General features: G+C 65.8%; 44 protein-coding genes and 2 tRNA genes. 21 read left to right on the plus strand and 25 right to left on the minus strand.

What is annotated here, in order from left to right:
* Positions 1 to 643: 643 nt before the first annotated feature.
* From FLQ03_RS18570 to FLQ03_RS18620, 11 genes are all read right to left on the minus strand, one after another.
* A complete protein-coding gene (locus tag FLQ03_RS18570) occupies positions 644 to 1,699 on the minus strand; it encodes a glycosyltransferase (RefSeq protein ID WP_144373736.1) in 1,056 nt (351 codons plus the stop codon).
* A 148-nt stretch (positions 1,700 to 1,847) separates the two neighbouring features.
* Positions 1,848 to 3,059 carry a DegT/DnrJ/EryC1/StrS family aminotransferase gene (locus FLQ03_RS18575; RefSeq protein WP_144373737.1) on the minus strand — a complete coding sequence of 404 codons (1,212 nt, stop codon included), beginning with the start codon at positions 3,057 to 3,059 and terminating at the stop codon, positions 1,848 to 1,850.
* Positions 3,053 to 3,577: an acyltransferase gene (locus FLQ03_RS18580; protein ID WP_144373738.1), complete on the minus strand. Its 525-nt coding sequence runs from the start codon at positions 3,575 to 3,577 to the stop codon at positions 3,053 to 3,055. Before FLQ03_RS18580 ends, FLQ03_RS18575 begins: the two co-directional genes overlap by 7 nt.
* On the minus strand, positions 3,570 to 4,856 hold the full coding sequence (locus tag FLQ03_RS18585) for a lipopolysaccharide biosynthesis protein (protein ID WP_144373739.1): 1,287 nt from the start codon (positions 4,854 to 4,856) through the stop codon (positions 3,570 to 3,572). The genes FLQ03_RS18580 and FLQ03_RS18585 overlap by 8 nt, the downstream gene beginning before the upstream one ends.
* Positions 4,857 to 5,954, minus strand: a complete 1,098-nt coding sequence (locus tag FLQ03_RS18590; RefSeq protein WP_144373740.1) for a DegT/DnrJ/EryC1/StrS family aminotransferase — start codon at positions 5,952 to 5,954, stop codon at positions 4,857 to 4,859.
* A 140-nt stretch (positions 5,955 to 6,094) separates the two neighbouring features.
* Positions 6,095 to 6,661, minus strand: a complete 567-nt coding sequence (locus FLQ03_RS18595) for an acyltransferase (RefSeq protein WP_144373741.1) — start codon at positions 6,659 to 6,661, stop codon at positions 6,095 to 6,097.
* A 51-nt stretch (positions 6,662 to 6,712) separates the two neighbouring features.
* Positions 6,713 to 7,078 carry a GxxExxY protein gene (locus tag FLQ03_RS18600; RefSeq protein WP_144373742.1) on the minus strand — a complete coding sequence of 122 codons (366 nt, stop codon included), beginning with the start codon at positions 7,076 to 7,078 and terminating at the stop codon, positions 6,713 to 6,715.
* 56 nt (positions 7,079 to 7,134) lie between these two features.
* Positions 7,135 to 8,193: a Gfo/Idh/MocA family protein gene (locus FLQ03_RS18605; RefSeq protein WP_144373743.1), complete on the minus strand. Its 1,059-nt coding sequence runs from the start codon at positions 8,191 to 8,193 to the stop codon at positions 7,135 to 7,137.
* Between the two features lie 135 nt (positions 8,194 to 8,328).
* A complete protein-coding gene (locus FLQ03_RS18610) occupies positions 8,329 to 9,129 on the minus strand; it encodes a polyamine aminopropyltransferase (RefSeq protein WP_144373744.1) in 801 nt (266 codons plus the stop codon).
* Positions 9,119 to 10,117 (minus strand): tRNA 2-thiocytidine(32) synthetase TtcA, encoded by a 999-nt coding sequence (ttcA, locus tag FLQ03_RS18615; RefSeq protein ID WP_144373745.1) that lies wholly within the window; start codon positions 10,115 to 10,117, stop codon positions 9,119 to 9,121. The genes FLQ03_RS18610 and ttcA overlap by 11 nt, the downstream gene beginning before the upstream one ends.
* A gap of 122 nt (positions 10,118 to 10,239) precedes the next feature.
* Entirely contained in the window at positions 10,240 to 10,992 is a 753-nt protein-coding gene (locus FLQ03_RS18620) for a pteridine reductase (RefSeq protein ID WP_144373746.1), read from the minus strand.
* Between the two features lie 174 nt (positions 10,993 to 11,166).
* Between FLQ03_RS18620 and FLQ03_RS18625 the strand changes: the two genes are divergently transcribed.
* The 3 genes from FLQ03_RS18625 (at position 11,167) to FLQ03_RS18635 (ending at position 13,075) form a co-directional block, all read left to right on the plus strand.
* On the plus strand, positions 11,167 to 12,321 hold the full coding sequence (locus FLQ03_RS18625) for a class I SAM-dependent methyltransferase (protein WP_144373747.1): 1,155 nt from the start codon (positions 11,167 to 11,169) through the stop codon (positions 12,319 to 12,321).
* A 91-nt stretch (positions 12,322 to 12,412) separates the two neighbouring features.
* Positions 12,413 to 12,489 (plus strand) — tRNA-Met (locus FLQ03_RS18630).
* Positions 12,490 to 12,556: 67 nt separating this feature from the next.
* Positions 12,557 to 13,075, plus strand: coding sequence for a GNAT family N-acetyltransferase (locus FLQ03_RS18635; RefSeq protein WP_144373748.1), 519 nt, complete (start codon positions 12,557 to 12,559; stop codon positions 13,073 to 13,075).
* Here FLQ03_RS18635 and FLQ03_RS18640 read toward each other — a convergent pair.
* From FLQ03_RS18640 to FLQ03_RS18670, 7 genes are all read right to left on the minus strand, one after another.
* Positions 13,061 to 13,630 carry a cysteine hydrolase family protein gene (locus FLQ03_RS18640; RefSeq protein ID WP_144373749.1) on the minus strand — a complete coding sequence of 190 codons (570 nt, stop codon included), beginning with the start codon at positions 13,628 to 13,630 and terminating at the stop codon, positions 13,061 to 13,063. The two genes, FLQ03_RS18635 and FLQ03_RS18640, sit on opposite strands and share 15 nt — an antisense overlap.
* Before the next feature lie 118 nt (positions 13,631 to 13,748).
* Positions 13,749 to 14,591, minus strand: a complete 843-nt coding sequence (locus FLQ03_RS18645; protein WP_144373750.1) for a 2OG-Fe(II) oxygenase family protein — start codon at positions 14,589 to 14,591, stop codon at positions 13,749 to 13,751.
* A 106-nt stretch (positions 14,592 to 14,697) separates the two neighbouring features.
* Positions 14,698 to 15,474: a DUF3658 domain-containing protein gene (locus FLQ03_RS18650; protein ID WP_144373751.1), complete on the minus strand. Its 777-nt coding sequence runs from the start codon at positions 15,472 to 15,474 to the stop codon at positions 14,698 to 14,700.
* Complete coding sequence (gene cysE, locus FLQ03_RS18655; RefSeq protein ID WP_144373752.1) at positions 15,471 to 16,253, minus strand: serine O-acetyltransferase; 783 nt, start codon at positions 16,251 to 16,253, stop codon at positions 15,471 to 15,473. Before cysE ends, FLQ03_RS18650 begins: the two co-directional genes overlap by 4 nt.
* Before the next feature lie 138 nt (positions 16,254 to 16,391).
* Positions 16,392 to 17,888: a ribonuclease G gene (rng, locus tag FLQ03_RS18660; protein ID WP_144373753.1), complete on the minus strand. Its 1,497-nt coding sequence runs from the start codon at positions 17,886 to 17,888 to the stop codon at positions 16,392 to 16,394.
* Between the two features lie 15 nt (positions 17,889 to 17,903).
* Entirely contained in the window at positions 17,904 to 18,500 is a 597-nt protein-coding gene (locus FLQ03_RS18665) for a Maf family protein (RefSeq protein ID WP_144373754.1), read from the minus strand.
* 121 nt (positions 18,501 to 18,621) lie between these two features.
* Entirely contained in the window at positions 18,622 to 19,404 is a 783-nt protein-coding gene (locus tag FLQ03_RS18670) for a 3-hydroxybutyrate dehydrogenase (protein WP_144373755.1), read from the minus strand.
* 161 nt (positions 19,405 to 19,565) lie between these two features.
* Between FLQ03_RS18670 and FLQ03_RS18675 the strand changes: the two genes are divergently transcribed.
* Entirely contained in the window at positions 19,566 to 21,200 is a 1,635-nt protein-coding gene (locus FLQ03_RS18675; RefSeq protein ID WP_144373756.1) for a methyl-accepting chemotaxis protein, read from the plus strand.
* Positions 21,201 to 21,327: 127 nt separating this feature from the next.
* A complete protein-coding gene (locus FLQ03_RS18680) occupies positions 21,328 to 22,068 on the plus strand; it encodes a substrate-binding periplasmic protein (RefSeq protein ID WP_144373757.1) in 741 nt (246 codons plus the stop codon).
* Between the two features lie 48 nt (positions 22,069 to 22,116).
* Here the strand turns inward: FLQ03_RS18680 and tcdA are convergent, their stop codons facing one another.
* Entirely contained in the window at positions 22,117 to 22,899 is a 783-nt protein-coding gene (gene tcdA, locus FLQ03_RS18685) for a tRNA cyclic N6-threonylcarbamoyladenosine(37) synthase TcdA (RefSeq protein ID WP_144373758.1), read from the minus strand.
* A gap of 152 nt (positions 22,900 to 23,051) precedes the next feature.
* Here tcdA and FLQ03_RS18690 point away from each other — a divergent pair, with 152 nt between their 5' ends.
* The 5 genes from FLQ03_RS18690 to FLQ03_RS18710 all read left to right on the plus strand — a co-directional run bounded on the left by FLQ03_RS18690 (position 23,052) and on the right by FLQ03_RS18710 (position 26,690).
* A complete protein-coding gene (locus FLQ03_RS18690) occupies positions 23,052 to 23,660 on the plus strand; it encodes a methyl-accepting chemotaxis protein (RefSeq protein WP_144373759.1) in 609 nt (202 codons plus the stop codon).
* Positions 23,657 to 24,409 (plus strand): oxygen-binding di-iron domain-containing protein, encoded by a 753-nt coding sequence (locus FLQ03_RS18695; protein WP_144373760.1) that lies wholly within the window; start codon positions 23,657 to 23,659, stop codon positions 24,407 to 24,409. The genes FLQ03_RS18690 and FLQ03_RS18695 overlap by 4 nt, the downstream gene beginning before the upstream one ends.
* Before the next feature lie 120 nt (positions 24,410 to 24,529).
* Positions 24,530 to 24,760: a hypothetical protein gene (locus FLQ03_RS18700; protein ID WP_240802320.1), complete on the plus strand. Its 231-nt coding sequence runs from the start codon at positions 24,530 to 24,532 to the stop codon at positions 24,758 to 24,760.
* A 143-nt stretch (positions 24,761 to 24,903) separates the two neighbouring features.
* Positions 24,904 to 25,935: a low-specificity L-threonine aldolase gene (gene ltaE, locus FLQ03_RS18705; protein ID WP_144373761.1), complete on the plus strand. Its 1,032-nt coding sequence runs from the start codon at positions 24,904 to 24,906 to the stop codon at positions 25,933 to 25,935.
* Positions 25,932 to 26,690: a sulfite exporter TauE/SafE family protein gene (locus FLQ03_RS18710; protein WP_144373762.1), complete on the plus strand. Its 759-nt coding sequence runs from the start codon at positions 25,932 to 25,934 to the stop codon at positions 26,688 to 26,690. Before ltaE ends, FLQ03_RS18710 begins: the two co-directional genes overlap by 4 nt.
* Positions 26,691 to 26,696: 6 nt before the next feature.
* Here the strand turns inward: FLQ03_RS18710 and rtcR are convergent, their stop codons facing one another.
* A complete protein-coding gene (gene rtcR / locus FLQ03_RS18715) occupies positions 26,697 to 28,301 on the minus strand; it encodes an RNA repair transcriptional activator RtcR (RefSeq protein ID WP_144373763.1) in 1,605 nt (534 codons plus the stop codon).
* Positions 28,302 to 28,639: 338 nt separating this feature from the next.
* Here rtcR and FLQ03_RS18720 point away from each other — a divergent pair.
* The 3 genes from FLQ03_RS18720 (at position 28,640) to FLQ03_RS18730 (ending at position 31,302) form a co-directional block, all read left to right on the plus strand.
* A tRNA-OTHER gene (locus FLQ03_RS18720) sits at positions 28,640 to 28,705 on the plus strand.
* Positions 28,706 to 28,920: 215 nt separating this feature from the next.
* The gene (locus FLQ03_RS18725; RefSeq protein ID WP_144373764.1) at positions 28,921 to 30,066 is read left to right on the plus strand and encodes a slipin family protein; all 1,146 of its coding nucleotides are present in this window, start codon (positions 28,921 to 28,923) and stop codon (positions 30,064 to 30,066) included.
* A gap of 12 nt (positions 30,067 to 30,078) precedes the next feature.
* A complete protein-coding gene (locus FLQ03_RS18730; protein WP_144373765.1) occupies positions 30,079 to 31,302 on the plus strand; it encodes an RtcB family protein in 1,224 nt (407 codons plus the stop codon).
* 69 nt (positions 31,303 to 31,371) lie between these two features.
* On the opposite strand, the gene FLQ03_RS18735 is transcribed toward FLQ03_RS18730, so the two are convergent.
* Together FLQ03_RS18735 and FLQ03_RS18740 are read right to left on the minus strand one after the other, a co-directional pair.
* Positions 31,372 to 32,061, minus strand: a complete 690-nt coding sequence (locus tag FLQ03_RS18735) for a carboxymuconolactone decarboxylase family protein (RefSeq protein ID WP_170252476.1) — start codon at positions 32,059 to 32,061, stop codon at positions 31,372 to 31,374.
* A 10-nt stretch (positions 32,062 to 32,071) separates the two neighbouring features.
* Positions 32,072 to 32,851, minus strand: a complete 780-nt coding sequence (locus tag FLQ03_RS18740) for an SDR family NAD(P)-dependent oxidoreductase (RefSeq protein WP_144373766.1) — start codon at positions 32,849 to 32,851, stop codon at positions 32,072 to 32,074.
* Between the two features lie 122 nt (positions 32,852 to 32,973).
* Between FLQ03_RS18740 and FLQ03_RS18745 the strand changes: the two genes are divergently transcribed.
* Complete coding sequence (locus tag FLQ03_RS18745) at positions 32,974 to 33,873, plus strand: LysR family transcriptional regulator (protein WP_144373767.1); 900 nt, start codon at positions 32,974 to 32,976, stop codon at positions 33,871 to 33,873.
* Here FLQ03_RS18745 and FLQ03_RS18750 read toward each other — a convergent pair.
* The gene (locus FLQ03_RS18750; RefSeq protein WP_170252477.1) at positions 33,870 to 34,358 is read right to left on the minus strand and encodes an Ivy family c-type lysozyme inhibitor; all 489 of its coding nucleotides are present in this window, start codon (positions 34,356 to 34,358) and stop codon (positions 33,870 to 33,872) included. The genes FLQ03_RS18745 and FLQ03_RS18750 overlap by 4 nt on opposite strands.
* 128 nt (positions 34,359 to 34,486) lie before the next feature.
* On the opposite strand from FLQ03_RS18750, the gene FLQ03_RS18755 reads away from it, so the two are divergent.
* Both FLQ03_RS18755 and FLQ03_RS18760 read left to right on the plus strand, forming a co-directional pair.
* Positions 34,487 to 36,538: a prolyl oligopeptidase family serine peptidase gene (locus FLQ03_RS18755; RefSeq protein ID WP_144373769.1), complete on the plus strand. Its 2,052-nt coding sequence runs from the start codon at positions 34,487 to 34,489 to the stop codon at positions 36,536 to 36,538.
* Positions 36,539 to 36,542: 4 nt separating this feature from the next.
* Entirely contained in the window at positions 36,543 to 37,052 is a 510-nt protein-coding gene (locus tag FLQ03_RS18760; RefSeq protein WP_144373770.1) for a GNAT family N-acetyltransferase, read from the plus strand.
* 85 nt (positions 37,053 to 37,137) lie between these two features.
* Here FLQ03_RS18760 and FLQ03_RS18765 read toward each other — a convergent pair whose 3' ends face one another.
* Both FLQ03_RS18765 and FLQ03_RS18770 read right to left on the minus strand, forming a co-directional pair.
* On the minus strand, positions 37,138 to 37,482 hold the full coding sequence (locus FLQ03_RS18765) for a zinc ribbon domain-containing protein YjdM (RefSeq protein ID WP_144373771.1): 345 nt from the start codon (positions 37,480 to 37,482) through the stop codon (positions 37,138 to 37,140).
* A gap of 119 nt (positions 37,483 to 37,601) precedes the next feature.
* Positions 37,602 to 38,528: a helix-turn-helix domain-containing protein gene (locus tag FLQ03_RS18770; protein WP_206211052.1), complete on the minus strand. Its 927-nt coding sequence runs from the start codon at positions 38,526 to 38,528 to the stop codon at positions 37,602 to 37,604.
* Between the two features lie 110 nt (positions 38,529 to 38,638).
* Between FLQ03_RS18770 and FLQ03_RS18775 the strand changes: the two genes are divergently transcribed.
* From FLQ03_RS18775 to FLQ03_RS18795, 5 genes are all read left to right on the plus strand, one after another.
* A complete protein-coding gene (locus tag FLQ03_RS18775) occupies positions 38,639 to 39,328 on the plus strand; it encodes an ABC transporter ATP-binding protein (RefSeq protein WP_144373772.1) in 690 nt (229 codons plus the stop codon).
* On the plus strand, positions 39,325 to 40,728 hold the full coding sequence (locus FLQ03_RS18780; protein ID WP_144373773.1) for an ABC transporter permease: 1,404 nt from the start codon (positions 39,325 to 39,327) through the stop codon (positions 40,726 to 40,728). The genes FLQ03_RS18775 and FLQ03_RS18780 overlap by 4 nt, the downstream gene beginning before the upstream one ends.
* 9 nt (positions 40,729 to 40,737) lie before the next feature.
* Positions 40,738 to 41,505, plus strand: a complete 768-nt coding sequence (locus FLQ03_RS18785) for an outer membrane lipoprotein-sorting protein (RefSeq protein ID WP_144373774.1) — start codon at positions 40,738 to 40,740, stop codon at positions 41,503 to 41,505.
* A complete protein-coding gene (locus tag FLQ03_RS18790) occupies positions 41,502 to 42,734 on the plus strand; it encodes a hypothetical protein (RefSeq protein ID WP_144373775.1) in 1,233 nt (410 codons plus the stop codon). Before FLQ03_RS18785 ends, FLQ03_RS18790 begins: the two co-directional genes overlap by 4 nt.
* 93 nt (positions 42,735 to 42,827) lie before the next feature.
* Positions 42,828 to 43,523, plus strand: a complete 696-nt coding sequence (locus FLQ03_RS18795) for a ParB-like protein (RefSeq protein WP_206211053.1) — start codon at positions 42,828 to 42,830, stop codon at positions 43,521 to 43,523.
* Positions 43,524 to 43,695 lie beyond the last annotated feature (172 nt).

Below are 43,695 nucleotides of genomic sequence, written 5' to 3' on the forward strand. Positions count from 1 at the left end.
CTTTACTGCTTCTTGGCAACGAAAACCACGAAAAAACACGAACCTTTCTTAGCCACGGACAAAACGGAAAGCACGGAAACACACCGACACCACTGCGGCCAACCTGGGTTTACTTCAGGCTCTGTCCGCGCCTTCCGCGTATTCCGTGGCAAAAATGCCTTTATCTTTTCGTGCCCTTTAGTGGGTTTCGTGGCTAACGCCTTTACTGCTTCTTGGCAACGAAAACCACGAAAAAACACGAACCTTTCTTAGCCACGGACAAAACGGAAAGCACGAAAACACACCGACACCGATGCGGCTAACCTTGGCAAACACTGTGCACGAAGCAAGCGCCTTGTCTGTGTTTTCCGTGTATTCCGTGGCAAAAATGCCTTTATCCTTTCGTGTCCTTTTGTGGGTTTCGTGGCTAACGCCTTTACTGCTTCTTGGCCACGAAAACCACGAAAAAACACGAACCTCTCTTAGCCACGGACAAAACGGAAAGCACAGAAGCACACCGACACCACTGCGGCCAACCTTGGTTTACTTCAGGCTCTGTCCGCGCCTTCCGCGTATTCCGTGGCAAAAATGCCTTTGCCTTTTTCGTGTCCTTTTGTGGGTTTCGTGGCCAACGCCTTTTATTGTTTCGTGGCTAATCAAGCCTTCAGCACAACTCCCGGTAAATCTGCGCAAAGCGCTGCATGTTCTGGCGATACAGGCCCTTGGCCTCCACCAGCTGGCGGTTCAGCGCCGCGGCACTGGCCAGTCGTGCATTATCCCCCGCTTGCCGCAGCTGCGTCTTCAGCGCGCAGCCCAGCCGGCCCAGGTCTTCCACGATGGCGCCGTTGACGCCGTCCAGCACCCACTCCAGGTTGGCCGGCAGGTTGGACAGCACCGGCAAGCAGCCGTGGCCCATCGCTTCCAGCAGGCTGATGCTGGTGGCGTCGCTCATCGGCACGCTGACAAACACGCGCGCGTCGCGGTAGTGCTGCGCCAGCACATCGGGCGCCACGAAGCCGGTGAACACCACCCGCTGCAGCCCCAGCTGCTGCGCCAGCGCCTGCAAGTTGCGGGTTTCGTCGCCACTGGCGGCCACGGTCAACTGCCAGCCGGCCAGCGCAGTGTCGGCTTCCACCTCGGCCCAGGCGCGGAGAATGGCGTCGATGCGATACAGCGGTTTGTGCAACCGGCACGACAGCACCGACAGCGGCTTGGCAGCGATGTCCGGCGGTGGCGGCAGCGCGTCCATGCCGAAATTCAGCACGTCCATGCGCGCCACGGCGGCCAGCTGGCGGCACACGGCGGCCATGTGCAGCGAATCGCTGGTGACGGCGCTGGCAGCGGCCAGGTTGGCCGCGACCATTTTTTTCATCAAGGCGTTCTGTTGCGGCAGCAGCAGCACGTCCGAACCCCAGGTGGTGAGCACCCACGGCAACTTGCGGCCGGCCAGCGCACGGCGCGCGTGCCAGGCCACGCTATTGGCCTGGTGCACGTGCACGATGTCGGGCTGCACCTCGTCGATCAGCCGCGCCAGGCGGGCGGCGGTGCCCAGCGCCTTCAGGCTGAAATCCACCGCCAGCACACGGCCCAGGTTGGGCACCTGGTAGCGCGGTGGCAGCGGGCCATTGCTGGCCAGGTGTACCTCGCTGACGTGTGGCGCAATGCCGGCCAGGTAGCGGTGGGTGTGCACCGAGGCGGAGCCGATCAGAAGAAGCTTCATGGTTTAACCCGATTATTCGCCACGGAAACACGCCGACCACACGGAAGCAGGCGGTAGCCCACGCGCCACCAGCTGGGTACGCACGCTGCCAGGGCAGGATTTTCGTGTTTTTCGTGTGCTTTCGTGGCTAAAAAAATGGCAACGGTACTCATGCGTCCAGCTCCGCTTGCAGCGCCGCCAACAGCCGCGCCAGCTTGCGCTCCAGCGCGGCGTCCACGCCGATGGCGATGTTGACCGGCAGGTTCAGCACGGTGGCGGCCAGCGCCTCGCCGTGCGGTGCCTGGCCGGCGCGGTAACCGTGGCGGAAGCTGCCGGCTGGGTGGATGACGTCGTCGAACCAGACGCCGATATTCAGCCCGCTGGCCACGCTAAGCCTGCGCGCCAGCGCGGCTTTGTCGGCCACCGGGTGCGGTAGCGCAAACGGGTAGCGCACCCAGTGGGTAGCGGCATCTGCCGGCCACTGCCGCAATGCCGGCAGCGCGGCCAGCGTGCTGCGGTAACGCGCCACCAGCGCCTGCTTGTGCGCCAGCACGGCGGGCAGGCTGGCTAACTGGCGGCGCACCAGTACGCTGGATAACAGCGGCATGGCGCGCGCCGGGTGCGGCTCGCCGAACAGCACTTCGTCGTCGCCGGAGCGGTACACCAGCCCCACGCGGCGCGCCAGCGCCATGCTGATGCGCCCGGCCAGCGGCCAACGTGCGGCCAGCAGGTGCGAGGCCAGCGTGGCCAGCAAGCGCCACTCGTCGGCACAGCGCAGCTCGGGCAAGTCGGCATCCGGCAGGCTGGCGCCGGCCGGCAGTATGGCCAAGCCACCAATGCCGCCAGTCAGGTTCTTGCTGTATTCAAAACTGAAAAACGCGCCGTCGTGGTAGCTGCCCAGCCACTGGCCGTCCAGTTGCGAGGCAAAACCGTGGGCGGCGTCATCAACAAAACGCACCTGGCGGTGCTTCTCGCGCAGCCAGGTGGGCACCTCGCACGCCACGCCGAAATTGTGCGGCACCACCACCACGCGGGTGGCCGGGCGGATGGCGGCGTCCAGCGCCAGCCAGTCCAGGTTGAGACCGCCGGCGGCGATATCGATAAATCGCACACGGGCGCCGCTGGGCGGCACCTGGTTGGGCACCACCACGCAGGTGAAGGCCGGCACCAGCACGTCGTCGCCGGCCTGCACGTCGTGCAGCTTCAGCAAGGCGGCAAAGGCGGCGCGGCCGCTGTCGAACAGGCGGATGCGCTCGACCGCCACGCCGAACTGGCTGGCCAGCGCTAGGCGCAACGCGGCGCGATGGCGACGACGGCCCAGCAGCATGGCCGGCAGCGCGGTAAACAGCTGGGTGAGGGTCAAGGAGTTGCCGGTCAGCATAGTGCTTTCACCTTGCGCGCCGGCTGGCCGGCGTACACCCAGCCGCTCTCCAGCACGCCCTTCACTACGCTGCCGGCGCCGACCACCACGTTGTCGCCGATCACGGTGCCGGGCAGCACGATGCAGCCGGCACCGATAAACACATTGTTGCCGATGCGGATGTCGCCATCGACATGGCAAGCGGTAAACGGCGTGGCCGGCGCGTCGGCCGGAATGCCGTTGCTGTGGCAAAAGAACTGGCAGCGCGGGCCGATGGCGACGTGGTCACCGATGTGCAGCAGGTTTCGGCCAATCAGGCAATAAAAGTAAGGCGCCATATGACTGTGCGCGCCCAGGCGCAGGCGGCCGCCACCGTGGGCCAGTACGTCGCCGCCCCAGTACAGGCGGGCATGGGCCCCCAGCGTCAGGCTGGCCGCAGCGGCGTGCACCGACGGGTTGACGCGCGCCCCCGGCGCCAGCCGTGCCCCGCGCAAACGCAGCCAGCTGCGCCACAGCATCAGTAGTACGCGATCAAGCATCGTGTTGTTCCCGGCGGCGCAACAGGCGGAATACCCACGCCACGTAGGCCGCAAAATAAACGCTCATCACCAGCGACATCACGCCGAAGGCGCGCAGGGCATCGTGGCTGGCCATATACACCGCCGCAAAGGCCGCCAGGTTGACCACCACGCCGGCCAGCACAAAGACAAACGACGCGCGCTGCTGCCCCAGCACCATCGGCACCATGAAGGCGGGGCCGGCAATGAACGCCGCCGCAAAATACGGCGCCAGTACGGCGGCGATATCGCCGGCACCGTGCCAACCCGCACCGAAAACCCAGGCAAACAGCGGCCCGCCCCACAGCCCCAGCACAGTGAACGGCACGATGGCCAGTGCGGCCAGCATCAGCAGCGCCCGCGCCAGCATGCCACGCAGCGCACGGCCATGACCCGCCGCCTCGGCCAAGTCGCGGAATACCACCTGCGACACCGCTTGCCCCACCAACGCCGCAGGCAGCTTGAGCACGCGCAGCACCAGCGCATACTGCCCCACCACCGCACTGCCGGATAATGCGGCCAACATGGCCAGCATCAAGGAATCCTGGAACGCCACCACAAAGGCGTGCGGCGTGTTGACCAGCGGAAACTCGCGATAGCGCCGCGCCTGTAGCAGCAGGCTGTCACGGCGATGGCCGCGCAGCCAGGCAAAGCGCCCCGCCACGTCGGCCCGGGCCAGCGCCACCAGCGCCAACAGCTGCCCGGCCAGCTGCGACACGATCAAGCCCGCCGCCGCCAGCCCGCTGTAACCGGCCGCCACTTGCAGCAGCGACACCCCCAGCGACTGTACCACCCGCCCCTGGGCGTTGGCCGCATAGCGGCGCTGGCGGTTATTCCACGCCGTCCACGCCGCCACGCTGCCCGCCAGCCACACGCCCAGCGGCAGCCACGGCAACCACGGTGCCAGCGCCGGTTGGCCCAATGCGCCGGCAATGGCCTGGTGCCACGGCCAGAACAGCAACAGGCACAGCGCACACAGCGCGGTGTTGATCAGCAGTGCCAGACGCATCAGCCGTGCGGCGTCGGCATCGTCCGCTGGCAACACCACCGCCATGTCGTAGCGGGCGGTGGCCACCACGGCCAGATTAGACAGCCAGGCCACAAACACCGCCAGCACGCCGAAGTCTGCCGGCGTATACAGCCGGGTAAGCAGCGGCGCAAACAGCAAGGGCAGCGCCTGTGCCAGCGCCGCCCCGCTTGCCAGCGTGGCCACATGACGGGCAAAGCCGCCTGCGGCCAACCTTTGCCAGACAGTGGCCAATTAGCTCAGCGCCTTCTTCACCGCCGCCACGATGGCGTCTTGCGTCGCCTCGTCCAGGAACGGGTGCATTGGCAGGCTCATCACGCGGCGGCCGGCGGCTTCGGCCACCGGGAAGCTGCCCTCGCCCTGGCCCAGGTGGGCAAAGGCCGGCTGCAGGTGCAGCGGAATCGGGTAATGCACGGCGGTGGGTACGCCCAGCGCCTGCAGCGCCTGCTGCACCGCTTCGCGGTTGTCTACCTCGATGGTGTACTGCGCGTATACGTGGCTGTTGCCGTCGGCAATCACCGGCACGCGCGCCACGTCTTGCAGCAGCGCGCTGTAGCGGGCGCCGATGCGGGCGCGGGCGGCTACTTCGTCCGGGAAGCTGGGCAGCTTGGCCAGCAGCACGGCGGCCTGGATGGTGTCGAGGCGGCCATTGAGGCCGATCACCGGGTGGTGGTAGCGGCGGTCCTGGCCGTGCACGCGGATCTCGCGCATTTTCTTGGCCAGCTCGTCGTCGTTGGTGAACACCGCACCGCCATCGCCGTAGCAACCCAACGGCTTGCTGGGGAAGAAGCTGGTGGTGCCGATGGTGCACAGGTTGCCGGAGCGCTTGCCGTGCTGGCTGGCGCCAAAGCTCTGCGCGCCGTCCTCGATCACCGGCAGGCCGTGCTTGGCGGCAATGGCGTTGATAGCGTCAAAATCGGCGCACTGGCCGTACAGGCTGACCGGCATGATGGCGCGGGTTTTCGGGGTGATCGCCGCCTCCAGCTTGGCCGGGTCCAGGTTGTAGCTGACCGGGTCGATGTCGACAAACACCGGCGTGGCACCCAACAGCGCGATCATCTCGCCGGTAGCAATAAAGGTGAACGGAGTGGTGATCACCTCGTCGCCGGCCTTCACACCCAGCGCCATCAGCGCGATCAGCAGCGCCTTGGTGCCGTCGCAGACGCCGATGGCATGCTTGGCGCCGGTGTAGGCGGCCAACTGCGCTTCGACCTCTTTCACCTCCGGGCCCATGATGTACTGGCCGTGATCTAGCACCGCGTGGATGCGGGCGTCGATATCGGCTTTCAGGTGCTGGTACTGCGCTTTCAGGTCGATGAACTGAATGGACATGTGCTTTAAACCTTAATCCGCCACGAACCACACGAAAGGCACGAACAACGCGCTGTCAGAGGGCACCCTCATCATGGGCTAGAAGCTCGTTAGCGGTATTTTTGGTGGATTTCGTGGATTTCGTGGCCAAATCTTGATGATCAAACCGGCGTGCAGTGGTTGCCGCCGATATCGTAACGTTGGCCGCAAGCCGCGCAGGCGTGCTGGTCGATGCTGTCCGGCAGGCGTTCGCCGCACTGGCACATCCAGCCGATGCGCTTGGCCGGTGTGCCCACCATCAGCGCGTAGGGCTTTACGTCCTTGGTGACCACGGCGCCGGCGCCGATGAAGGCGTACTCGCCGATGGTGTGGCCGCACACCACGGTAGCGTTGGCGCCGATGGTGGCACCGCGCTTCACGATAGTGCGGCGGTATTCGTTCTTGCGGCTAACGTGGCTGCGCGGGTTGTTGACGTTGGTGAACACCATCGACGGGCCGCAGAACACGTCGTCTTCCAGCGTGACCGCGTCGTATATGGACACGTTGTTCTGCACCTTCACGTTGTCGCCGATGATGACATCGTTGCCAACAAACACGTTCTGGCCAAAGGAGCAGCGGGCGCCAATGCGCGCCTGGCCGCAGATGTGTACCCAGTGCCAGACGCGGGTGTCGGCGCCGATTTGCGCACCGTCATCGATGATGGCGGTGGGGTGAACGGTGTAGCTCATTGTTTTAACTTTCTTTATCTAGCCACGGAAACACGCAGAAAGCACGGAAACTTATCGCACAAAGCGCCGGACCTCCGCCTTCGGGTGCCAGAAATTAATCAGCAAGCCCACATGCAAGCCTGTGGCCTTCAGGTAGTTGAGCAGCTGTGCCTCATGAGCCGATACCAGCTTTTCCTGCGCCTTGAGCTCCAGCAGCACTCGCCCCTCTACGATGATATCGGCACAATACTCACCCACGACGGCGCCCTTGTAATACACCTGCAACGGACATTGCGCCTGTGCTGACAGGCCTGCTTGCGTCAACTCCAGCAGTAAGGCCTGTTCGTAGACTTTTTCCAGAAAACCATGCCCTAGCTGGCGAAAAACCTCAAACACACAGCCTTGTATCCTGTACGTCAGGTCTTCTTCCAGCAGCATGGCGTCACTCCTGCCTTGTCTGTGCTTTCCGTGTGCTTCCGTGGCAAATAATAAAATCAGTACTCCAGCGGCAGGTTCACGCGCTGGCCGTCGCGGGCGGAGCGGTAAATGCCGACCAGCAGCTCCAGCGACTTCAGGCCTTCGCGGCCGTCGGTTTCCGGCTCGGCTTCGCCGCGCATCACGCGGATCACGTTGTCGTAGTACAGCGGGTGGCCAAAGCCGTACACGCTGGTGGTGCTGTAGCTGGCGTTCTTGATCTCGTCGTCCATCGCGTGCGGCTCGGCAAAATCCCAGTGCTGGATTTCGTTCACCGCCAGGCCGCCCACGCGCACGCTGCCCTTCTCGCCCAGGATGGTGATGCTGCCTTCCAGGTTCTTGGGGTAGGTCAGCATGGTGACGTTCATGCTGCCCATGGCGCCGCTGCGCCATTTCAGGCTCACCACGCCGGTATCTTCCGCCTCGATGTCACGCGCCAGCGTGCCGGTGTAGGCCTGCAGGCTTTCTACCGGGCCGACGATCCATTCCAGCAGGTCCACGTAGTGGCTGGCCTGGTTCATGAAGGCGCCGCCGTCGTATTCCCAGGTACCGCGCCAGTCGGCCTGGTCGTAGTAGTCTTGCGGACGGGTCCAGAACACGTTGACGTTGACCATGTAGATGCGGCCGAAGCGTTTTTCCTGCACCGCGCGCTTCAGCAGCTGCAGCGTGGCGTTGCGGCGGTTCTGCTTCACCACGAACAGGCGTTTGCCAGCCTGGTCGGCGGCTTTCACCATCGCCACGCCGTCTTGCCAGCGGGTGGCCATCGGTTTTTCGGTCATCACGTGGAAACCGGCGGCAAAGCAGTCGATGGCTTGCTGCGGGTGCAGGCCGGACGGCGTAGTGAGGATCACCACATCGGCCTGGCTGCTGGCCAGCAAGCTGGCCAGGGTGGCGTGGCCGACTGCGCCGGTACGCGCCACGGCGGCGGCCAGCGCGGCCGGGTCGGTATCGCACACGTCCACCAGCTCGCAGCGGTCGGCGTGTTTTTCGATGGCGCCAAAATGGTTGGCCGCAATACGGCCGCAGCCTACCAGGGCAAAGCGCAGCTTGCGGTCGGTAATCGTGTCGTAACTGATCATGGCAGTTGTCACCTCATTACTTTTCAGCCACGGGAACACACGAAACGACACGGACCCTGCCCTTGCCTGGCAAGCCGCCTGGTCTGGGCGGGGTAGACTTTCGTGTTTTTCGTGTGCGTTCGTGGCCGAACAAAATCAAAGCAGCAGCCGGTTCTGGCTGTGCAGGTTGTTTTCTTTCAGGCGGCGCACAAACTCGCAAAACTCCAGCCCGTAGCGGCCTTCCAGCTCGTCGGCGCGTTTTTCCAGCGCGTCCCAGGTGGTGGGGGTGGGCGTGCTCTTGAACGCCATCACCGCCATATTGCCGTGCGTCAGCGCCGGCAATTCCACCACGCGGCCTTCGAATACGCCCAGCAGGCGCTCGACAAACTGGTGGTAGCGTTTGTCTCCGCTCCACCAGTTGGTAACGAACACGCCGTCTTCGGTCAGCGCGCGCTTGCAGTCCTCGAAGAACTCCTCGGTGGTGAGCGCATCGACAATCTGCAGGCCGTCAAAGCCGTCCACCAGAATGACGTCGGTGGACTCGCGGAACACCTTCACGTACTCGGCACCGTCGGCTTCCACGATCTGGAAGAAGTCGCCCTCTTCCGGCAGCTGAAAAAACGCCCGCGCCACGGCGATGACTTGCGGGTTGATGTCCACCGCCACGCTCACCGCGTCCGGCAGGTATTCGTCGATCCAGCGCGCGAACGAGCCGCCACCCAGGCCGATCTGCAGGATGTGCGCCGGGTCGTCGCGCCACAGCAAGAAGCCCATCATGGCGCGGCTGTAGCTCAGTACCAGGTCGGCCGGGTCGTCGAGGTCCATCGAGCTCTGGATGGTTTCCGAGCCCAGGTGCAGCGAGCGGATATTGTCCGCCTCGGAGATTTCCACTTCCGGCAGCGCGTCCACGCTGTTGCGTACACGGCGGCGGAAGGGGTGCAGTGCCTTACCCGCCACAGCTGTCTCCCGCCTGGCTATCGGCCTTGGGGCGCGAATCCAGAATGCTGATGGTGCGGCGCGGCTTGGCTGCGGCTGCGATCGGCTCGCCATCGTCGTCTTCGGCCAGCGCGATCGGGTCGCGGAATTCTTCCTTGTCGAAGGCGGTGTCGCCGCCTTCAAACGGGCTGTCACCGGTTTGCAGGCCGGCAAAGTCGAACAGCTTGGTATCGGCCAGGTGCGACGGCACCACGTTCTGCATGGCGCGGAACATGCTTTCCACGCGGCCCGGGAAGCGTTTGTCCCAGTCGTTCACCATCTCCTTCACCACCTGGCGCTGCAGGTTGGGCTGCGAGCCGCACAGGTTACACGGAATGATGGGGAAGGCGCGTAACGCGGCGTAGCGTTCCAGGTCCTTCTCGCGGCAGTAGGCCAGCGGGCGGATCACCATGTGGCGGCCGTCGTCGGACACCAGCTTGGGCGGCATGGCTTTCAGCTTGCCGCCGTAGAACATGTTGAGGAAGAAGGTGTGCAGGATGTCGTCGCGGTGGTGGCCCAGCGCGATCTTGGTGGCGCCCAGTTCGTCGGCCACGCGGTACAGGATGCCGCGACGCAGGCGCGAGCACAGGCTGCAGGTGGTCTTGCCTTCCGGAATCAGGCGCTTGACGATGCTGTAGGTATCTTCCTCGATGATGCGGTATTCCACACCGATCGATTCCAGGTACTGCGGCAGCACGTGTTCGGGGAAGCCCGGCTGTTTCTGGTCCAGGTTGACGGCCACGATGCTGAAGTTGATCGGGGCCGACTTTTGCAGGCCCAACAGGATATCCAGCAGGCCATAGCTGTCCTTGCCGCCGGACAGGCAGACCATCACGCGGTCGCCCTCTTCGATCATGTTGAAGTCGTTGATGGCGGCGCCCACATGGTGACGCAGGCGCTTGGAGAGTTTATTGCCCTCGAACGCGGCCTTTTTGGCCTTGTCGTCGGCGGTCTGTTGCGGTTCGGACATGGGGTACGGCTAAGAAATTGAAAAACCGGCTATTTTAGCCCCCGGCAGCCGGTTTGTACCACCGCCGCGCCGGCTTTTTTTCACCGGTGCAGCGGGCGGCGCGGCAGCAAGGTTGGCCGCGGCTACAGCACCACGCTGCGGCCGCCGTCTACCGCCAGGATCTGGCCGTTGACGTAGTCGGTATCGAACAGCAGAAAGGCCACCGCACGCGCGATGTCGTCGGGCACGCCGGTGCGTTGCAAGGGGATGGTGGCCTCGATGGCCTGGCGCTCGCGCTCGTCGAACGACACGTCGTCTTCCGGCCACACGTTCACACCCGGCGACACGCCGTTGACGCGCACCTGCGGCGCCAGCTCGATGGCCAGGCTGCGGATCAGCTGCGCGTGGCCGGCTTTGGCCAGGTTGTACACCAGGTGGCGCTTCATCGGCCGGTCGGCGTGGATGTCGACGATGCCGACAATGGCGCCCCGGCTGGCCGCCAGGTACGGTGCCGCCGCCTGCGCCAGGAACAGCGGCGCCTTGAGGTTGCTACCCATCAGGTCGAACCAGTCCTGCTCGCTGATGCGGCCAACGTCGGTGGGGTAAAAGCTGGAGGCGTTGTTCACCAGCCCGTCCAGCCGGCCGAAGCAGCCCACGGCGTCGGCCACCAGCGCCGGCAGCGCCGCCGTATCCAGCAGGTCGGCCTGCGCCAGCGCCACCGTGTCGGGCCGCTGCGCGTTCAGCTCGGCCGCCAGCGCCTCGGCTTGCGCCCGCGAGCCGCGGTAATGCAGCACCAGCCGCGCGCCGCGTGCGTGCAGGTGGCGGGCGATGCCGGCGCCGACCCGGCGCGCGGCACCGGTAACGAGTACCACTTTGTCGTTGAGCGGATTGGTCATGCAAAGCCCCTTCTGGTGTTGTGACTACGGCAAGCGCTTGGCGTCTGGGCGCCGATTAGCGACAATCCGCCATTCTAGTGGCAGTTGCCGCCAGAGACGAGAACCCGCTGCTGCCGGCACACGGCAGCCGGTGCGCCCTGCGCGCGCCGCCACCCGCCAGCCGATGCACATACCATGACCCTGCCCCAGCCTTCTGACGACGCCCTGGCCATCAGCCGTACCCTGGCCACCACGCTTGCCGCCGAAATCGCCGACAACGGCGGCTGGATCCCGTTTTCGCGCTTCATGGAACAGGCGCTGTACGCGCCGGGCCTGGGCTATTACACCGCCGGCAGCCGCAAGTTCGGCGAAGGGGGCGACTTTGTCACCGCGCCCGAGCTGTCACCACTGTTTGCGCAGACGCTGGCACGCCAGCTGGCCGCACTGCTGCCGCAAACCGCCGGCCACCTGCTGGAATTCGGCGCCGGCACCGGCCGCCTGGCAGCCGACCTGCTGGCCGAGCTGGAAGTACTGGGCCAGTTGCCGGCCAGCTATACCATCGTCGACCTGTCGCCAGACCTGATCGAGCGCCAGCGCGCCACGCTGGCCGAACGCGTGCCGCACCTGGCCAGCCGCGTACAGTGGGCGGCGGCGCTGCCGGCCGGCTTCGACGGCATCATGCTGGGCAACGAGGTGCTGGACGCGATGCCGTGCGAGCTGGTCAGCCGCAATGTGGACGGCACGCTGCAACAACGCGGCGTTACCGTGCTGGACGGCGCCTTCTGTTACGAAGACCGCCCGTTTACCGACGCGGTGCTGGCAGGGTTGGCCGCAGACCTGATTCCGGCCACCCCCGGTTACACCAGCGAGATCAGCCTGGCCAACCGCGCCTTCATCCGCACGCTGGGCCAGACGCTGCAACGCGGCGCCATCATCATGATCGACTACGGCCACAGCGCCAGCGAGTTCTACCACCCGGAACGCCACATGGGCACGCTGCTGGGCCACTACCGCCACCACACGGTGCAGGACCTGTTCTACCTGCCGGGCCTGATGGACATTACCTGCCACGTGGATTTCAGCGCGGTGGCACAAAGCGGCATCGACGCCGGGCTGGACCTGATCGGCTACTGCAGCCAGGCGCAGTTCCTGATCAACTGCGGCATTACCGACCTGCTGTCGCACCTGGATGCGGCCAACGTCAAGCAATACCTGCCGCTGGCCAAGGCGGCGCAGCGGCTGCTGTCGCCGGTGGAAATGGGCGAAACCTTCAAGGTGATCGGTTTCGGCAAGGGCGTGGATGTGGACTGGCAAGGCTTCGCCAGCGGCGACCGCTGCTACACGCTGTAACGGCCGGCGCCAGAATTTGCATAAAACTTGTTGACAGCGCAAAAACGGCTCGGTTATAGTTCGCAGCCTTGATGCAACGCATCGGGAACGTGGCGAATTAGCTCAGTCGGTTAGAGCGACGGAATCATAATCCGCAGGTCCGGGGTTCGAGTCCCTGATTCGCCACCAACACAAAAAACCAGCCTTCGGGCTGGTTTTTTGCTTTACGTCCCCGCTTTACTGTCAACGCAAGTCCATGCAGCACGGCAATATCGTCTTACGCACCATGCAAGCCGCCGATTTCGGCGCCATCCTCGCCATCCAGGCACAAAGCTACCCCGCCAACCTGATCGAAAGCCGCGACGCACTGGCCTCGCGCCATGCGCTATCGCCCGATACCTGCTGGGTGGCCGAACACGGCGGCGAGGTAAAGGGCTATGTCTTTGCCCACCCGTGGCACGGCGACACCCCGCCGCAGCTGAACCAGCCGCTGGCCCGCCTGCCGCCGCAACACGACACGCTGTTCATCCACGACATGGCACTGTGCCGCAGCACCCGTGGCCGCGGCATCGCACCGCGTCTGCTGGCGCGGCTGCAGGACAAGGCGCGCGAGCGCGGCCTGCGCTTTGCGCGCCTGGTGGCGGTGCAAGGCGCCCAGCACTACTGGGCACGCCACGGCTACCGCCCCTACCCGCTACCGGCGGCCAAGCTGGCCTGCTACGGCAACGACGCTACCGGCATGGTGGCGGAGTTGGCCGCATCAGGCGCCAGCTAAGGCAGCCAACACCTCGGCGGAGGTCTGCACCGTGGCGTATTCACCGTGCAGGTTGGCCAGCGCCATCGCGTGCACGGTCTGCGCGCTGTGCGCCACGCCGTCGAAGTCGTGCTGTGCGTAGGCGTAGCAGCCATCGGCCACGACCCGCACGTCAAAACCGAGGTTGCCGCCGCTGCGCGCCGTGGCCTCTACCGAGTTGTTGGTGCTGACACCCGCCACCACCAAACGGTGAATGCCGCGCTGGTGCAGCCAGCGTTCCAACTGGCTGTGGGCAAAGGCGTCCGGTACGTGTTTGTCCACCACGTGCTCGTGCGGCAGCGGCGCCAGCGCCGGCTGCCATTCCACCCCGTCCTGCCCCGGCCAGAACGGCGAGCCTGGCGTGCGCGACAGGTGGCGCACGTGTACCACCGGCTGCCCGGCCTGGCGCCAGGCGGCCAGCAGGCCCGCGATTACCGCCTCGGCGCCGGGGTTGTTACGCGTGTGTGCCGGCATGCGCTGCATGCCTTTCTGCATATCGATGATGATCAGTGCGCTCAGCGCGGCAAGCTGGGTCATGCGGCAGTCTCCACAGGCAAAGTGCCATTCTAGCCGTGCTTGCGGCCAACCCTGGGCGCAAAACAAAACCCGGCGCTGTCGGGGGACAGGGCCGGGCTGATCAGGCAGCGTGGCTGGCTTACATCTTCACGCCCAGCTCGCGCAGGCGTTCGGCCAGGTAGGCACCGGCGGTGTAGCGCTCGGACAGCACCACTTCGTCACGCGGGTGCAGGAACAGCGGCAGCGACACGCGGCTCTTGCTGGCGCCTTCGCCGGTGGGGTTCACCACGCGGTGCTGGGTGGACGGGTAGTAACCGCGCGACGCTTCGCACAGCATGTCGCCGATATTGATGATCAGCATGCCGAAGTCACAGGGTACGTCGATCCAGTTGCCGTTCATATCCTGTACTTGCAGGCCCGGCTCGTTGGCCGCCGGCAGGATGGTCAGCAGGTTGATGTCGCCGTGCGCAGCGGCGCGCAGCGAGCCGGCCGGCTCGTTACCGGTCAGCGGCGGGTAGCGCAGCACGCGCAGCAGGGTTTTCTGGCTGCCCTGGATCATCTGCGACAGCGGCTCGCTGTAGTTGGCCGCAATGTCGGCCGGGGTGTACTGCTCTACCCAGGCCAGCAGCTCTTGCGCCAGCGTGTTGGCGGTGTCGTAGTAGCGCATGGCGTCGTCTTTCAGCTGCGCCGGAATGCGCCCCCACGGGTAGATGTGGAAGTATTCCTTGATGTCTTTCTGGGTGTGGCCCTTGGCGGTTTCGGAGATTTCCGGCGAGAAGTAGCCGTCCTGCTTTTCTACCGAGAACGCAAAGTCGTGCTTTTCTTCGGTGCCGAAGAACGCCAGCCAGTTGCGGTAGATGCTTTCTACCAGGTCTTGCGGGATCGGGTGGTTGACCAGCACGCCGAAGCCGGTTTCGTGCAGGCTGCGGGTGAACTGTTCGGCCGCGTCGGGCGCGCGGTAATCGACTACGCGTACGTTCATGTCGGGTTTCCTCGTGTGGCGGCACGGCGGCCGCAAACGGGCACACCAATGCAAAGGCGGCGCATTCTACGCCGCCTTCAGGCCGTGCGGAAGTACCCCATTTGATTTACCAATGGCATATCAACGGCATGGCGCCAGGCACATTTTCACGTTTCAGCACACCGGCATCCACCAGCTTTTTCACCCGCCAGAACAAAAAGCTATCGCTCAGCCAGGCTTGTTCCTCGCGCCCCATCACTTCGCCTACCAGCCTTGCTACAGGCCATTTGCCGGCCACTTTTATGGCATTGACAAGCGCATTGTCGTAATGATCGATCGGGTGCTGCTGTAGCGTGCCTTGCGCATCGAGGTAGCGTATTCCGTCGCCATGTTCCTGCCAGTAACGCCATTGTGCGGCCAACTGTTCGCGCTCGGCGGCCGTTAGCAAGCGGGCGCCGGCAAACAGCGCGGGCAGCGCCTGCGGCGGCTGGATACCCATGCAGCTGCGACGGCCGTCCTGCGGCACCGCCACGTGGTACAGCGGGGTGTCGGCGTGGGCGTGCTCGGCCAGCATGCACAGCATCAGCCATTCGCCGGCATGGCCACCGGCCCAGGCGTACAACGGCACCCGGCGCTCGAAGGCCTTCAGCTGCGCCTTGCGGCTGGCCCAGTAAGCGTGCACGAAGTCTTCGTCCTGCTGTGGCCACCAGTCTTGCGCCCACAGCACCGCGTTCCAGTAACCCATGCGCGCCTGCGGGTCGATCAGGTCGCAATCGGCCAACGGGCCCTGGCTGAAATCCTCCTGGAAGCACAGCACCTCGCCCGGCAAGGTGCTGGCGGCACACAGCTGCTGCAGCGTATGCGCCGGCGACGGCAGGGCAAAGTGGATGGCGCTGGCGCTCATACGCGCTGGTCCATGTCTAGGGCCGGGGTGCCCGGACAAAGCTGCGCCACCACCCTGGCCGGTACGCCTACCACCGTGCAGTGTGCCGGCACGTCGTCCAGCACCACGCTGCCGGCGCCTACCTTGGAACAGTCGCCAATGCGGATATTGCCGAGGATGGAGGTATTGGCGCCGATCAGCACGCCATCGCCCACTTTCGGGTGACGATCGCCGTGGTCTTTGCCGGTGCCTCCCAGCGTCACGCCCTGCAGGATCGACACGTTATTGCCGATGACGGCGGTTTCGCCCACCACAATGCCGGTGCCGTGATCCAGCATGACGCCGTGGCCAATTCTGGCCGCCGGGTGGATATCGGCGCCCATTACTTCGGAGATGCGGTTTTGCAAGAAATACGCCAGCGTCTTTCTGCCTTCCTGCCACAGCCAGTGCGTCACGCGCTGGCTTTGCAGAGCATGAAAGCCCTTGAAGTACAGCAAGGGGGTGGAGTAGCTGTCGCAAGCCGGGTCGCGCTCGTAGCAGGCGGTGATGTCGGCGCGTACCGCGTCGACGATGGCCGGGTTGGCCGCAAACGCCTCGCGGAACAGCTCCATCAGCGCACGAGCGTCCATTACCGGGCTGGCCAGCTTGCTGGACAGGTGAAACGCCAGCACGTCTTCCAGCGTGCCGTGGCGCAGCACCGTCATGTGCAGAAAGCTGGCCAGCAGCGGCTCGTCGCGTACCGCCAGTTCGGCCTCCTGCAGGATGGCCAGCCACAGCGCGTCGTGATTGCTTGCAGTCATGCTCTTACCTTTGCTTGTTCTGTTTGCCTGCCCGCGCAGGCATGAAAAAGGGCGCTGCCTGCCGGCGGCGCCCTCTTGATGTACCCGGTGCGCGGCCAGCCTGTGACAGCTGATGGCACCGCGACGGCCTTTCAAGGCCTACATCAGTACCACGTCGAATTGTTCCTGGCTGTAGGTGCTTTCCACTGCCAGCGAGATGGGCTTGCCGATGAAGTCGATCAGCATGGCCAGGCTTTGCGATTCTTCGTCCAGCAGCATGTCGATCACGCTTTGCGCGGCCAGAATGCGGAAACCCTTGGCGTCAAAGCGGCGCGTCTCGCGCACGATCTCGCGCTGGATCTCGTAACAGACGGTTTGCGCCGTCTTGATCTCGCCGCGCCCCTGACACACCGGACACGGCTCGCACAGCACGTGGGCCAGGCTTTCGCGGGTGCGCTTGCGCGTTACCTCCACCAGGCCCAGGCTGGTAAAGCCGTTCAGCGTGACGCGGGTGCGGTCGCGCGCCAGCGCCTTGGCCAGCTCGGCCAGCACCGCCTCGCGGTGCTCGGCGTTATCCATATCGATGAAATCGACAATGATGATACCGCCCAGATTGCGCAGGCGCAGCTGGCGTGCCAGCGCCAGCGTGGCTTCCAGGTTGGTCTTGAAGATGGTTTCGTCAAAGTTGCGGTTACCGACAAAGCCGCCGGTGTTGACGTCGATGGTGGTCATCGCCTCGGTCTGGTCGATGATCAGGTAGCCGCCAAACTTCAGGTTGACGCGGCGCGACAGCGCCTTGTCGATCTCGGTTTCGATGCCGTGCAGCTCGAACAGCGGGCGCTCGCCGCTGTAACGCTCGATCTTGGCCACCGCCGACTGCACGTAGGCCTCGGCAAACTCCACCATCTTGCCGTAGTTCTCGGTGGAATCGACGATCACCTTCTCGGTGTGGTCGCTCACCATATCGCGCAGCACGCGTACCGCCAGCGGCAGGTCTTCGTACAGCAGGCTCTGCGCCGGCAGGTGCTGCGACTTGTGACGGATATCGGCCCACAGTTTGGACAGGTAGCCGATGTCGGCCGCCAGCTCGTCGTCGGTGGCGGTTTCGGCGCTGGTGCGGATGATGTAGCCACGCGGCGCACCGTCCGGCAGCTTCTTTTCCAGCCGCGACTTCAGGCTGAGGCGGTCGGCCTCGTGCTCGATCTTCTGCGAGATGCCGATGTGTTCTTCTTGCGGCAGGTGCACCAGGAAACGGCCGGCCAGGCTGATCTGCGTCGACAGCCGCGCACCCTTGGTGCCGATCGGGTCCTTGATCACCTGCACCAGCACGGTCTGGCCTTCAAACAGCATCTTCTCGATGCGTTGCGGCTCGGACGGGTGCTGGCGCTGCTCGAGTACGTCGGCAATGTGCAGGAAGGCGGCGCGCTCGAGGCCGATTTCGATGAAAGCGCTCTGCATGCCCGGCAGCACGCGCTTCACCTGGCCCAGGTAGATATTGCCCACGATGCCGCGGCTGGCCGAGCGCTCGATGTGCAGCTCCTGCACGATGGCGTCTTCCAGCACCGCCACGCGGGTTTCCTGCGGCGTGATGTTGACCAGGATCTGTTCTTTGGGGCGCGGCAGGTCGCGCGGCAGCGGAATCGGTTGTTGCAGCATGGCGGGCTCCGGGGGTCAGGGAAACTGGTAACCGAAGTTGCCAAGAATCTGGGCGGTGTCGTAGACGGGCAGGCCCATCACACCGGTGAAACTGCCTTCGATACGGCTGACAAACACCGCCGCACGGCCCTGGATGCCGTAGGCACCGGCCTTGTCGAACGGCTCGCCGCTATCGATATAGCGCTGGATTTCCGCCTCGCTCAGCGGTTTGAACGTCACGTCGGTCACGCTGGTGCGCACCTCGACGTGATCGCCCTGGCGCACCGCCACGCTGGTAACGGCCTGGTGGCTGCGGCCGGAAAAGGCCAGCAGCATGCGGCGGGCGTCGGCGGCGTCGACCGGCTTGCCGAAGATTTCACCGTCCTGTACCACCGTGGTGTCGGCGGCCAGCAGCGGGCGCTCGGGCAGGCCGCAGCGCTGCACCACTTCCCAGCCGGCGGCGGCCTTTTCGCGCGCCAGGCGCTCGGTGTAGGTAATGGCGTCTTCGCCGGGCAACACGCTTTCATCGATCTCGGCGTGAATGCGTTCCAGGCTCAGGCCCATGCCTTCCAGGATTTCGCGACGGCGCGGGCTGCCGGAGGCCAGGTAAATACGGGAATCGTTCGTGCTCATGATGGCTAAGGTTGGTCATCCAGCCAGCTAGATTACCAGAGCACGCCGCATCGGCATATGCCGCAGGCTTGCGCTGGCGCAAGCCTTGGCCAAGCACGGGCTGCGGCCAACCCTGCAACGCTTACTGCGCCGTCCAGCCGCCATCTACCGGCAAGGCCACGCCGGTCAGGTTGTGCGCCCAGTCGCCGCACAGCATGGCCACCGCCTCGGCGATGTCCGCCGGCTGGCTCATGCGGCCCGACGGCTGCTTTTCCAGCACCAGGTCGCGCGCGCCTTCGTCGCGGCCAACCCCCAGCTTCGCCGCACGGGCCAGGATTTGCGGCTCAATCAGCGCCGTTTCCACCCAGCCGGGGCACACCGCGTTAACGGTAACGCCCAGGCCGGCGGTTTCCAGTGCCGCCGCCTTGGTCATGCCGACAATGCCGAACTTGCTGGCCACGTACGGCAGCTTGCCGCTGGACGCCACCAGGCCGTGCACCGAGGCAATGTTGATGATGCGGCCCCAGCCGGCGGCCAACATGCCGGGCAAGCACATTTGCATCAAATGAAACGCTGCCGACAAATTGACGGCAATGATGTCGTCCCACTTCTGTGCCGGCATTTCCAGCAACGGCGCCGCGTGCTGCATGCCGGCATTGTTGACCAGCACGTCCACCCGGCCGTAGTGCGCCAGCACCGTTTCAGCCAGTTGTCGTGTGGCATCACCGCTGCGCAGGTCGGCACTGAAAAAAGCGGCGTCGGCAGCCCCCGCTGCGCGTACTGCGGCCAGCGTGGCGGCCTGGCCGGCCTCGTCAGCCAGGCCGTGCAAGGCGATGCGCCAGCCCTGTGCGGCCAGCCGGCAAGCGATGGCTAAGCCAATGCCGCGATCGGCACCGGTGACCAGTGCGGTTTTCTGAACTTGCATGCGAACTCCTGTCATTAGCGCAATTGCATGAATGCAACTTTTTCAAGTGTATGTAGTAAAAATTTCGGACAATATCGATAAGAATCACTTCTATTGACACATTGAAGTGAAATAATGACCACCAAACCACCCACCCCTACAAAACAAGAGGTTTGCCACCCATGTCCTGGCTACACCGTGTGAGCATCCGTACCAAGCTGGTCTGCCTGTTTGCCCTGCTGAATGTACTGACCATCCTGTCGCTCTCGGCGCACAGCTACCTGCGCAGCACCGAACAGGCTACCGCCATCATCGACACCCGCCTTAATGCAGCGGCGCGGGCCATTCCCGCCCTGTTGGGCGAGCCCTTCCTTGCCAACGTATTCACACCCGGTAGCGTCAGTCAACAGCAGATGCTGGCCAACGCCGCCACCATGGACAACTACGCCCGCCAGTTTGGCGTGAAATACCTGTACCTGCTGTGGCAGAAAGACGGCAAGGTGGTGTACCTGGCCGACGGCGCCGGCGAAGCCGAGCGCAACAGCGACAAGTTCGGCCACCATCTGGAAGCCTACGAGGCCAGCGAGGGTCTGCAGCAGGCCTTCCAGCAAAAGTCGGTGCAGTACGACGAATACACCGACAAATACGGCACCTTCCGCTCCATCTTTCTGCCCACCACGCTGAACGGCCAGACCGTGGTACTGGCGGCCGACGTGCCGCTGGAAGCCGCCATGGCCAGCCGCCATGCCGTGCTGCGTGAAGTACTGCTGATCGGCGGCGTGTCGCTGCTGGCAGGCATGCTGGTGGCCTGGCTGCTGGCCAATATGCTGGCCGCGTCCATCAGCCGCATTACCCGCCACGTGGCCCGCCGTGCCAGCGAACGCGACCTGAGCGGCAAGCTGAACGTGCACGGCAACGATGAAATCGCGCAGATGGCACACAGCTTCAACCAGCTGTGCCAGGCCGTCAGCCAGACCCTGCACGAAGTGTCCGACAACGCCAGCCAGACCTTCCACAGTGCCGAGAACGTGCGCCAGAGCACCCAGCACATGCGCGAAACCGCGAACCACAGCCAGCAGTCGCTGCACACCCTGCACGGCTGTACCGAAGACATCAACCAGCTCAGCGCGCAAAGCAGCCAGATGCTGCAAGCCGCCCAGCAACAACTGGCCAGCGTGGGCCAGCAGCTGGCGCAGTCGCGCAGCGCCGTCGGCGAACTGAGCGAAGGCATGCACCACCATGTGGCCGACAACCGTACGCTGGCCAAACGCTTCGAGGCGCTGTCCAGCGATGTGCAGAACATTACCGGCATCCTGCAACGCATTGCCGGCATTTCCGAACAGACCAACCTGCTGGCACTGAATGCCGCCATCGAAGCCGCCCGTGCCGGCGAAGCGGGCCGAGGCTTTGCGGTGGTGGCCGACGAAGTACGCAAGCTGGCCGGCCAGACCCAGGCCACACTGTCCGAAACCGACAGCTTTGTCGGCAAGCTGCTGCAAACCATCCAGGACACCGCCGGCGTCATTACCAGCCAGGCCGACGAGGCCGACAAGCTGTCCGGCTGCTCCGGCGACGTGCAACGCACGCTGGAGCAAGCGCGCCTGCTGCTGGACTCGCTGCAGCAGACCTTCGACGACAACGTCAGCCACAGCCACAGCATCCGCCAGCACGTGGCCACCATCAGCCAGCACATGCAAGCGCTGGGCAACGCCATCGGCAGCAACCGCGAAGAAGCCGCCACCCTGTCTACCGAAGCGGCCAGCCTGGAAGACTGTTCGCGTCTGCTGAACCAGTCGCTGCAAAGCTTCAAGCTGTAGACCGTGCCCGCAACGGGCGGCCATGCTGTGGTAAAGCGCACCACTGGCCGCCCTGTACCACCAAGCAGACATACCGCCTGCGGCCAACCGTTATATAGTGCTTGCAGCACCTTTTCGATAGCGCCCGATGAGCAGACTGTTTGCCTTTCTGTTGTGCCTGATGCTGCTGCCCGCCGGCGCGGCAGAAATCCGGCTGGCTGTCGGTCTGGCCAAGCCGCCGTATGTGGAAAGCGGTGGCGAGACCGGGCTGGAAGCCGCCCTGGCCATCGCCGTGCTGGCGCAAGCCGGCTACCAGACCAAGGTGGTGCAGGTGCCGCAGGCGCGCGGCCTGGCCATGCTGAAAGAAGACCTGGTGGACGCGATGCTGACGCTGACGCCGGCCGCCAGCGAAGGGCTGTACTACTCGCAACCGCTGATCTATTACCGCAACCGCGCTATCGCCCTGCACAACAGCGGCATCGTGCTGATGCAGGTGAGCGACCTGTCGCGCTATACGGTTGCCAGCTTCCAGAACGCCCGGCTGCTGTTCGGTAACGAGTTTGCCGCCGCAGTCGCCCGGTCACCCGGCTACAGCGAACATGCCGACCAGGACACGCTGAACCGGCTGCTGCTGAACCGTCGCGTCGACGTCATCGTCGGCGACGAATACATCTTCCGCGCCAACCCCACCCAGACCGACCTGAACGGCCAGCGCTTCAATATCGTCAGCTACGCACTGTTCAACAACTCGCCGCGCCACGTCGGCTTTGCCAGCCAGACACTGCGCCAGCAGTTCGACGCCGCACTGCTGAAGCTGAAAGCCAGTGGCGAATACGAGCGCATCAGCCAGTACTACCGCCAGCGCTACCGGCTGCCGGCCACGCCATAAGCAAAAAAGCCACCTCGCAAGGTGGCTTTTTCGCTTATAAACCGGCGCTCAACGCTTGCGGCGCTTGCCGGCGGCCAGGTCAGACAACACGCGCGAGGCGGCAAACAAGCCGAAACTAGCGGTCACCACCACGCTGGCGCCAAAACCGGCGCACGACAAACCCTGCGGCCCGCGCGCCTCGGCCGTGTCGCAGGCCTGCGCCTGCGGGTACACCAGCGGCTCGGTAGAGTACACGCAGGTCACCCCCAGCTTGCGGCCCGGCTCGCGGCTGAAACCGTGGTGGCGGCGCAACTGGTAACGCAGCTTGGACAGCAGCGGGTCTTCGGTGACGGCGCCCAGGTCGGCAATGGCAATACGGGTGGGGTCCATCTGGCCACCGGCACCGCCAGACACGATAAACGGCTGGCGCTGGCGCACGCACCACGCCGCCATCGCCGTCTTCACGCGCAGGCTGTCGATGCAATCGACGATGTAATCGAAACCCTGGCCCAGCATGGCGTCCAGGTTGTCTTCGGTAACGAAGTCTTCCACCTCGGTCACCACGCAAGCCGGGTTGATGGCGCGCACGCGTTCGGCCAGCGCTGTTACCTTGGCCATGCCGTACAGCGGGTCTAGCGCCGGCAACTGGCGGTTGGTATTGGATTCGGCAATATTGTCGAGGTCGATCAGCGTCAGCCGGCCCACGCCGCTGCGCGCCAGCGCCTCCACCACCCAGGAGCCTACCCCGCCCACGCCCACCACACATACGTTGGCCGCAGCAAAGGTTTGCAGCGCGGCGTCGCCGTACAGGCGGGCGATACCGCCAAAGCGGCGATCCAGATCGGCTTCCATGCCAGACTCCCGTCAAAAAAACGGCCAAGCATAACCAAGCTGCGCCCGGCGCACCAGCGCGTTACCACTTGTTAGTAAAACTAAAAGAACTGGGGCATCGCAGCACGCGCTTTGCTAAACTCTTTGCATGGCCACCGGCGAAGGAGCAGGCGTTGAGCACCCGGGCAATACAAAAGAATTCCTCCAGCGAACTGGCCGGCTTCGTGCGGCTGAACGAAGGCATCAAGGGGGTGGTGCTGATCGCGTTCCAGATCAACATCATGGCGCTGAACGCCATCCTGCTGGCGCACCGTGCCGGCGAGGTGGCGCTGGGCTTTGGCGTCATCTCCAAGGAGCTACGCAGCCTGTCGGTCGAGCTGACCGGGCTGATGCAGGAGCTATCCAAGGACGCCTACCTGGCGGTGAACCTGATCTCCGACCTGCTGCGCCAGGAACGCCGCTACCGCCTACTGAAGAAGGCCACCGACCTGGTAGATAACCCGTCGCCGGCATTGCGCGACGTGATGACGCGACGCGAAGCCGAGTTCGAGCAAGTGAGCCTGCGCGTACGCGACGTGCGCCTACGCCTGCTGGACCGGCTGGAAGACGCGCGCAAGCTGTGCCAGTTCGGCACCGCCATTTCCCGCTCGGCCAAGATCGAAGCCGCCTACGGCCGCGAATACGGCCGCGCGCTGGCCGAGGTCAGCCAGGAATTCGACCAGAAAATCCAGAACATCCTGCCCTCGATCGAGGCGCTGTGCACAGGAATGCAAAGACGATGAAAACGGCCCAGACCATTTTCCAGGACGGCAGCCACCGTTGGGTAGTGATTGCCCGCGACCCGTCCAAACCCGACTGCGTCATCGATACCAACGAATACCTGATCAGCCGCGAAGGCGAAAACCTGCTGACCGACCCGGGCGGCAGCGAGATCTTTCCGGCCGTATTCGCCGCGCTGTCCACCATCATCGACCCGATGTCGGTACGCTACCTGTTTGCCTCGCACCAGGACCCGGACATCATCTCGTCGCTGGGCCTGTGGCTGGAATGCAACCCCGAAATCCGCTGCTACGTCAGCCGGTTGTGGAGCAGCTTCATCCCGCACTTTGGCGGCGACGAGCACTCGCTGACCGCCATTCCCGACGAGGGCATGAGCATGCCACTGGGCAGCGGCCATATCGAATACGTGCCGGCGCACTTCCTGCATTCGTCCGGCAACTTCCACCTGTACGACCCGGACGCGCGCATCCTGTTCAGCGGCGATGTCGGTGCCGCCTTGCTGCCACCGGAAGACGATGTCCTGTTCGTGCGCGACTTCGACAAGCACATCCGCCACGCCGAAGGCTTCCACCGCCGCTGGATGGGCTCCACCGAAGCCAAGCTGGACTGGTGCGAGCGCGCCAGCCGCATGAAGATCGACATGCTGTGCCCGCAACACGGCAGCATCTACCAGGGCGACGACGTGATGCGCTTCATCAACTGGTTTGCCGAGCTGCCCATCGGCCTCAGCACCTTCCGCCACCGCCGCTAGGCCAGGTGCCCATCGCGGGCGGGTGCCGGCAAATGCAACTTGCAATAAATCCGGCACATTCCTAAGTTGAAGAACCTCCGCTGCCAGCGGAGGTTCTTGTCTTTTACGGGAGACCGCCTGATGAAGTCACCGCGCTTTGATATCGATCTGGACAAGCACTACAAGGCCACCGTGGTCATAGAGTGCCAGGCCTGCGGCCACGAAAACCACCAGCACCTGTCCAGCCTGCAACCCGACTCCGCCCTGGCCTGCACCTGCGGCCACGACATCAGCCTGGGAGCGCAGGGCCTGCAAAGCGCCCTGGACAAGGCCGCCGCCATCAAGGCGGCCTACCACATCAACGCAGCCTGAACACTGTTTTGCCAAAATCCCCTTCATGCAGCCGGCCTGCGGCTGGCACAATCGGGTAACCCCCGGTCCATTCCAACGGCAACCTCCGGGTTGCCGTTGTGCATTGCGCCGCCCCACCGTTCCCCTTGTGCCCAGGAGCCAGCATGTCCACCGTCATCGATCTGCGCAGCGACACCGTTACCCACCCCACCCCGGCCATGCGCCAGGCCATGGCCAACGCCGTGGTCGGCGACGACGTCTACGGTGACGACCCCACGGTACACGAGCTGGAAACGTTGGCCGCACGCCTGCTGGGCAAGGAAGCCGCGCTGTTCGTACCCAGCGGCAACTTCGGCAACCAGCTGGCGCTGTTTACCCACTGCCAGCGTGGCGACGAAGTGATTCTGGGCGACGACTGCCACATCGTGTGGCACGAAACCGGCGGCGCCGCCGTCATTGCCGGCGTACAGCTGCGCACCATCGCCAGCGATAACGGCGTACTGCCCGCCGCCGAGGTGAAAAAACGCATCCGTGACGGCGAAGACATCCACTGGCCGCGCACCGGCCTGATCTGCCTGGAAAACGCGCACAGCAACGGCCGCGTCATTCCGCTGGCCGACATGGCGGCGGTGTGGGACGTAGCACAACAGCACGGTGTACCGGTGCACCTGGACGGCGCCCGCGTGTTCAACGCCGCCGTGCACCTGGGCTGCGACGTCAGCGACATCACCCGCTACAGCGATACCGTGATGTGCTGCCTGTCCAAAGGCCTGGCCGCGCCGGTAGGCTCCATTCTGGCCGGCCCGGCCACCTTCATCGCCCGCGCCCGCAAAAACCGCAAGCTGCTGGGCGGCGGCCTGCGCCAGGCCGGCGTACTGGCCGCCCCCGGCCTGCTGGCGCTCACCGAGATGGTGGCACGCCTGCCGGAAGACCACGCCAACGCCCGCTACCTGGCCGCACAGCTGGCCGCCCTGCCCGGCGTGGAAGTGAACCTGGACAACGTGCACATCAACATGGTGTGGTTCCGCCTGCCCGCCGCGCTGGATAGCAACCGCCTGATGGCGGCACTGGCCGCGGCCAACATCAAGGCCAACGGGCCGGAACACGGCCTGATGCGGCTGGTGACGCACTGGCAAGTTGGCCGCAGCGAGCTGGACCGCGTCGTCGCCGTATTCGCCAGCGTGCTGGCCGCATGACGCTCACCGTCGCACTGGCGCTGTTTGCCGCCGCCTTCGCCGCCGGCGGCCTCAACGCCGTGGCCGGTGGCGGCACGCTGATTACCTTCCCCGCGCTGGTAGCGGCCGGTGTGCCGCCCATCGTGGCCAACGCCACCAGCTCGGTATCGCAATGGCCCGGCTACGTGGCCAGCAGCCTCACCTTCCGCCGCGAACTCGCCGGTCAGCGCGCCATGGCGGGCATGAGCGTCGCCAGCGTGCTGGGCGGCCTGGCGGGAGGTTGGCTGGTGACGGTGGTGTCGCCCCGGCTGTTCGACGTGCTGATCCCGTGGCTGATCCTGCTGGCCACCGCCATGTTTGCCTTCAGCGCCACGCTCACGCGCTGGATGAGCCAGCACGCGGCCAACGTGGGCCGCAGTACCGGCGCGCTGCTGCTAGGGCAGTTCGTGGTCAGCATTTACGGCGGCTTTTTCGGCGGCGGCATGGGCATCATGATGCTGGCGCTGTACAGCCTGTTTGCGCTGGATACCCTCACCCGCATGAACGCGCTGAAAACCTGGCTATCGGTGCTGATCTCGGGCGTAGCGGTGCTCACCTTCATCGTGGCCGGCCTGGTGGACTGGCCCGCCGCGCTGGTAATGCTGGCCGGCACCATCTGCGGCGGCGTCGCCGGCGCCCGCCTCGCCCGCCGGCTGCCGGCGCTGTGGCTGAAGCGGGTGGTGGTGGCGCTGGGCAGCGTGCTGACCGCCGCGTTTTTCTGGAAGGTGTACGGCTAGCGCCGCTTACGGCGACAGCACCGCCTTCACACCGGCCCAATCCAGCCCGAAACGCGCCAGATACTTGCGCAGGCGGTCGGCGTCGTTGGCCGTGCTGCGCGCCTGGCGCGACACCGCGAACAGGCAGCGGCCCGCTTCGGACAAACTGTCGGCGTCGCGGCACGCTGCCAGTACCGCCTCCAACTGGGCCTGATCGAACAGGTCGAGCTGCGCGTCCGGCAAGACCTGCTGCCATAAGGCCGGCGCCAGCGCCGCCCCGTTGGCCACCGGCGCTTGCCAGCCATCGCGCAAGCGCGCCATTTCCTCGGTTACCTCGGCCAGGCCGATATTACCGTCGTCGGCCAGCGTCGCCATGCGGGTTACCGACGCCGACAGCTCGCGAAAATTACCCTGCCAGCTGGCCTCGGCCGACGTGGCAAAGGCCAGGTATGCCTCGCGGGCCTCGCGGCTGAAACGCACCCGCTCGCCGCTTTCGCTGGCGTGGCGCAGCAGCTCGAACTCCAGGTTGGGCGCAATGTCCTCGCGCCGGGCGGCCAAGCCCGGCAAGGTAAAGCGCCACAGGTTGATGCGGGCGTACAGGTCTTCGCGAAAGCGCCCGGCCGCCACCCATTGCTGTAGGTCTCGCACCGTACCGCACACCAGCTGGAAACTGCTGCTGACTTCGCGGTCGCTGCCGTAGGGGAAGAAGCGCTTTTCCTCGATGGCTTTCAACAGCATGGCCTGTTCGTCCAAGCCCAGCTCGCCGATTTCGTCCAGAAACAGCATGCCGCCATCGGCGCGTTTGAGCAGGCCCTCGCGCGCTTGCAAGGCGCCGGTAAACGCGCCCTTCACATGGCCGAACAGGGCCGACATCGCCCCGTCCCCGCGCAAGGTGGCGCAGTTCACCTCTACCAGTGGCCCGCTCAACTGATGGCGTGCCTTTTTCAGCTGATACAGGCGGCGCGCCAGAAAGCTCTTGCCGGCGCCGGTCGGCCCGCACAGCAACACCGGCGCACCGGAACGGGTAGCCACCCGTTCGATCTGGCCGATCATGCGGTTGAAGGCCTCGTTACGGGTGGCGATCCCGCTCTTCAGCAAGGCCAGCGTATCGTCGCGCTGGCGGGCAAAACGCTGCGCAATCTGGTCGTAGCGCGACAAATCGAGGTCGATCACCTTGACCGTCCCCGTGTAGCCGTCGTCGGCACGGCCGATACTGCTTTGCAGCAGCCGCCCCGGGATATGGCGCGACTCGGCCAGCAAAAACCAGCAAATCTGCGCCACGTGGGTACCGGTGGTGATGTGCAACAGGTAGTCCTCGTGCTCGCTGTCGAACGGGTAGGCGGCGGCAAAGTCGTGCAGCGCGGCGTACACCTCTTCGAAATCCCATGGGTCACGCAGGTTGCAGGTTTCCAGCACCACCTCGGTATCGGGCGAGACACGGCGGATGTCGTCGGCAGTCAGTTGCGCCAGCTTCAGACTGTGGTTGTCGTGCAGTAAATGCAACCGGTGCAGCTGCCATTGCGGCTGGCGGCAAATGCCGACGCTGGGCCGCCATTTCTTCCAGCGCGCTTCGCCAAAACCGCCTTTGTCCAGCACCGTACCCAGAAACCCGATGGCAACCTGCTTGCGCATGACAACTATCCCAAAAGATAAATTTACTAGCCAAAAGTATCATATTTCCAATGGCATGCTTGGCAAAATTGTCGACAGCAGCCTTAAGAATAAAAATAAAAACATTCAAAAACAGCCACTTGCAAGATTTTTTCAGCTTTAGCACCCCGCTGGCACGCTATTGGCAATAGTCAACACACTGCCCAACGCAGCACGGTGCCCACGGGAGGCGGTTGCTAGCCGCCCCGGTGCCCGGTACCAGGCCCGCCTGTCGTAGCCGGGTATGCCGCCCCTTGTTGCACGGCAGTACGGCGATGGCAGTGGTTGCCACGCCGGGTTCGACTCCCGGCATCGCCTCCTCGGTAGCTCATTTGGTAGAGCAACAGCCTGTTCGCTGTGTGTAGCGGGTTCGATTCCCGTCCGAAACGCCCTCTCAAGGCGAGTGTGTCAATGCAGTAGCCGAGCCGGTGCGGCCAACCCGCCGCCACACCGCTAGCCAGCCCGCGACCCGTTGCCGCAGCAACATCCGGGGGCAGCCACCGCGTAGTCAGCGGCGCTGCCCACCCACGATGCCCCTGCCGCACCCCGTCGCCCGCCCGCTAGCGGTGTGCCCCCGGCTCACCCGAACAAGGAGCCCAAGATGCTAAAGAAACTGCTGGTCAAGAAAAACGAGCGCGGCCTGCTGCTGCGCGAAGGCGACTTCGAATGCCTGCTGCCGCCAGGCCGCCACTACCGCTTCGACCCCTTCGGGCAGCTGACCCTGGAAACCATCAGCCTGCAGCAGGCGCGCTTCGAGCACCCGCTGGCCGACTACCTGCGCCAGCATGCACCCGAGGTGGTAGCCGCCCACTTTCACGAGGTGTCGCTGGGCGACGACGAAGCGGCGCTGCGCTACGAACGCGAGCAGCTGGTAGAGATCCTGCCCCCCGGCCATAACGGCCTGTACTGGCAGGACCGGGTGCCGATGCACGTCGAACGCGTCAACCTGCGTGACGCCGCGGCCCTGCCCGCCGCTTTGCAGGCACGCCTGACGCAAACCCTGCTACGCGGCCGCCAGATTGCCGGCCTGAACGCGGTGCTGAATGCGCAAGTACCGGCCGGCTTTGTCGGCCTGCTACGCAGCGAAGGCGACGCGCTGCGGCTGTTGGCGCCGGGCCGCTACTGCTACTGGCGCTTCAACCGTGACATTGCGGTAGAGCTGGTCGATACCCGCTTGCAGGCACTGGAAGTCAGCGGCCAGGAAATCCTGACCCGCGACAAGGTCAGCCTGCGGCTGAACCTGAACGCCAACTGGCAGTTCCACGACGTGCTGCAAGCCTTCAGCCAGCTGCCCAAACCGGCCGAGCACCTGTACCGCGAGCTGCAACTGCTGCTGCGCGCCGCCGTGGGTACCCGCACGCTGGATGAACTGCTGGAAAACAAGCAGCTGCTGGACCAGGAGCTGCTGCACAAGGCACGCACCCGGCTGGCCGTGTTCGGCATCGACCTGCAAGCGCTGGGGGTGAAAGACATCATCCTGCCCGGCGACATGAAGGCCTTGCTGGCCAAGGTGGTAGAAGCCGAAAAAGCGGCGCAGGCCAACGTCATCCGCCGCCGCGAGGAAACCGGCGCCACCCGCTCGCTGCTGAACACCGCCAAAGTGATGGAAGACAACCCCACCGCGCTGCGACTGAAAGAGCTGGAAACGCTGGAACGCCTGGCAGAGCGCATCGACAAGATTTCGGTGGTAGGCGGCCTGGATCAATTGCTGAACGGTTTGGTCACCCTGCGGCCAACCTCACCCTGACACGGAAACAATATGGATACCCGACAAGACTACGAACTGCTGCAACAGGACGGTGGCAGCCCGATCAAGATGTGGACCCGCGGTGTGCCGGTAGAAGACAGCGCGCGCCAGCAGCTGCTGCAAACGGCACAGCTGCCCTTCATCTTCAAGCACCTGGCGGTCATGCCCGACGTTCACCTGGGCAAAGGCTCCACCATCGGCAGCGTCATCCCCACCCAAGGCGCCATCATTCCGGCGGCAGTCGGCGTGGATATCGGCTGCGGCATGATGGCCGCCCGTACCACGCTGACAGCCAGCGACCTGCCGGACAACCTGGCCGGCCTGCGCAGCGCCATCGAAGCGGCGGTACCGCACGGCCGCACCAGCGGCCCGCGCGACCAGGGCAGCTGGCACCAGCCCCCGGCCAGCGTAGACGCGGCCTGGGCCAAGCTGGCACCGGCCTTTACCGCGCTGACGCAGAAATACCCGCGGCTGAAGAACACCAACAACTACAAGCACCTGGGCACGCTGGGTACCGGTAACCACTTCATTGAAGTGTGCCTGGACGAAGCCGAACGGGTGTGGGTGATGCTGCACTCCGGCTCACGCGGCGTCGGTAACGCCATCGGCAACCTGTTCATCGAACTGGCACAGGCCGACATGCGCCAACACATGGCCAACCTGCCCAGCCGCGACCTGGCCTACTTCGAAGAAGGCAGCCAGCACTTTGACGATTACGTCGCCGCCGTGGGCTGGGCGCAGGACTACGCCCGGCAGAACCGCATGGTGATGATGGAACACGTGGTGGCCGCCATGCGCCGCGTCATCAGCAAACCGTTTGCTGCCGACGTGGAAGCCGTGAACTGCCACCACAACTACGTGCAGCAGGAAACCCACTTCGGCCACCAGGTACTGGTCACGCGCAAGGGCGCGGTGGCGGCGCACAAAGGGCAGCTGGGCATCATCCCCGGCTCGATGGGGGCCAAAAGCTTCATCGTGCGCGGCCTGGGCAACGAGGAAGCGTTCTGTTCCTGCAGCCACGGCGCCGGCCGCCGCATGAGCCGCAGCGAAGCCAAACGCCGCTTTACCGTGGCCGACCAGATCGGCGCCACGGCACACGTGGAATGCCGCAAGGACGCCGCCGTCATCGACGAGATCCCGATGGCCTACAAAGACATCGACGCCGTGATGCTGGCGCAGCAAAAACTGGTGGAAGTGGTACACACCTTGCGCCAGGTGGTGTGCGTGAAAGGCTGAACACCACGGCGCCAGCCATCGCGTCCCGCTGCTGACACGGCGGCCAAGCCCTCAAGCTTGGCCGCCGCCTCACGCCGCGTCGCGTTCGGAAAACACCTCTTTCGCCGCCAGTACCGCGTTGATGGCCGCCGGGAAGCCGGCGTACACCGCCATCTGCGTCAGCACCGCAATCACCTCGTCGCGGCTGCAGCCTACGTTCAGCGCACCGTGCAGATGCACCTTCAGCTGCGGCGTGGCGTAGCCCAGCGCGGCCAGCGCCGCGATGGTGGCGATTTCGCGCTCTTTCAGCGTCAGCACGTCGTCCTGGTATACCTCGCCAAACGGAAAGGCAATGGTGTACGCGGCCAAGGCCGGGGCCACGCCTTGCAGTGCGTCGATGACGCGCTGGCCGGCCTCGCCATCCACTTGCGCCAGCCGCGCCAGGCCCCGCGCGTAGCGGGTGGCACCGTCATCCGGCTGCGCGGGTGCCTGCGGTGGCAGCGTGGCCAGCGGCCAGTGCTGCTGCAGCCGGGTAAGGCCGCGCGCCTGGTAGGCCACGGTATGCGCGGCGGCGTGATGGGCGGCAAAGGCGTCGGCGTCGCGGAAGCTTTCCAGCAGCCAGAAGCCGGCGGCGTCATCGGTTTGTTGCAGTAGCTCGAAGCGCAGGCAGCCGGGCTCGCGCCGGGTGTGCCAGCACAGCTGTTGCAAGGCCTGGCGTGCCTCGTCGACGGCCACGTCATCGCACAGGCCCAGGCGGGCGATCAGGGTATACGGGGTCATGGCGGGCTCCTCAAGCAACGGTGTAACCGCCGTCCAGCACCAGGTCGTGGCCGCTGGCAAAGCTGGCCGCAGCGGACAGCAAGAACATCACCGCGGCGGCAATTTCGTGCGACTGGCCGTCGCGGCCGGCCGGGGTGGTGGCGGTAAATGCCTCACGGCTGGCAGCATCGCCAAAACCCTGTGCCGACATGCGGCTGGCCACCACGCCGGGGCTGACACTGTTGATGCGGATACCCTGGCCGTAGTACTCCAGCGCGGCGGTGCGGGTGAGGCCCAGCAGCGCGTGCTTGCTCACCACGTACGGGCTGATGCCGCCAAAGCCCACCTGGCCGGCAATCGACACATTGTTGACGATGGCGCCGCCACCGCTGGCCAGCAGCGCCGCGATCTGGTGGCGCATGGCCCAGAACACGCTGCGTACATTGCTGTCCAGGCTCATCTGCAGCGCGTGGTCGTCCTGCAGGTGCAGCGGCGCAGGCGGGCACAACCAGCCGGCGTTGTTGAAGGCGCCGTCCAGGCGGCCAAAGTGGCGCACGGCCGCGTCTACCGAGGCGGCGATATCGGCTTCGCGCAGCACGTCGGTACGGTGAAACAGGGCGCGGCCGCCGGCGGCTTCGATATCGCGCGCCACGAGCGCAGCCTGTTCGGCGTCGCGTGCGGCCAACAGCACGTTGGCGCCGGCGGCGCCCAGCGCACGGGCGGTAGCGGCGCCAATGCCGGAAGCCGCACCGCTCAGCCAGAAGGTTTTACCCGCCAGTGTGCTGGCGACGGGGGAAGTGGGGGTGGTCATCGTGCATTCCCTTGCAAACAGGGCCCAACCGGGGTGGCTGTAGCCATGCTGACAGCGTAAGGCCGGCGATTACCCGCTACAATCCAGGCTATCTTTCTTGCTTTACTGAGCAATATTCACCAATGACACCACCGCTGAACGAGCTGTACGCCTTTGCCTGCGTGGCACGCCACCGCAGTTTTCGCGCTGCGGCGCAAGAGCTGGGCGTCAGCGCGTCGGCGCTCAGCCACAGCCTGCGCCAACTGGAAGCGCGGCTGCAGGTGCGCTTGCTACACCGCACCACGCGCAGCGTCACCGCCACCGAAGCCGGTGAAGCGCTGCTGGCGCGGCTGGGGCCGGCGCTGGGCCAGATTGGCGATGCGCTGGAAGCGGTCAACGACTATCGTGCCCAGCCGCAGGGCCTGCTGCGGCTGAACGTGCCGCGCACCGCGGCCTACCTGCTGCTGATGCCGCTGCTGCCGGGCTTTCTGCAGCGCTACCCCGGCATCCAGCTGGACGTGGTATGCGATGACACACTGGTGGACATCGTCAGCGCCGGTTTCGACGCCGGCATGCGCTTTGGCGAAACGCTGGCTGCCGACATGGTGGCGGTGCCGGTAGGGCCGCCGATGCGCTTTGCCGTCATCGCCAGCCCTGGCTACCTGGCGCAGCACGGCACGCCGCAGCACCCGGCGGAGCTGGCGCGGCACGCCGGCATCCGCCACCGTTTCGGCAACGGGCCGCTGTACGCGTGGGAGCTGGCCAAAGACGGCGAGGCGCTGACGGTGCAGCCGCAAGGGCAGCTGACGCTGGGGGAACAACCGCTGATGGTGGAAGCCGCCGCCGCCGGGTTGGGCATTGCGCTGGTTTTTGAAGGCTACGCCGCGGCGGCGCTGGCCGACGGCCGGGTCACGCGCATTCTGGCCGACTGGTGCCCGGCTATGCCGGGGCTGTACCTGTACTACCCCAGCGGCCGCCACCTGCCACAGGCCATGCGCTTGTGGATCGACTACCTGAAGGCCGCGCTGGCGGCCAACACTTAAGGTAACACCAGCGGCAGCGGGGTGCTGTCGGTGAGCTTGCCGGCCAGCGGCGAGGCGGGGTCGTTTTCGTTCTGCAGCAGTGCCTTTTGCGCCGCCGACGGCCGGCCCAGCCACAGCTGGCTGCCGTCTTCGCGGGTGTAGCGCGCCACCAGTTGCTGACGGCGCGGCTGGTACAACACCAGCAGCTGGTGCGGGCAGTTGTGCGGCTGGCACACGCTGCCGCGCAGGTACAGCTCGCGCCCTTGCTGGATAGGCAGCAGCGGCGTCATCACGCCACGCGCCACCCAGTCCGGCGCCTTGCCGCCGCTACCGCGAAACGCCGCGTACACCGCGGTGCGGAAGCCACGGTCGCCGGCCAACACGTCGCCAAAATAGGCACAGGCCGCCTGCGTCTTGCAGGTGGCCGCCTGGGTAGCCGTCACCGGCTTGGCCCACAGCGGGGTAGTAGCAAACAGCGCAGCAAGCAGCAGGATGACGCGACGCATGGCAGCCTCCATCGAAAGGGGTACCCCTTCATTATGCCAGCAGCCTGCCCGGCTGCCTTCCCTGCGTGCGCAAACTGCCGCACAATCCGCCCATTGCTGCCTTGCGGCCAACTTTCTGCCCCGCCCCGATGACCCCACACACCGATGATTTTGCCTGGCTGGAAAGCCTGGACGACGCCGCCGCCCTGGACTGGGTAGCCGCCCAGAACGCCGCCACCCGTGCACGGCTGGACACCGACCCGCGCTTTGCCGATTTGCAAGCCAGCATTCTGGCCAACCTGCGCGACACGCGGCAGATTCCGTTCTTTGCCGAGCACGACGGCTGGCTGTACAACTTCCATCAGGACGACGCCCACCCGCGCGGCATCTACCGCCGCACCACGCTGGACAGCTACCGCGCCAACGCCCAAGACTGGCAGACGGTGATCGACATCGACCAGCTGGCCGCCGACGAAGACGTGGACTGGTACCTGGACGGCGTGTCGCACTACACGCTGCAGCCCACGCGCGTGCTGCTCAGCCTTACCCCCGGCGGCAGCGACGCCACCGTCAGCCGCGAGTACGACCTGAACGCCGGCGCCTTCGTGGCCGGCGGCTTTGCCTTCCCCTACGGCAAGAACCACATCGCCTGGCGCGACCTGGACAGCGTGTTCGTGTGCCCGGCCTGGGACAACAGCCAGCTCACCCGCGCCGGCTACCCGCGCGAAGTATGGCTGCTGCAACGCGGCCAAAGCTGGGCCGACGCGCAGCCGCTGCTGCAGCTGGACGAAGACGCGATGATGGTGGCCGCGTGGCGCTTTCTGGACGCGGCCAACCCGCTGGCCGCCGGCGCCATTACCGCGTTCGACATCATCGAAGCGTCGGACAGCTTTTACAGCAAAACCTATTACCTGCTGAGTGGTGATAGCCTGATCGCGCTGCCGTTGCCGCCGCGCGCCGAAATCGAGGCCTACAGCCACGGCGACCTGATCGTCAAACTGGCGGAAGACTGGCACTTTGCCGGCCAGCATTACACCGCCGGCAGCCTGCTGGCGGTGGCCTGCGCCGCCGACAGCGGCCAGGTTGGCCGCATCCAGCCGCTACTGCTGCCTGGCGCCCGCCAGTCGGTAGAAATGGTGGAAGCCACGCTGGACCTGCTGGCCATCATCGTCATCGACAACGTCAAAAGCCGGCTCGATACGCTGCGCTGGGCCGACGGCCACTGGCAGCCGCACACCAACCCGCTGCCACAAGGCGGCGTGATCGAGTTTGCCGACCAGCCATGGCACAGCAACCTGCTGTACTACAGCTACAGCGACTTCCTCACCCCCGCCGGCCTGTACCGGCTGGACCTGCTGGCGGGCGGCCAGCCCGAGGTGCTGCGCCAGCAGCCAGCCGCGTTTGACGCCAGCGGCTACGTCGCCACCCAGTACCACGCCAGCGCGCCGGACGGCACTGCCATCCCCTACTTTGTGGTGCACCGCGCCGGGCTGGCGCAGGACGGCAACGCGCCGACGCTGCTGTACGGCTACGGCGGTTTCGAAGTGCCGATGATGCCCTACTACATGGACAACTTCGGCCCGCAATGGCTGGAAAAAGGCGGCGTGTTTGCGGTAGCCAACATCCGCGGCGGCGGCGAGTTCGGCCCGGCCTGGCACCAGGCAGCGCAGGGCGTGAACCGCCAGGTGAGCTTTGACGACTTCATCGCGGTGGCCGAAGACCTGATCGCGCGCGGCATCACCCGCCCGCGCCGGCTGGGCATCGAAGGCGGCAGCAACGGCGGCCTGCTGGTGGGCGCCTGCCTGACGCAGCGCCCTGAGCTGTTTAACGCGGTGGTGTGCGAGGTGCCGCTGCTGGACATGCTGCGCTACACGCAGCTGCTGGCCGGCGCCAGCTGGGTGGACGAATACGGCGACCTGGACGACCCCGCCGAGCGCGCCGCGCTGGCAGCCTACTCGCCCTACCACCACGTGCGTGGCGACGCCGCCTACCCGCTGGCGCTGTTTACCACCAGCAGCAAGGACGACCGCGTACACCCGGCGCACGCGCGCAAGATGGTGGCGCGTATGCAGGCGCTGGGCCACGACGCGCTGCTGTTTGAAACCGAAGGCGGCGGCCACGGCGGCAACACCGGCCAGGCGCAAACCGCCGAGGAGCTGGCGCGAGTGCTGGTTTACCTGTACCGCCAGCTGATGGATTAGGGCCATGACCACAACGAATCCGCAACTGACCCTGCGGCTGGCCGAGCCGTGCGACGCCGCCCGCTGTTACGCCATCGAAATCGGCGCCTACGAAGGCGACGAGGCCGCCACCGCCGAGAAAATCGCGCTGCGCATAGCGCAGTACCCGGCCGGTTTTCTGGTGCTGGAATGCGAGGGCGAGCTGGTCGGCTTCATCAACAGCGGCTGTGCGCACCAGGTGGAAATGGCCGACGAAGCGTTCAAGGAGCTGATCGGCCACGACCCGGCGGCGGCCAACGTGGTGATCATGTCCGTCGTGGTGGACCCGGCCTGCCAGGGCCGCGGCTACGCCGGGCTGCTGATGCGCAGCTTTGTGCAGCGCATGCAGGCGGCCGGCAAGCAGGCCATCCACCTGATGTGCAAGCCGCAGCACGTGGCGCTGTATACGCACCTGGGCTACCGGTACGTGCGGCCGTCGGCCTCGCTGCACGGCGGCATGCAGTGGCACGAGATGGTGATGCCGCTGGGCTGCTAGGCGCTCGCGCTGGCGCAGCAAAGACAAAGCCCGCTGGCAGTGCCAGCGGGCTTTTGCGTCGCGGGGCCGGTTGGCCGCAGCGGTGTCAGGCCTTCTTCACGAACTCCGACTTCAGGCCCATCTGGCCGATGCCGTCGATCTTGCAATCGATGTCGTGGTCGCCGTCTACCAGACGGATGTTCTTCACCTTGGTGCCCACTTTCACCACCAGCGAGCTGCCTTTCACTTTCAGGTCCTTGATCACGGTTACGCTGTCGCCGTCTTGCAGCAGGTTGCCGTTAGCGTCGCGTACCACGCGGGCTTCTTCGGCTTCCACGGCGGCGGCGCCGTCCTTGGACCACTCGTGCGCACACTCCGGGCAAATGTAGAGGCTGCCGTCTTCGTAGGTGAATTCGGACTGACAGGCCGGGCAGTTCGGGAGGGTGCTCATGCGATTCCTTTCGGGTTTGCCTTACAGGCAAAAGGGGCATTATCCCCTGTCGGGGCACCGCTTCGCAAATCGCGGCGCCACCACCACAGCGGCCAACCCTGGCGTCATGGCGGGCCGGCTCAGTCCGCGCGCAGGTGCAGCTCGCTCAGCCCCCACAGCCGGTATACCCAGAAGCCTTCGTCTTCCGCCAGGCGGCGGCGCAGCTCGGCCGGGGTAAAGCCGGTAACGCGCCGCGTTTGCCGGCACAGGTGCGACTGGTCGGCGTAGCCGGTCAGGTCGGCCAGCTCGCCCCAGTTGACGACGCCGTCGCGCTCGGCGGCCACGCCTTCCAGAAACGCGCGTTCGGCGCGGCCCATGCCATTGAGTTCGCGCAGCGACTGGCCGGTCCAGGTCTTGATGCGACGCTCCACCTGCCGCACGCTGCGCCCCAGGCCGGAGTTGGCCGCCCGCAGCGCCAGGTGCTGCACCCAGTCGCTGTTGAGGCGGCTGACCAGGCTTTGCGGCGGCCGTAGCTGCGCCCAGCGCGGCGTCAGGAACGCCTCGATCAGCGCGATGCGGGCGTCGTCGTCTGGCGCGGCCACCACGGCACGGTTCAGCTGCTGCCAGTCGTCGTCCAGCACGTGGCGGCCGTCGGCAAAGCGGTTCAGCAGGTCGCCGGCTGGCAGGCCGGTAAGCGCCAGCAAGGCGTCCGGCGGCAACAGCAGCATCAGGCCGTGCACCTCGCCGGACGACCAGCAACAGCTGGGGCGGGTAAACGGGCCGCCGATGCAGAAGTCGGGCAAGCGCTCGCGCCGGCTGCCCTCTGCTGGCGGCAGGCTGGCGTGCACGAAGTGACAGTCACCGTGCAGAAACCAGGTGATGCTGCACAGCGGCGACGCCGGGAAATAGGTGTAGCGCTGCGCCGCCGGCAGCGTAATGCCCCGGCTGTCGCGTGCCACCACCGCGCGCACGGCGGCGGCCAGCCCGGCGCGGGGCAGCCACATTTCATTGCGCGCCGCCGACAGCGGGCTGCCGGCAGGAAGCGGGGGCTGGTCTATCTTGAACATGACGGAATTATAAAAGCGTGGCCGCATTACCGCATGTCGCAATCCTTCAATACACGCGCCGGCCGCCGCGCTAGCATGCCGTGCATTGCGGCCAACCTTGTGGAGCCTTCATGCCTACCGTGCACCTGGTCGATGTGTGCAAGACCTACCATCTGGATAGCGTGGCCGTGCCGGCACTGGCCGGCATCAGCGCCGCCATCCAGCCCGACTGCTTTACCGTGCTGGCCGGCCCGTCCGGCAGCGGCAAGACCACGCTGCTGAACCTGATCGGCGGCCTGGACCGCGCCGACAGCGGCCGCATCGAGATCGCCGGCCAGGCGCTGGACGCGCTGGACGACGATGCGCTGTCGGATTTTCGTGCCCGCCACATCGGCTTCGTGTTCCAGCATTTCAACCTGCTGCCGGTACTGAGCGCCTACGAGAACGTGGAGTACCCGCTGATTCTGGCCGGCGTCGACCCTGCCGCCCGCCGCCAGCGTGTACGCGACATGTTGGCCGCCGTCGGCCTGGCCGATCGCATGCACAACCGCCCCGGCCAGCTGTCCGGCGGCCAACGGCAGCGGGTGGCCATCGCCCGTGCGCTGGTGGGGCAGCCGGCGCTGGTGCTGGCCGACGAACCCACGGCCAATCTGGACAGCCACACCGGCGCCGAGATCATCGCGCTGATGCGCCGCCTGCAGCGCGAACACGCGGTGTCGTTTGTGTTTTCCTCGCACGACGCGCAGATCATCGCCGCCGCCGACGCGCTGATTCCGCTGCGCGACGGCCGGCTGCAGCCCGCCACGGAGGGCCAGCCATGAGCACCCTGCTACTGGCGCTGCGCAACCTGCTGCGCAACCGCCGCCGCTCGCTGGCCACCCTGCTCACCATGGTGGTGGGGCTCACCGCCATCCTGCTGTTTGGCGGCTACCGCTCCAATATCCAGTACGGCGCGCTCACCGGCTTCGTGCAGTACACCGGCCACCTGCAGATCCAGCGCCAGGGGTATTTCGAAGAAGGCAGCGACAACCCATCGGCTTACGGCATTCGCCACTACGACGCGCTGATGGCCGCGCTGCGGCGCGACCCGCAGCTGGGGCCGCTGCTGAACGAAGTCACCCCCGCGCTGCAGCTGGGCGGCATTGCCGGGCGCTTTGCGGCCAACGTGTCGCGCTCGGTACTGGTTAACGGCGTGGACGCCGCCGCCCGCAACCGCATGCTGCGCTGGAACGAGTACCACGTGGTGAGCTACGCCCAGCCGCTGGCGCTGGAAGGCCGCCCCGCCGACAGCGTGGTGGTGGGCCAGGGCGTGGCGCGCAAACTGCGGCTGTGCGGGCTGCTGCCGGCCGACATGCCGTGCACACCGTTGGCCGCAGCCGGCCAGCCGCACGCCGGCAGCGGCGACACCCCGCCCGACCTGGCCGCGCTGGCGCAGCAGGACGCCGCCCCGGCGGCCATCCGCCACGATGCGGCCAACCGTATCGAGCTGTTGGCCGCCAGCCAGCGCGGCGCGCCCAATGTGGCCGCGCTGCAGGTGGTGAAGGCCAGCAATATGGGCATCAAGGCGCTGGACGACCTGTACATGGCGATGCACCTGCAGCAGGCGCAGGCCCTGGTATACGGCCGCGACACACCGCAGGTGACCGCCATCCTGCTGCAACTGCACCACACCGCCGACCTCGACACCGCCCGCGCCCGGCTGCACACTCTGCTGGCGCAACACGGCGCCGGCCAGGACCTGACCGTGCTGGACTTCCGCCAGCTGAACCCGATGTACGAACAGACCAACCAGTTCATGGACTCCATGTTCGGCTTTATCGCCATGCTGATCGGCGTCATCGTGCTGTTTACGCTGGGCAATACCATGAGCAGCGCGGTGGTGGAGCGCACCAGCGAGATCGGCACCCTGCGCGCGCTGGGCCTGCGCCGCGCCGGCATCCGCCGCCTGTTCCTGTGCGAGGCGCTGCTGCTGGGGCTGGCCGGCGTGGTGCTGGGCGTACTGGCGGCGCTGGCGGTGGCGGCGCTGATCAACCACAGCGGCTGGCGCTGGACGCCGCCCGGCTACGCCTATGCCTACCTGATCCTGGTGCGCGTGGGGCAGGACATCCCGCTGCTGCTGGGCAGCGTGGGCGGCATGCTGGGCGTAACGCTGCTGTCGGCCTGGTGGCCGGCGCGCCGCGCCGCCCGCCAGCAGATTGTCGACGCGCTGCGTCACAGCTGAGGACACCCGATGAAACCGCTACTCATCCTGCTTCTGGCGCTGTGCCTGGCGCACACCGCCCGCGCCGCACCCGATGCCCAGGCCATCCTGGCCGCCAGCGACGCCGTGCGTAACCCCGGCTTTGCCTTCAGCCTCAGCAATACGCTGACCGAATACCGCAAGGGTAAGCAAAGCGACAGCAGCACGCTGGTGGTGTACTCGCGCGCCAGCGCCAGCGACGGCCAGTTCCGCAGTCTGGTGCGCTACCAGGCGCCGGCACGCGACGTGGGCAAGCTCATCCTCTACAACGGCCGTGACCTGTGGTTTTACGACCCGGCCAGCAAGGCCAGCGTGCGGCTGTCGCCGCAGCAGCGGCTGCTGGGCCAGGCGTCCAACGGCGACGTGGTCACCACCAACTTTGCCCGCGATTACCGTGCCACCCAGGCGCTGGCAGAAGACACGCTGGACGGCGACCGCCAGCCACGCGCCAGCTACAAGCTGCTGCTGGAGGCCAGCGGCGACGGCGCCAACTATCCGCGCATCGAGATGTGGGTGAGCCAGGACGGCGCCCGGCCGATCAAGGCGCGCTTTTACGCCGACAGCGGCAAGCTGCTGAAAACCGCCTACTACCGCCGCTACCAGCGCTGGCTGGGGGTGGAACGCCCCACCGAAACGGTGATCATCGACGGCCTGGAGCCGGACTGGATTACCGTGATGCGCTATAGCGACTGGGTAAAACGCGAGGTGCCGGAAGCCTGGCTACAACGCGACTACCTGCCGCGCTTCCAGCCGGAATGAGCCGCCTGCCCGCCACCTTGCTGGCGCTGGCCACCCTGCCGGCGCTGGCACAAACACCCGCCACCAACGCGCTGCCCGACCCGGACGCCGCCGCGCTGGCGCTGGCCGACGCCACGCCGGAGGCCGCCTCGCCACCCGCCCACGACGGCCTGCGCTTTATCGAGCTGGCGCACGAGCACAGCCAGTGGCAGCTGCCCGCTTACCACGCCGACAGCCAGCGGCTGTCGCTAGCGTGGCGCGGCCAACGTACCGCCGGCGACGGCCTGCTGCTGGCCTGGGCGGCGCGTCAAGACTGGCGCCAGCCCGCTAATGGCCAGGCCGGCAGCGTGCTGACTGTCAGCGACGCCTACGCCGCCTGGCAGCCGGACAGCACCCGCCAGCTGGCGCTGGGCCGCATCAACGTGCGCTACGGCGTGGCCACCGGCTTCAACCCCACCGACTTCCTGCGCGACAGCGCGGTGCGCAGCGTGATTTCCGCCGACCCCGCCAGCCAGCGCGACAACCGCCAGGGCACGGTAATACTGCGCGCCCAGCAATGGTGGGACGGCGGCGCGGCCAACCTGCTGCTGGCGCCGGCGCTGGAGCACGCACCGGCCAGCCCCACGCTGCAGCCGGACGCCAACGCCACCAACCAGCGCCAGCGCTGGCTGGCCAGCGTCAGCCAGCCGGGTTGGCCGCTGTCGCCGCAATGGCTGCTGTACCACGCCGCCGGCAACGGCAGCCGGCTGGGGCTGAACCTCAGCAGCGTGCTGGGCCAGGCCACGGTACTGTACGGCGAATGGGCCGGCGGCCGGCACCGCAGCCAGGGCTGGCGCAACCAGCTGGCCAGCGGCGTGCAATACACGCTGCCCGGCAAGCTGACGCTGGGGCTGGAATGGCAATACGACGGTAGCGCGCTGGACGAGGCGCAATGGGCGGCGCTGGCGCGGCAACCGGCCGCCTACCTCGCCTACCGCCTGCAGCAACAGCAGCGCGGCAACCTGCCCAGCCGCCGGCAATGGCTGCTGCAAGCGCGCTGGCAGGACGTGCAGCCACGGCTGGACCTGGCCCTGCTGCAGCACCGCGACCAGGCCGACGGCAGCACGCGGCTATGGCTGGAAGCGCGCTGGCGCGGCGACCGCGCCGACTACGCCGTGCAATGGCTGCAACAGCAAGGCACGCCCGGCAGCCAGTACGGCGCACTGCCGCAGCAACGCAGCGTACAGGCGCTGTGGCGCGCGTTCTTTTAGCCCAGGCCTCCCTGCTGGCGACGCGCCGCACTTATCATATCGATGAAATGAACCAGGCCGGCACCGCGCCGGCTACCTGACGAGGGAGCCACCATGTCCCGCCTGTTTGCCCCTTTGCTACTGGCACTGGCCATCAGCCAGTCTGCCCTCGCTGCCCCTTGCCAACCCGATACCCCCGTCGGCAGTTGGTGCGACACCACGCTGGCCGCGCTGCACCCCACCCAGGGCGGCATAGGCCAGCTGCAGGTAGACGACGAAGCCGCCAGCCTGCGGCAGCTGTCCGCCGACAAGCTGGCCGCACACATCCGCAAAAAGGCCATCCCGGTGGTGATCGGCCCCGGCGGCCAACTGTATCTGGTAGACCGCCACCACTTTGCCAGTGCGCTGCTGCGCGTGGGCGTGACCCAGGCGCCAGTGCAGGTGATCGGCAAGCTGCCGCAAGCCGATGGCTTCTGGGCTCAGATGCAGGCACGGCACTGGGCCTGGCTGTATAACCAGCAAGGCCAGCCGCTGGCGCCGGCGCAACTGCCCGCCACGCTCAGCGCACTGCCCGACTACCCGTACCGCAGCCTGGCCGGCTGGCTACAAGACGACGGCTACTTCAGCAAGAAAGACGATGTGTATTTTGTAGAATTTGCCTGGGCCAGCTGGCTGGGCAACAAGATGGGCTGGGCCGACGTCACAGCCGCCACGCTACCGGCACGGCTGGCGCAAGCGCAACAGCTAGCCTGCAGCCCCCAGGCCAGCACCCTGCCCGGCTACCCTGGCAAGGCGTGCAAGAAGTGGTAAGGAGAGGATGCCCAAAGTGGGATCAACGTAATGTGGCGAGCACGGCATGTGGGGTGAACGTCGACTACATCAAAAACACAAAAATGACATTGATCTTTGAATCGCCCTCACTTTCCTAGATACCTCGTGAGCCTCACACTAGGCCCTACAAGGAGGTGTCATGAGCAAGCCG

The organism is Vogesella urethralis (assembly GCF_007644045.2).
GTDB classification, from domain to species: Bacteria; Pseudomonadota; Gammaproteobacteria; order Burkholderiales; family Chromobacteriaceae; genus Vogesella; species Vogesella urethralis.

Coding starts and splice junctions, on each gene's coding strand:
- FLQ03_RS18570 (WP_144373736.1), bottom strand. CDS start 1,699: ATGAAGCTTCTTCTGATCGGCTCCGCCTCGGTGCACACCCACCGCTAC.
- FLQ03_RS18575 (WP_144373737.1), bottom strand. CDS start 3,059: ATGCTGACCGGCAACTCCTTGACCCTCACCCAGCTGTTTACCGCGCTG.
- FLQ03_RS18580 (WP_144373738.1), bottom strand. CDS start 3,577: ATGCTTGATCGCGTACTACTGATGCTGTGGCGCAGCTGGCTGCGTTTG.
- FLQ03_RS18590 (WP_144373740.1), bottom strand. CDS start 5,954: ATGTCCATTCAGTTCATCGACCTGAAAGCGCAGTACCAGCACCTGAAA.
- FLQ03_RS18595 (WP_144373741.1), bottom strand. CDS start 6,661: ATGAGCTACACCGTTCACCCCACCGCCATCATCGATGACGGTGCGCAA.
- FLQ03_RS18600 (WP_144373742.1), bottom strand. CDS start 7,078: ATGCTGCTGGAAGAAGACCTGACGTACAGGATACAAGGCTGTGTGTTT.
- FLQ03_RS18605 (WP_144373743.1), bottom strand. CDS start 8,193: ATGATCAGTTACGACACGATTACCGACCGCAAGCTGCGCTTTGCCCTG.
- ttcA (WP_144373745.1), bottom strand. CDS start 10,117: ATGTCCGAACCGCAACAGACCGCCGACGACAAGGCCAAAAAGGCCGCG.
- FLQ03_RS18620 (WP_144373746.1), bottom strand. CDS start 10,992: ATGACCAATCCGCTCAACGACAAAGTGGTACTCGTTACCGGTGCCGCG.
- FLQ03_RS18625 (WP_144373747.1), top strand. CDS start 11,167: ATGACCCTGCCCCAGCCTTCTGACGACGCCCTGGCCATCAGCCGTACC.
- FLQ03_RS18635 (WP_144373748.1), top strand. CDS start 12,557: ATGCAGCACGGCAATATCGTCTTACGCACCATGCAAGCCGCCGATTTC.
- FLQ03_RS18640 (WP_144373749.1), bottom strand. CDS start 13,630: ATGACCCAGCTTGCCGCGCTGAGCGCACTGATCATCATCGATATGCAG.
- FLQ03_RS18645 (WP_144373750.1), bottom strand. CDS start 14,591: ATGAACGTACGCGTAGTCGATTACCGCGCGCCCGACGCGGCCGAACAG.
- FLQ03_RS18650 (WP_144373751.1), bottom strand. CDS start 15,474: ATGAGCGCCAGCGCCATCCACTTTGCCCTGCCGTCGCCGGCGCATACG.
- cysE (WP_144373752.1), bottom strand. CDS start 16,253: ATGACTGCAAGCAATCACGACGCGCTGTGGCTGGCCATCCTGCAGGAG.
- rng (WP_144373753.1), bottom strand. CDS start 17,888: ATGCTGCAACAACCGATTCCGCTGCCGCGCGACCTGCCGCGCCCCAAA.
- FLQ03_RS18665 (WP_144373754.1), bottom strand. CDS start 18,500: ATGAGCACGAACGATTCCCGTATTTACCTGGCCTCCGGCAGCCCGCGC.
- FLQ03_RS18670 (WP_144373755.1), bottom strand. CDS start 19,404: ATGCAAGTTCAGAAAACCGCACTGGTCACCGGTGCCGATCGCGGCATT.
- FLQ03_RS18675 (WP_144373756.1), top strand. CDS start 19,566: ATGTCCTGGCTACACCGTGTGAGCATCCGTACCAAGCTGGTCTGCCTG.
- FLQ03_RS18680 (WP_144373757.1), top strand. CDS start 21,328: ATGAGCAGACTGTTTGCCTTTCTGTTGTGCCTGATGCTGCTGCCCGCC.
- tcdA (WP_144373758.1), bottom strand. CDS start 22,899: ATGGAAGCCGATCTGGATCGCCGCTTTGGCGGTATCGCCCGCCTGTAC.
- FLQ03_RS18695 (WP_144373760.1), top strand. CDS start 23,657: ATGAAAACGGCCCAGACCATTTTCCAGGACGGCAGCCACCGTTGGGTA.
- FLQ03_RS18700 (WP_240802320.1), top strand. CDS start 24,530: ATGAAGTCACCGCGCTTTGATATCGATCTGGACAAGCACTACAAGGCC.
- ltaE (WP_144373761.1), top strand. CDS start 24,904: ATGTCCACCGTCATCGATCTGCGCAGCGACACCGTTACCCACCCCACC.
- FLQ03_RS18710 (WP_144373762.1), top strand. CDS start 25,932: ATGACGCTCACCGTCGCACTGGCGCTGTTTGCCGCCGCCTTCGCCGCC.
- rtcR (WP_144373763.1), bottom strand. CDS start 28,301: ATGCGCAAGCAGGTTGCCATCGGGTTTCTGGGTACGGTGCTGGACAAA.
- FLQ03_RS18725 (WP_144373764.1), top strand. CDS start 28,921: ATGCTAAAGAAACTGCTGGTCAAGAAAAACGAGCGCGGCCTGCTGCTG.
- FLQ03_RS18730 (WP_144373765.1), top strand. CDS start 30,079: ATGGATACCCGACAAGACTACGAACTGCTGCAACAGGACGGTGGCAGC.
- FLQ03_RS18735 (WP_170252476.1), bottom strand. CDS start 32,061: ATGACCCCGTATACCCTGATCGCCCGCCTGGGCCTGTGCGATGACGTG.
- FLQ03_RS18740 (WP_144373766.1), bottom strand. CDS start 32,851: ATGACCACCCCCACTTCCCCCGTCGCCAGCACACTGGCGGGTAAAACC.
- FLQ03_RS18745 (WP_144373767.1), top strand. CDS start 32,974: ATGACACCACCGCTGAACGAGCTGTACGCCTTTGCCTGCGTGGCACGC.
- FLQ03_RS18750 (WP_170252477.1), bottom strand. CDS start 34,358: ATGCGTCGCGTCATCCTGCTGCTTGCTGCGCTGTTTGCTACTACCCCG.
- FLQ03_RS18755 (WP_144373769.1), top strand. CDS start 34,487: ATGACCCCACACACCGATGATTTTGCCTGGCTGGAAAGCCTGGACGAC.
- FLQ03_RS18760 (WP_144373770.1), top strand. CDS start 36,543: ATGACCACAACGAATCCGCAACTGACCCTGCGGCTGGCCGAGCCGTGC.
- FLQ03_RS18765 (WP_144373771.1), bottom strand. CDS start 37,482: ATGAGCACCCTCCCGAACTGCCCGGCCTGTCAGTCCGAATTCACCTAC.
- FLQ03_RS18770 (WP_206211052.1), bottom strand. CDS start 38,528: ATGTTCAAGATAGACCAGCCCCCGCTTCCTGCCGGCAGCCCGCTGTCG.
- FLQ03_RS18775 (WP_144373772.1), top strand. CDS start 38,639: ATGCCTACCGTGCACCTGGTCGATGTGTGCAAGACCTACCATCTGGAT.
- FLQ03_RS18780 (WP_144373773.1), top strand. CDS start 39,325: ATGAGCACCCTGCTACTGGCGCTGCGCAACCTGCTGCGCAACCGCCGC.
- FLQ03_RS18785 (WP_144373774.1), top strand. CDS start 40,738: ATGAAACCGCTACTCATCCTGCTTCTGGCGCTGTGCCTGGCGCACACC.
- FLQ03_RS18790 (WP_144373775.1), top strand. CDS start 41,502: ATGAGCCGCCTGCCCGCCACCTTGCTGGCGCTGGCCACCCTGCCGGCG.
- FLQ03_RS18795 (WP_206211053.1), top strand. CDS start 42,828: ATGTCCCGCCTGTTTGCCCCTTTGCTACTGGCACTGGCCATCAGCCAG.